36 protein-coding genes, 1 pseudogene and 1 CRISPR repeat array are annotated in these 50555 nt (G+C 58.0%); of the genes and pseudogenes, 23 read left to right on the top strand and 14 right to left on the bottom strand.

Features of this window, described 5'->3' with window-relative positions:
* A pseudogene (locus KP699_RS11210) lies at window positions 1–175 on the top strand (IS3 family transposase); the annotation flags it as partial.
* Here the strand turns inward: KP699_RS11210 and KP699_RS11205 are convergent.
* From KP699_RS11205 to KP699_RS11195, 3 genes are read right to left on the bottom strand one after another with little or no spacing between them, the layout of a single operon-like run.
* The gene (locus tag KP699_RS11205; protein WP_215762677.1) at window positions 129–992 is read right to left on the bottom strand and encodes an acyltransferase; all 864 of its coding nucleotides are present in this window, start codon (window positions 990–992) and stop codon (window positions 129–131) included. The pseudogene KP699_RS11210 and the gene KP699_RS11205 sit on opposite strands and share 47 nt — an antisense overlap.
* Entirely contained in the window at window positions 982–2637 is a 1656-nt protein-coding gene (locus KP699_RS11200) for an AMP-binding protein (RefSeq protein WP_215762676.1), read from the bottom strand. The genes KP699_RS11205 and KP699_RS11200 overlap by 11 nt, the downstream gene beginning before the upstream one ends.
* 6 nt (window positions 2638–2643) lie before the next feature.
* Window positions 2644–2934, bottom strand: a complete 291-nt coding sequence (locus KP699_RS11195) for a phosphopantetheine-binding protein (protein WP_077930414.1) — start codon at window positions 2932–2934, stop codon at window positions 2644–2646.
* A 91-nt stretch (window positions 2935–3025) separates the two neighbouring features.
* Between KP699_RS11195 and KP699_RS11190 the strand changes: the two genes are divergently transcribed.
* The gene (locus KP699_RS11190) at window positions 3026–3640 is read left to right on the top strand and encodes a hypothetical protein (protein ID WP_215762675.1); all 615 of its coding nucleotides are present in this window, start codon (window positions 3026–3028) and stop codon (window positions 3638–3640) included.
* On the opposite strand, the gene KP699_RS11185 is transcribed toward KP699_RS11190, so the two are convergent.
* Window positions 3546–4334, bottom strand: a complete 789-nt coding sequence (locus tag KP699_RS11185; RefSeq protein WP_215762674.1) for a glycosyltransferase family 2 protein — start codon at window positions 4332–4334, stop codon at window positions 3546–3548. The two genes, KP699_RS11190 and KP699_RS11185, sit on opposite strands and share 95 nt — an antisense overlap.
* A 98-nt stretch (window positions 4335–4432) precedes the next feature.
* Here KP699_RS11185 and KP699_RS11180 point away from each other — a divergent pair, with 98 nt between their 5' ends.
* Window positions 4433–5179 (top strand): class I SAM-dependent methyltransferase, encoded by a 747-nt coding sequence (locus tag KP699_RS11180; RefSeq protein ID WP_215762673.1) that lies wholly within the window; start codon window positions 4433–4435, stop codon window positions 5177–5179.
* A gap of 154 nt (window positions 5180–5333) precedes the next feature.
* Here KP699_RS11180 and acs read toward each other — a convergent pair whose 3' ends face one another.
* Genes acs through KP699_RS11160 form a run of 4 tightly spaced genes read right to left on the bottom strand, consistent with a single transcriptional unit; the run spans window position 5334 to window position 11065 of the window.
* Window positions 5334–7313 (bottom strand): acetate--CoA ligase, encoded by a 1980-nt coding sequence (gene acs / locus KP699_RS11175; protein ID WP_215762672.1) that lies wholly within the window; start codon window positions 7311–7313, stop codon window positions 5334–5336.
* 45 nt (window positions 7314–7358) lie between these two features.
* A complete protein-coding gene (gene prpB, locus KP699_RS11170; RefSeq protein ID WP_215762671.1) occupies window positions 7359–8297 on the bottom strand; it encodes a methylisocitrate lyase in 939 nt (312 codons plus the stop codon).
* Window positions 8294–9460, bottom strand: a complete 1167-nt coding sequence (gene prpC / locus KP699_RS11165) for a 2-methylcitrate synthase (protein ID WP_215762670.1) — start codon at window positions 9458–9460, stop codon at window positions 8294–8296. Before prpC ends, prpB begins: the two co-directional genes overlap by 4 nt.
* Window positions 9461–9502: 42 nt before the next feature.
* A complete protein-coding gene (locus tag KP699_RS11160; protein ID WP_215762669.1) occupies window positions 9503–11065 on the bottom strand; it encodes an MmgE/PrpD family protein in 1563 nt (520 codons plus the stop codon).
* A 130-nt stretch (window positions 11066–11195) separates the two neighbouring features.
* Here KP699_RS11160 and KP699_RS11155 point away from each other — a divergent pair, with 130 nt between their 5' ends.
* The 7 genes from KP699_RS11155 to KP699_RS11125 all read left to right on the top strand — a co-directional run bounded on the left by KP699_RS11155 (window position 11196) and on the right by KP699_RS11125 (window position 24316).
* Window positions 11196–12608 carry a short-chain fatty acyl-CoA regulator family protein gene (locus tag KP699_RS11155; protein WP_215762668.1) on the top strand — a complete coding sequence of 471 codons (1413 nt, stop codon included), beginning with the start codon at window positions 11196–11198 and terminating at the stop codon, window positions 12606–12608.
* A gap of 423 nt (window positions 12609–13031) precedes the next feature.
* Window positions 13032–14216: a NarK/NasA family nitrate transporter gene (locus KP699_RS11150; RefSeq protein ID WP_215762667.1), complete on the top strand. Its 1185-nt coding sequence runs from the start codon at window positions 13032–13034 to the stop codon at window positions 14214–14216.
* Window positions 14213–15880: an alginate export family protein gene (locus tag KP699_RS11145; RefSeq protein ID WP_215762666.1), complete on the top strand. Its 1668-nt coding sequence runs from the start codon at window positions 14213–14215 to the stop codon at window positions 15878–15880. Before KP699_RS11150 ends, KP699_RS11145 begins: the two co-directional genes overlap by 4 nt.
* Window positions 15881–15897: 17 nt before the next feature.
* The gene (gene nirB / locus KP699_RS11140) at window positions 15898–18795 is read left to right on the top strand and encodes a nitrite reductase large subunit NirB (RefSeq protein ID WP_215762665.1); all 2898 of its coding nucleotides are present in this window, start codon (window positions 15898–15900) and stop codon (window positions 18793–18795) included.
* A 5-nt stretch (window positions 18796–18800) separates the two neighbouring features.
* On the top strand, window positions 18801–22748 hold the full coding sequence (locus tag KP699_RS11135) for a bifunctional nitrate reductase/sulfite reductase flavoprotein subunit alpha (RefSeq protein WP_215762664.1): 3948 nt from the start codon (window positions 18801–18803) through the stop codon (window positions 22746–22748).
* An 18-nt stretch (window positions 22749–22766) separates the two neighbouring features.
* The gene (locus tag KP699_RS11130; RefSeq protein WP_025825361.1) at window positions 22767–23348 is read left to right on the top strand and encodes an ANTAR domain-containing response regulator; all 582 of its coding nucleotides are present in this window, start codon (window positions 22767–22769) and stop codon (window positions 23346–23348) included.
* Entirely contained in the window at window positions 23345–24316 is a 972-nt protein-coding gene (locus KP699_RS11125; RefSeq protein ID WP_215762663.1) for an ABC transporter substrate-binding protein, read from the top strand. The genes KP699_RS11130 and KP699_RS11125 overlap by 4 nt, the downstream gene beginning before the upstream one ends.
* A 161-nt stretch (window positions 24317–24477) precedes the next feature.
* On the opposite strand, the gene KP699_RS11120 is transcribed toward KP699_RS11125, so the two are convergent.
* Window positions 24478–25998 carry an adenosine deaminase gene (locus KP699_RS11120; protein WP_215762662.1) on the bottom strand — a complete coding sequence of 507 codons (1521 nt, stop codon included), beginning with the start codon at window positions 25996–25998 and terminating at the stop codon, window positions 24478–24480.
* Window positions 25999–26176: 178 nt separating this feature from the next.
* Complete coding sequence (locus KP699_RS11115) at window positions 26177–27298, bottom strand: alpha/beta fold hydrolase (RefSeq protein WP_252346986.1); 1122 nt, start codon at window positions 27296–27298, stop codon at window positions 26177–26179.
* Window positions 27299–27468: 170 nt separating this feature from the next.
* Between KP699_RS11115 and KP699_RS11110 the strand changes: the two genes are divergently transcribed.
* Window positions 27469–27684 (top strand): zinc-finger domain-containing protein, encoded by a 216-nt coding sequence (locus tag KP699_RS11110; RefSeq protein WP_215762661.1) that lies wholly within the window; start codon window positions 27469–27471, stop codon window positions 27682–27684.
* Between the two features lie 174 nt (window positions 27685–27858).
* Window positions 27859–28410 (top strand): co-chaperone YbbN, encoded by a 552-nt coding sequence (locus KP699_RS11105; protein WP_215762660.1) that lies wholly within the window; start codon window positions 27859–27861, stop codon window positions 28408–28410.
* Between the two features lie 55 nt (window positions 28411–28465).
* On the opposite strand, the gene KP699_RS11100 is transcribed toward KP699_RS11105, so the two are convergent.
* The gene (locus KP699_RS11100; RefSeq protein WP_215762659.1) at window positions 28466–29566 is read right to left on the bottom strand and encodes a DUF563 domain-containing protein; all 1101 of its coding nucleotides are present in this window, start codon (window positions 29564–29566) and stop codon (window positions 28466–28468) included.
* A gap of 154 nt (window positions 29567–29720) precedes the next feature.
* On the opposite strand from KP699_RS11100, the gene KP699_RS11095 reads away from it, so the two are divergent.
* Window positions 29721–31961 (top strand): protein-disulfide reductase DsbD, encoded by a 2241-nt coding sequence (locus KP699_RS11095; protein WP_252346985.1) that lies wholly within the window; start codon window positions 29721–29723, stop codon window positions 31959–31961.
* Between the two features lie 71 nt (window positions 31962–32032).
* On the opposite strand, the gene KP699_RS11090 is transcribed toward KP699_RS11095, so the two are convergent.
* Window positions 32033–33103 carry a DUF3034 family protein gene (locus tag KP699_RS11090; RefSeq protein WP_308164915.1) on the bottom strand — a complete coding sequence of 357 codons (1071 nt, stop codon included), beginning with the start codon at window positions 33101–33103 and terminating at the stop codon, window positions 32033–32035.
* A 591-nt stretch (window positions 33104–33694) separates the two neighbouring features.
* On the opposite strand from KP699_RS11090, the gene polA reads away from it, so the two are divergent.
* Genes polA through KP699_RS11075 form a run of 3 tightly spaced genes read left to right on the top strand, consistent with a single transcriptional unit; the run spans window position 33695 to window position 38327 of the window.
* Window positions 33695–36523 carry a DNA polymerase I gene (polA, locus tag KP699_RS11085; RefSeq protein ID WP_215762658.1) on the top strand — a complete coding sequence of 943 codons (2829 nt, stop codon included), beginning with the start codon at window positions 33695–33697 and terminating at the stop codon, window positions 36521–36523.
* 2 nt (window positions 36524–36525) lie between these two features.
* On the top strand, window positions 36526–37140 hold the full coding sequence (locus tag KP699_RS11080) for an SCO family protein (RefSeq protein WP_215762657.1): 615 nt from the start codon (window positions 36526–36528) through the stop codon (window positions 37138–37140).
* Between the two features lie 38 nt (window positions 37141–37178).
* Window positions 37179–38327: a DUF563 domain-containing protein gene (locus KP699_RS11075; protein ID WP_215762656.1), complete on the top strand. Its 1149-nt coding sequence runs from the start codon at window positions 37179–37181 to the stop codon at window positions 38325–38327.
* Window positions 38328–38445: 118 nt separating this feature from the next.
* Here KP699_RS11075 and KP699_RS11070 read toward each other — a convergent pair whose 3' ends face one another.
* The gene (locus KP699_RS11070) at window positions 38446–41061 is read right to left on the bottom strand and encodes a TonB-dependent siderophore receptor (protein WP_215762655.1); all 2616 of its coding nucleotides are present in this window, start codon (window positions 41059–41061) and stop codon (window positions 38446–38448) included.
* A gap of 206 nt (window positions 41062–41267) precedes the next feature.
* On the opposite strand from KP699_RS11070, the gene KP699_RS11065 reads away from it, so the two are divergent.
* The 7 genes from KP699_RS11065 (at window position 41268) to KP699_RS11035 (ending at window position 49237) form a co-directional block, all read left to right on the top strand.
* Window positions 41268–42380: a histidinol-phosphate transaminase gene (locus KP699_RS11065; protein WP_215762654.1), complete on the top strand. Its 1113-nt coding sequence runs from the start codon at window positions 41268–41270 to the stop codon at window positions 42378–42380.
* A gap of 108 nt (window positions 42381–42488) precedes the next feature.
* Window positions 42489–44210 (top strand): ABC transporter substrate-binding protein, encoded by a 1722-nt coding sequence (locus KP699_RS11060; RefSeq protein ID WP_308164914.1) that lies wholly within the window; start codon window positions 42489–42491, stop codon window positions 44208–44210.
* Window positions 44207–45208: an ABC transporter permease gene (locus KP699_RS11055; protein WP_215762653.1), complete on the top strand. Its 1002-nt coding sequence runs from the start codon at window positions 44207–44209 to the stop codon at window positions 45206–45208. Before KP699_RS11060 ends, KP699_RS11055 begins: the two co-directional genes overlap by 4 nt.
* Window positions 45209–45221: 13 nt before the next feature.
* Window positions 45222–46196: an ABC transporter permease gene (locus KP699_RS11050; protein ID WP_025825349.1), complete on the top strand. Its 975-nt coding sequence runs from the start codon at window positions 45222–45224 to the stop codon at window positions 46194–46196.
* Window positions 46186–47337 carry an ABC transporter ATP-binding protein gene (locus KP699_RS11045; RefSeq protein ID WP_215762652.1) on the top strand — a complete coding sequence of 384 codons (1152 nt, stop codon included), beginning with the start codon at window positions 46186–46188 and terminating at the stop codon, window positions 47335–47337. Before KP699_RS11050 ends, KP699_RS11045 begins: the two co-directional genes overlap by 11 nt.
* On the top strand, window positions 47334–48413 hold the full coding sequence (locus tag KP699_RS11040; RefSeq protein ID WP_215762651.1) for an ABC transporter ATP-binding protein: 1080 nt from the start codon (window positions 47334–47336) through the stop codon (window positions 48411–48413). The genes KP699_RS11045 and KP699_RS11040 overlap by 4 nt, the downstream gene beginning before the upstream one ends.
* 68 nt (window positions 48414–48481) lie before the next feature.
* The gene (locus KP699_RS11035) at window positions 48482–49237 is read left to right on the top strand and encodes a 1-acyl-sn-glycerol-3-phosphate acyltransferase (RefSeq protein ID WP_215762650.1); all 756 of its coding nucleotides are present in this window, start codon (window positions 48482–48484) and stop codon (window positions 49235–49237) included.
* Between the two features lie 106 nt (window positions 49238–49343).
* Window positions 49344–50041: direct repeats of the CRISPR family, unit length 32 nt; unit sequence GTTTCTATCCACGCTCCCGCACGGGGAGCGAC.
* 95 nt (window positions 50042–50136) lie between these two features.
* Here KP699_RS11035 and KP699_RS11030 read toward each other — a convergent pair.
* On the bottom strand, window positions 50137–50555 hold a 419-nt coding region (locus KP699_RS11030; protein WP_215762649.1), incomplete at its 5' end, for an IS5 family transposase.

Below are 50555 nucleotides of genomic sequence, written 5' to 3'. Positions count from 1 at the left end.
GATCGAGGCATTCGTCGAAAACTATAATCAGCGCCGCTATCACGAGAGCCTCAACAATCTCACGCCGGCAGATGTCTGGTTCGGACGGGGGCAGACAATCCTGCTCGAACGTGAGCGCATCAAAAGAGCTACCATCCAGAAACGACGCTTGCTTCATCAGCAGCGTGCCGCCTAAACATCATAATCAGATGGGCCAGACCCTCCGTTATTTCACACCATCCATAGTCCCAAATCTTTCGACGACGGACACGTACCGCGTACGCCCCGTCCGCACCTCGGGTGGCACACACCAGAAGAATAGGGGCTCCCGTTGCCAGAGCCAGCCGGTACGGGCCTTCGGGCAGAGTAATGGCCTTCCCCAGAAAAGGGACCGTAACCGTCCGCCCCGTTGCCGGGGAGCGGTCTCCGAGCATACCAATGACGTGCCCCTGTTGCAGACTTTCCGCCACCCGCAGCATGGTGTCGGGCTGGCCTATGGGGATGATGCTGTTCTGATAAGACGGGTCCAGTGCTTCCAGAACCTGCGTGGCCCCGCCGAGGTTGGAGCGGTACATCACCATTTTCAGAGTAATGGCATGGTCACGCCCCAGAGCACGCAACGCCTCGAAAGACCCGATATGGGCGCCCAGCAACAGGCACCCCTGCCCGCGCTCCATCGCCCGCAGAAAGACCTCCCGGCCGGTGCAGCGGACGGCGGGCATGGTCTGGGGAGCCATCAGAAAAAATAGTCTGTCAAGCACGGCCTGAGCAAAGCTGTGAAAGTGCCGCACTACCAGCCGGTTACCCGCCCTTTCCCGCAAAATACGGGACAGATAAATGCGGGATGCCCGGCGTGCTCTGGCGTGGCAGAGGAAAAAATAGAAGGTTATCGGCCAGAGCAAAACCCGCAGACGCCGCCAGCCAAGGCGCTTTGCCAGCCAGATTGCCAGCGCCATGGCCGCACGATTCCCGCGTTCCGGCACCACCCACCGATGATCGGTCTCAGCCTTCAACGGGACGCGCCCTGAGCACCGCACGCAGCACGACATTCCCCAGACAACGGCCCGTCAGGCGCAGGGACTCTCCCGCCTGCCGCATGGAAAACACCACGGGTTGTTCTGGCAAAACAGGATGCAGAAACTTGACCATGTCACACTCAAAGCCCGGCTCATTCAGCAAGGCGCAGGCTGCCTCCAGCAGCAGAACACCGGGCACAACCGGCTGCCTCGGAAAGTGGCCTGCCAGACAGGGATGATCACGCGGCACGGTAAAAGTGCCAATTTCCTCTTCCACGTTTTGCGCGGCTGCCAGCTCACGCAAAGCCTGCAAAGTCAGTTTCCCCACCGCATTGCGCGGCAATGCGGCGACCGGAACAAGACGACGGGGCAAAAAAACCGGGTCTATCAAAGGCCGTAGCGCCTGTAACAGGGTCTCCGCTGCCACTGTGGGGGCGACAACAAACGCCTGCATGCGTGCCTGTGGGTCTGCCCCGGACATATCCGGCGGCAGAAACGCCCCGTCCTCAACCCCCGGCAGACTATTGAGCACAGCATTCAGCGCAGCCAGAGAGCCGCGCTTGCCACCCAGTTTCAGCAGATCCGTGACACGCCCGAGCAACTTGAAGGTTCCTGCCTCACCCGTTTCTATAAAGTCCGCCAGAACATGGTTCAACGCACCGGGAGCCGAGAGTTCCACCCGCCCGTCAGCCAGAGTCTGCAACCCGATATCCCGGTACCAGCTCCAGTACGGGCCGCTCAGGGTGCGCCGGATGGCGACCGAGCCTGTCTCGGTTGACCCATAGATTTCAGTCACTTCAGTCTTTAGAAAACGCTCGGCTTCTTCTGCCAGCTTTTCAGGCAAGGGTGCCGACGCCGATACGACACGCCGCACGGCGGGAACCGTCAGGCCCGACTTTACCAGCCCCCGCAATTGCAGAGGAGTTGTGACCAGAATACGCGGAGCAGAGGCTTTCTCCAGCCGGGCAACCCAGTCTGCCGGGTAATGATCTGCCCCCGCGATGGTTTTAACGCGGGTATTCAGCGCCTGTAGCACCAGTGTCTCAAAACCATACATATGATACGGCGGCACCGTGCCGACCAGAGACGCTGGCCCGGCTTCCGGGTCAAGCAGGACACGGGCCGTGACGCTTCTGGTCACAAGCCCTCCCCAATATTTTTCATGTCCGACAGGCTGCCCTGTGCTGCCAGACGTAAACACGACGGCAACCAGACGCCCGGCATCTATAACCGGATTAAAAGCACGGTGTCCGCTCAGAGGCGAATCATCAGAAAGAGGGACCTCACTCTGTAAAACTTTGCCGCCAGCGGGCAACTGAAAGACTTCAGGGTCTCCGGCCAGAGCAATACAGACGGCGTTGTGCTGCTGCGCCAGTTCAGCCAGCCGGGCTGATGACCGGTCACTTGAGAGCAGCACATACTGGCCCTTTATCAGGGTCGCCGCAAAAAGCAGGGAGAAAAGAAACACATCCGCGCAGACCGGCACCACGGGCTGATCTGGCAGATTTTCCGCCAGACGATGCGCTGCCCGCAAGAAAGCCTGTCCGGTGACTGGCCCTGCCGAGGTGACAAACACCTCGCGTTCCGGCGCATAGAGCAGGGACAAGTCTGGCCAGTTCCGGTTTCCCACGCCCTTGCTCAACAGGATTTATCCGGCAGAGGAACGGTTAGCCTGCAAATACTGGCACAGCGCCCGCAAAGAGCTGAAAATCTGCTTATTGTCCGGGTTATCAGACCGCAGGGTGACGCCATAATCACGCCCGACCAGCAGAGAGATTTCAAGCGCATCAATGGAATCAAGACCCAGACCCTCCCCAAACAGGGGGGCTTCCGGCTCAATTTCGGACGCTGTGACTTCGAGCTGCAATGCCTCGACCAGCCGTTCAGCCACTTCATGTTCAAAGGGGGTTTGCGATGCGGGAGAACTCGTCGTATTCACAGCATAATCTCATCGTTAAAATGCAGATTGAATGAGTCAGCTAACATAAACAATGCATGAAGAAAAGCCACGCTATAACAGAAGCAGAGCCATGCCCGCAAAAAAGATTCTAGGCATTGCGGTGTTTTTTCTCTCGCTTGTTTTAGGGCATATCGCTCATTTTTCCGCTATAAACAGCCTGAATGTTCCTCTTATTATTTTACTGCAAGGCACAGCGCTCGCCCTGTTGAGCAGGCATATTCTGACTGTAGCGTGCTGCACCCTTCTTTTCTGCCTTTTCGGGGTTTATTGTCCCCAGCAGGCGCGCACTACCGATACCCTTCTCATCTATGTGGTCCCGCTGGGGGCCTTGCTGGGCACATTTGCCTGTTCCCTGCTCCCCGCACACACGCCCCTGATTTCCCGCGTGGCGCAGCAGGTGCACGGGCCGTTACGCGCAGATGTGGCGCGCTACACGCGGTTTTTGACCCTCTTCTGGGCGCTCTTTTTTGCCGGAGCATTGCTGGCCCCCGCAGTTCTGGCGCTGGCAGGCCCAGACGGATCATGGCGCTGGCCGTTATCAGGAGGAACGTTTGCGTGCGCTGCGGGCATTATGCTGGTTGAAGCGTACGTCAGACGCCGTGTGATCCGCAATTTTGAGCATGTTTCTCTGCGGGAAACAGTCTCCGCTTTCCGCAAAGCCTCTTCCAGACCCACGTCAGGATGAGTCTGACATGCATAAAGATCAGGCGGGCGTTATCTCTCCCATAATGAAAATGTGAAATCCCTCCTTCAGATTTTTCAAGATAACGCACAGGCGTTGCCTTGTTGCAGGCAGGAACCCCCATCCACACCAGCCGCACCGCAATTTCCGGGTCAAAATCAAAGCCACGCATAAAATGGGACATCCGCATGGCCTGCAGGAAGGGCTTAAGAGGATAAATCCTGAACCCGAACAGGCAGTCCTGCACCACACCGCCAGTTTCCAGCCATACCAGACCATTAGACAGTTTTCGCCCCCAAACCCGTACAGCCGGGGCCTCGGGACCGAACACCGGTTTCCCGAGAATCATAGCCTGTGGGTTCTGGCGTCCGGCCGCCATAAAGTCCGGCAGGTCCTGTGCCGGATGCTGGCCATCGGCATCCATCGTGAGAATATGTGTAAAGCCCGCCTGCTCCGCCCATTGTGCGCCGTATAAAACCGCCCGCCCTTTCCCGCCATTGCGTTGCAAGCGGACAAGATGCAGGCCTGCATGCTGTAACAGCAGATCATCAAGCGCATGCTGGCTGCCATCCTGACTGCCATCACTCACCACAACAACATCCGGCCACACGACCAGAACCTCAGACACCGTGCGCCGTAGCAACTTGCCTGAATTATAAGACGGGATCAGGACAACACAGCGAAACGCGTCCGGCATAACAGAAGAGAACTCCAGCACCACAGGAACAAGGCTGTTCCGCCTCCCATAATTACGATATGACCCGATCACCCCGCCTTTGAGAAGCGATCTTTTTTATGCCTGATCAAAACCCCTGCCCCCCACACCCTGTGCTCCCGGCTTATTACGAGAATGGCAGCGAACGCGCGGTTTTTATTCGGTCTATTTTTGATCGCACCGCCAGTTATTATGACCGCATTAACAGCATCTTTTCTCTTGGGTCTGGCAAATGGTACCGCAGATGGATGCTGCGCACAGCGGGCCTGTGTCAGGGACACAGGCTCCTTGATGTTGCAACCGGCACAGGGCTGGTCGCGCAGGAAGCCGCAACACTCACCGCCCCGGCAAACATTGTCGGGCTGGATATGAGTCAGGGGATGTTAGCGGAGTGCCGCCGCAAGCTGCCCATTCAGGTCGTGCAGGCGGATGCGCAGGCTCTGCCTTTTGCTGAGAACAGCATGGATATGCTCAGCATGGGATACGCTCTGCGCCATGTCCGCGATCTGAATGCGACATTCAGGGGGTATCTGCAGGTTCTTAAACCCGGCGGCAACCTGCTTATTCTTGAAATAGGGCGGGCACGTTCCCCCGCAGTGCAAGCCTTTCTGCGCTTTTATCTGGGAAAGGTCGTGCCGTTTCTCTCAGGCGTTACCGCATCCCGCGAAAGCCGGACCCTGATGGCCTATTACTGGGACACGATTGAACACTGTATTCCCCCAGAGCAGATCCTCCAGAACCTGAAACAGGCCGGGTTTGCAAACGTGCGCAAACACACATCTTTCGGCGTTTTTCATGCTTATATGGCAACGAAGGGCCGTGACTGAGCAGGCAGATCAGGCGACGCATCGTACTTCGGTATGACGACTGTGTTGAGAACGTCATACCGAAACGTCGCGTCGCCGCAGGTCCCCTCTCCTACATCAGCGCAAGGAGCCTGATCCTGACGGGTTTGTCCTGATCAGACAGGAGGGATGCTCTTCATGCCTGTAAGATCAAGGGAGTAGAGCCCATACCGTGTTTTTCCTGCACGAAATTGCAAATTGTCTGAACGATTTCCTGATCTGTCAAAGTGGACAGATCACCAAAGTTTTCGATTTCACCACTTGCGATTTTACGCAGAAGACGACGCACTATTTTACCAGAACGCGTGCGCGGCAAATCAGGAACCAGATAAACAGTTTCCGGCATTGCATAGCGGCCCAGAGCGTCGGCCACCATGCGTTTAATCCCTGCCTCTGTTGGCTGCGCTGTGACATTTTTACGGGCGATTGCAAAAACCACCAGCGCCTGCCCTTTAACAGGATGCGGCACGCCAACAGCGGCACTTTCTAACAAACGATGGTCCGTCGCCAGAACATCTTCCACTTCTGCCGTGCCAAGCCTGTGACCAGCAACATTAATCACATCATCCATTCTGCCCGTAATCCAGTAATAACCATCATCATCCCGCCGGGCGCCATCGCCGGTAAAATAAAATCCGGGCACCATAGAAAAATACGTTTTGCAAAAACGTTCATGGTCGCGCCAGATTGTTCTGGCCTGTCCGGGCCAGGATCTCGCAATACACAGGCTTCCTTCCGCAGAGTTTTCCTGAATACGACCTTGCGGATCAGCCAGAGCCAGATCCAGTCCCGGCAGGGGCGTGCTGGCTGAACCGGGTTTTAAGGGCTGGGCACCCGGCACCGGCCCCAGCACAACACCAGCCGTTTCAGTCTGCCACCATGTATCCGCCACCGGGCATTTTCCACGGCCAATCACATCATGATACCACATCCACACATCAGAACTGATGGGTTCCCCGGCAACGCCAAGCAACCGGAGCGTTTCCAGACTGTGCGCCTGCACAACCGCATCACCATCGGCCATCATGGCTCTGACAGCCGTCGGGGATGTAAACAACATGGTGACTTTATAGTCATCAATCAGATCAAGCCACCGCCCGGCATGCGGCGCATTTGGCAGACTATCCGAAATCATGGTGGTGCCACCATTCGCCAGTGGTCCGTACACAACAGAGGTATGCCCGGTGATCCACGCCACATCCGCCGTGCACCATAAAACATCGCCGGGTTTTTGCGCGTAAACCATGCTCATTGTGTAGGCAGCCCACACCATATATCCCCCGGTTGCATGCACAACAGCCTTCGGCTTTCCTGTGCTGCCAGATGTGTAGAGCATAAACAACGGTGCTTCCGCAGGCATGACAACGGGGACGAAATCAGGTTCAAACCCGTCTACAAAATCATGATAATCATAGTCACGACCGGGGAGCATGGGCACGGCAGCGTCAGACGTTCTGACAACCAGCACGGATTTTACGGTGCAGTTCTGGCCACATTTCAGTAAGGCATCATCCATCGTCTGTTTGAACGGGATGGTTTTGTTGCCGCGTCTGGCCTCACTGGCGGTCATAACCAGCACGGCCCCGCTATCCATCAGGCGTTCCGCAATGCCTTCGGCTGAAAATCCGCCAAACAGCACAACATGCACAGCCCCGATCCGGGCGCACGCCAGCATGGCCACGACGGCCTCGGAAATCATGGGCAGGGAGATAGCGACACGTTCCCCTTTTTCCACCCCAAGATCCGTCAGCGCATTGGCAAGGCGACAGACGCGCTCATGCAGCATGGCATAGGTTATCTGCTCTGCACCGGGGCGCCCTTCCCTGTGACTGATCAGGGCGACCTGATCACCCCGTGCGGTAAGATGGCGGTCAATACAGCAGACAGAGGCATTCAGATGGCCATCATCATACCATTTGATGGAGACATCTCCCTCAAATGACCCCCGGAACCCCTGCGTTGGCTTACGGTGCCAGTGGATACGCCGGGCCTGCTCCAGCCAGAAGCCTTCCGGATTTTGTTGCGCATGCGCGCGCATGGCCTGCAACTCTGCCGGACTCATGCTTGCGGTGTAATGCGGGTGAGAGTGCGTGGGGATAAGGGACAAAGTGGACATGGCTTTCGCTCTGTTGTTGTTTTATTTTGTCCGGCAGGCGGAAGATCAGGCGGCGTGACAGCTCTGTTTTTCGGGAATGACGCTGGGCAGCACTGTCGCAACAATACTCTGGTCCAGTGCCTCGTAATCATAATACCGAATTGTTTTGTAGAGCTCTTCACGCGTTTGCATTTTTGGCAGCAACTCCTGCGTACTGCCTTTTTGCGCCAGTGTACGGTACAGATCAGCCTGCGCTTTATTCGCAACACGCAGAGAACTGACTGGCCATATCACCATACGGTAACCCATGGCCTGAAACTGCTCGGCCGTGAAAAACGGAGAACGACCGAACTCGGTCATATTCGCCAGCAGAGGCACATCAGGCAGACGCCGCGCAAATTCACGGAACATCTCTTCAGACGTCAGTGCTTCCGGAAAAATAGCGTCTGCCCCGGCTTCTCTGTAGAGTCTGGCCCGGGCCACAGCACCCTCCAGCCCTTCTGACCCTGCGGCGTCTGTTCTGGCGACAATCACCATTTTGCGCCGTGCCTTGACGGCTGCGGCGACTTTCTGAGCCATCTCATAAGGTGTCGCCAGCTTCTTATCGTTCAGATGGCCGCATTTTTTAGGCAGAATCTGGTCTTCAATATGTACGGCGGCGGCACCGGCATCCTCAAATGCGCGTACCATGTGCATGACATTCAGGGTTTCACCATAGCCGGTATCCCCATCCACCAGAAGCGGCAGACCGGATGCACGCGTAATCTGACGAATAAAGAAGCAGACATCTTCTATCGTGATGATACCAAGATCTGGCAGCCCCATACTGGCCGACATTGCCGCACCAGACAGATAGAGGGATTCAAACCCTGCATCTTTCGCCTGCAAGGCGGCCTGCCCGTTATGTGCCCCCGGAATGCGCATAATGTCTTTTCCATCCAGCAGGGTCCGAAAGCGCGTTCCTGCGGGCGATGCCGGTGCATCATTTCCTGAAAGGTATGTCATGCTGCATTCTCCAGTCCATCGCGTTCACGGATCGAGACAAAAGGACGGTTGTCTGGCCCTGTGTAATTGGCAGAGGGGCGAATAATCTTGCCATCTTCCCGCTGTTCAATGATATGCGCGCACCATCCTGTCACACGGGAGATGACAAACAGAGGTGTGAACATGGATGTTGGAACACCCATGGCCTGATAAGAAACCGCGCTGAACCAATCCAGATTGGGGAACATGTTTTTCTTGTCCCCCATAACGCGCTCAATGCGCTCGGCTACGTTATAAAGCCGCATGGTGCCATTACGGCGCGCCAGAGCGTGCGCTGTGTCTTTAATAATTTCGTTGCGCGGGTCAGCAACTGTATAAACAGGGTGCCCAAAGCCAATAATGACTTCGCGGTTTTCCAGACGGCGGCAGATGTCAGCCTCAGCATCGTCCGCTGTATGGTACCGCTGCTGAATATCCAGCGCCACCTCATTCGCACCGCCATGTTTCGGGCCACGCAGCGCACCTATGGCAGCGCCGACCGCAGAATAAACGTCCGACCCTGTGCCTGCGACCACACGCGCCGTAAAGGTGGAAGCATTAAACTCATGCTCGGCATAGAGAATAAGGGAGGTATGCATCGCCTGCACCCACGCATCCGGCACCTTTTCTCCATGCAAAAGATGCAGGAAATGCCCGCCAACAGTCTCATCCTGCGTAAAGGTCTCTATTCTGCGGCCATGCGTGGAAAAGTGATACCAGTAGAGCAGCATGGACCCAAGGGAGGCGACCAGCCTGTCCGCAATCTCGCGCGTGCCTGCCACCGGGCAATCGCTCCGCTCCGGCAGGGCACACCCCAGCAAAGACACTGCGGTCCGCATCACATCCATCGGATGAGAGGCGGCAGGCAGACATTCCAGACCATTTTTGACAAGTGCCGGAATCTCGCGCAGCCGCATCAAATGCTGCTGGTAGGAGGCCAGTTCATGCGAATTTGGCAGATAGCCATAAATCAGCAGGTGCGCCACTTCTTCAAACATGCAATTCTTGGCAAGATCTTTAATATCGTATCCACGATAATGAAGATCATTCCCGCTGTGGCCTACAGTGCTGAGAGCCGTATTGCCCGCAACCGTTCCGGACAGGGCAACTGATTTTTTGGGCTTTCTGTGCAGATGTGTTGTCATGATTTTTATCCTGTCTGCAAGGCATATGGATAAGGCGACGCTCTAGGACGCCAGAACGGCAGAGGGTCTGGGGACGTCTGCCTCGGTTCTGGACTGACCAAAATTGAAGATGCCTTCAGCTTTGCTTTGCTGGAGTGAAGCTGCCGGCAACTGAAGTTCCAGCATGTGCAATTCTCCCGCCTGCAACTGAGGCAACTTCTGAACAACATCCAGAAACCGCCTGACTTCTTCCTGAGGAACAATGCCTTCAGACAGTGTACGGAATTTCCGGATATAATCCGTGCGCTGCCAGGGCGTTGCGCCGAGCGTATGGGCATTGGCAACAGCCAGTTCGTCTTCCAGAACGGAGCCGTCTTTCATACGGATGATAATCCGCCCGCCAAAAGCCTTACGGTCGGGGTTGGCATCGTGGTAGCGTTCAGTCCATTCAGGCTTTTCTACCGTATGAATTTTGCGCCAGAGCCGAACAGTATCCTCACGCCGCGCCCGCTCGGGGGCGTAAGAGCGTTCATGGTGCCAGGCCCCATCCTGCAAGGCGACGGCAACGATATACATGATTGAGTGATCCAGTGTTTCACGCGAGGCATGCGGGTCAAACTTTTGCGGATCATTCGCGCCGGTGCCAATCACGTAATGCGTATGGTGGCTGGTCTCAATGAGAATATCCTCTACCGCATCCCAGTCAGAAATTTTCCGCCCCATTTTAAAGGCGAGGTCGATCAGCGCCTGACTCTGATATTCCGCGGAATGCTCTTTGGTGAAAGACGACAGAATGGCGCGCTTGGCTTCACCCTGTGCCGGAAGCGGCACGTGATACTGCGCGTTTTTCCCATCCAGCATCCACGCGATAAACCCATCTTCTCCTTCATAAATCGGAGCCGGAGCCGTTTCCCCCATCATGGCACGGTCAACAGCTTCGACCGCCATTTTGCCAGCATGGGCCGGGGCATAGGCTTTCCATGAGGAAATCTCGCCCTTACGGCTTTGCCGGGTGGCCGTCGTCACATGCAGGGCCTGCCCGATAGCCTGATAAATGACTGCTGGGGGCAGACGCAGCAGGGTGCCGATGCCCGCGGCAACGGATGGCCCGAGATGGGCAACATGATCAATCTTGTGCTTGTGCAGGCAGATAGCGCGCGCCAGATCTATCTGAATTTCATACCCCGTGGCCGCGCCACGGATAAAGTCTGCGCCGCTGCGGTGGCACTGCTGGGCCACCGCCAGAATACCGGGCAGATTATCGCCCGGATGCGAGTATTCAGCAGCCAGAAATGTGTCATGATAGTCAAGCTCACGCACCGCAGTTCCGTTCGCCCAGGCAGCCCATTCGGCATGCACCCGGATATCCGGCCCCATGCCAAACAGCGTTGCCCCGTTGGGGCGCCGATGCGCCAGAGCCTCGGCCCGTGCGCTCACAACAGAATGGCGGTTAAGGGAGGCAACAGCCACGGAAGCGTTATCAATCAACCGGTTGACAACCATTTCCGTAACTTCAATGTCAACAGGAACAGGGTCAGCCGCGACCTGTGCTATCTTCCATGCGAGCTGCCCGGAACGGGGCAGACGTTCAGTTTCCGGGTGCACTCGAACATCATGGTACTGCATGTTTTAAATTCCTGATCTTGCCTCTGAACACACACGCAATCTGACAAACAAAAACAAAAATCAGGAGAGAGATAAGAGTGGAAAGAAGCGAAGGAATTTGCAGAACTTGCGAAGTTTGCGAAGTTTTGTCATGCCGGTAACCCGCACGAAACTTTTTGCTGGGCAGCGTTTGCGTGAACTGCGCAAGCGCGACAATCTGACCCAGCAGACGCTTGCCTCGCTGCTCGGCATATCGCTCAGCTATCTCAACCAGCTGGAGCGTAACCATCGGCCCCTGCCCGACCGGCTGCTGCACCTGATTTGTGAGCAGTACGCCCTGACTCCCGCGTGGTTTAATGACACCCGCGAAGCCCACAGGCTGCAGGCGCTGCGCGAGACGATGGGAGACCCTGTTTTCAAAGACGTCTCTCTCACCATGACGCATATGGCTGAAGCTGCCAGACAGGCACCGGCTCTGTGTGATGCTTTTTTAACGCTCTATCGCGCCTATATGTTTGAGCAACAGCGGGCAGCGTCCTCCTTACCGGATACGGCACCGCTCGAACCTTATGAAGAGGTTGGAAACTGGGTGCAGGAAAAGCAAAACTATTTTCATGAACTTGATTGCGCGGCCGAAAATTTTTATCAAAATCTTCCTGAAAATAAAGACAACCTTGAACCCGTTCTGGCCGCATTCCTGCAGGAACAGCATGGCTTACACATCGTGCAGGACACGGAAATGGAGCAGGAAGGTCTGGTCTGGCGTATAAACAGACAGCGCAGCACAATCATGCTGCCTTATAACCAGACGCAGGAAAGTCGTATCTTTTATCTGGCGCAGATTATCGGGCAATTAAACTATGATAAACTCATAACCAGAATTTTAAAACGCTCGGCACCGAAAAATAAAAACTCATTCCAGCTCGCACGGGTTTATCTGGGTAATTATTTTGCTGGTGCGCTTCTGCTTCCTTACGAGAACTTTCTAAAAACTGCCCAGGCCATGCGGTATGATGTAGAACGTATCCGCAGGCACTTTGGCGTCAGTTTTGAGCAGGTCAGCCATCGCCTGAGCACCCTGCAACGCCCCGGTATGGAAGGGATTCCTTTTTACTTCCTCAAACTTGATATTGCAGGAAATATTTTAAAAAGCTTTTCTGCCAATCGTTTTTCACAAGCGCGCTTTGGCGGACCGTGCCCGTTGTGGAATATTTTCCGTGCTTTCGCCACGCCCGGACAGGTGCAGGTACAACTTTCAGAAACGACGGATAATACAATTTACCTGAACGTCGCCAGAACCGTCTCCCACGAGGGGCGTAATTACACAGACAGGCCCCGGCAAAGCGCCATTGTCCTTGGGTGTCATATTCAGGATGCCACGCAAACAGTATATGCGGACGGATTGGATCTGAATGACCATAGTCTGGTTATTCCCATTGGTCCGGGGTGCCGGGCCTGTAGCCGGGATAATTGCAGCCACCGGTCTCTCCCACTGTCAGGCCGTTTGCTTGATACCGGTAGCGATGCCCGCGGCGTTGTGCCGTATCGCGCTTATCCAGAATAACATTTGTCATGAATTGCGGGCGGTGGGACGAACCCCGTTATGAAAGCGTCGTCCCCCCTCTGTGCTGACAATACGTTCCCCGCAGACAGCGTGCGTTCCGCCAAAACAAACAAGTGCGCCATTCGCGCAGAGCGAGAAGCGAGAAGCGAGAAGCGAGAAGCGAGAAGCGAGAAAGCCTGATCGTCTATAGTCCGCTGTAAATAGTGAGGCTAAAAATCCATTTATTCCCGAAAATCATTTTGACATCGGATTATTCCGGCCTTACTGTTCCAAGACATTCTTCTTTCCGTCAACGGCGGCGGAAAGAACAGGCGCCTTCTTGTTAAGGCAGACGCGGCACACAGGGCGGATCAATGGCGGTTCGCTGGCTCAGAGAGCGATGGTTTTCCGTGCAGAAAATACGGACCATCTGGAAGACGTTCTGTGGACAAAGGGTTTCTTAAAGCCGGTCACGCACCGACTCTGCTTGCCGCATTTCTCTATTTTGATGTCTCGTTCATGGTCTGGGTTCTCCTCGGCCCGCTTGGGATTTCCATTGCGCATGACCTGCATCTGAACGCCGGGCAGAAGGGGCTGCTCGTCGCAACCCCTGTTCTGGCCGGGGCGGGCCTGCGGGTGATTGCCGGAGCACTGGTGGATGTGTTTGGTCCACGCCGTGTCGCCATTGCGGCGCAGGTGAATGTTATTCTTGGGCTTTGGCTGACATGGCTTCTGGCACCACACAGCTATCTCAGCATGTTCTGGGTCGCTCTGGTTCTGGGCATTGCGGGGGCGTCCTTTGCTGTTGCGCTGCCCCTTGCGTCCGTCTGGTATCCGCCCCGTTATCAGGGCACGGCTCTGGGCATTGCAGGGGCCGGGAATTCCGGCACGGCTCTGGCATCCCTGTTCGCGCCCGGTCTGGCTGCCATGGTGGGCTGGCTGAATGTTCTGGGGCTGGCAACGCTGCCGCTGATTGCAGTGCTGATTGCCTTTTTGTGTCTGGCACGGGAACCGGCGAGCCGTCCGTCCATGCCGTCCCTGTCTTCATGGGGGCCGATCCTGAAATCGGGCGGCTGCTGGGCTTTGATGTTCTTCTATAGCGTCACGTTCGGCGGATTTGTCGGTCTGGCGGCCTTTCTGACCATCTACTTCAATGATCAGTACCATCTGGCCCCGGCCACCGCAGGGGCGTGCACCGCCTTTGTGGTTTTTGCCGGTTCTTTCATCCGTCCGGTTGGCGGGGCTCTTGCGGACCGTATTGGCGGCACAAAGGCGCTGATGCTGATTTATGGGGTAGCAGGGCTTATTTTCCTGCTGATCTCAACGGGGCTTCCTTCTGTCTTTCTGGCGTTTGGCGCTTTCTTTCTGGGTATGGTGACGTTGGGGCTGGGGAACGGCGCGGTCTTTCAGCTTGTGCCGATCCGGTTCCCGCAGCAGGTCGGTATTCTGACGGGTCTTGTTGGCATGGCTGGCGGGGTGGGCGGCTTCTACCTCGCCTCCTCCCTTGGCGCCGCACGTCAGACGACGGGTTCCTACGGCCCCGGCTTTTTCATTTTTGCACTTGTCTGTTTCGTCGCGTGCGGGTGCGTCACTGGCTGCCACGCCCGCTGGACGGAGCGTGCGCAATGAAACGTATTTTACGCTGTTTCCAGAGCTGGAAAAGTGGAAGCCTTGTTCTGAGTGTCGCGCTGAGCGGCACCGCATGGGCGGCAGAGCAGAAATCCGTACCCCAGAAAACGCCTTTTCCTGCCGCAGTGACGCCTCTGACGCCCGTTGTCGCAGTTCCGGTGCTTCCTCTGCCAGACAAGAAGGCCATTCTAAAAGGGGCGGTCTATCACCCCGACTGGAATATCTTTAACGCCGGAAACGGTGCCGCTTCCGGGTTTGGGGTTGTGAATGGCTACGGTCAGGCCCGCTGGACGGAAGACTGGAGTCCTCTGGCCCGCACCCCACAGAACATTCGGAAAAATGACTGGTTCAACCGCCTGAAATACGTCCGCCTTAATGATAGCGGCAGTATCTGGATGAGCTTCAGCGGGGAAGAACGGCTACGGTATATTTTTGAAAATCAGCCCCTGCTCGGTCAGGCAGGCAAAACAAATGCCAGCCGTGTTCTGCTCCGCAACCAGTATGGCGCAGACCTGCATCTGGGAGAGCATGTGCGGGCTTATGCGGAATTCCTGTATGGCGTGGCAGGTGGTTCCAACACATACGGCTACCAGACGGGCGCCCAGCGCGAAAGTCTGGACCTCCAGCAAGGGATTCTGGAAGTTAAAGGCCGTCTTCTTGGGGCGCAGATGGGTGTTATCGGCGGCAGACAGATTTTTCTGGATGCACCCGTTTCCCTACAGTCCCCGCGTGACCTGACAAACGTGCAGCAGACATGGGACGGCTTCCGCGGATATGCCGTGTGGAACCGCTTCAGGATCGACCTGTTCGACTTCATGCAAACAAACAAGCTGCCGCAAAAAGTTTTTGCAGACGGCACAAATTATAATGCGCGCCTGTATGGTGCCTATACGTCCACAGCACTCCCCGCTTTTCAGTTCATGGGCCAGAAAAGCCAGATGTTTGCGGATCTGTTTTTCCTTGGATACCTGTATGGCGGCGCTGCGGCTTCCATCCCTGCCGCAGCACAGGGGAGTGTGCAGAAAGGCTCTTCCCGCCGGGATAATGTCGGGCTGCGCCTGTGGGGGAATGTCGGTCCGTTTTCTACAAATCTGACAGGTATTTTTCAGGGTGGGGAGTTTCGTCCGGCCAAAACAAGCCAGAGCACACGCTCCGTGCGCGCTTATGCGGTGAATGGCAGCATAACGTACACACGCGCGGACTGGGCGGGCAAACCGGGCTTTGGCGTGCAGGCTGACCTGTTCTCCGGTGGGTCTGACCGTAGTCAGGGCGGCGCGGTCGGCACGTTTGCAACGCCTTTTGTCCCGCTGCCTTATTATAACGATCTCTCTCTTTCCCTGACGTCACAAAACCTGATTGGTGTCGGGCCGATTGCCAATTTTACCATGCACCCGACCCTGCACCTGAAGCTGCACGTGCCGTTCTTCTGGCGCGCCAGCACACAGGACGCCGTTTATGGCGGCAACAGTAAAATTTATAACTGGCGTGACAACCTGCATGGCGGGTTTACCGGCGTCATGCCCTACACCCAGCTTTCCTGGAACTTTGCGCCGCACTGGGCCTGGACGCACGATATTGAAGGCATTCTGCTCTCACGCGGGATGCGCACTGTCGGCGCCAAAGAGGGCGCGCTCTACATGCAAACGCTGGAATTCAAATTTTAAAAGCAGAGGGCAAACCAATGACCATCAAAGACAACATCATCATTGTCGGCAACGGCATGGTTGGCCATTACTGCGCAGAGCAGCTCATTATGCATGGCCTGCATGAGACGCATCAGATCCATGTTTTTGGCGAAGAACGCCACCATGCGTATGACCGTGTGCATCTGACGGATTATATGAGCGGACAGGATGCGCTGGCCCTGCGTCTGCATCAGGACGATTTCCATACGAACCACGGCATCACACTCCACCTGAACAGCCGAGTGACGGACATTGACCGGGCGCAAAAAACCATTACCGCCGAAGATGGATGCCTGCCTTACAGCACACTGATTCTTGCAACCGGCTCCCGCCCGTTTGTGCCGCCTGTACCGGGCAATACCGGCACCGCCGGTCTGGTCTACCGGACGCTGGAAGATCTGGACCTGATCCGCGCGGCGGCAGAAGGTGCCCGGCATGGTACCGTAATTGGGGGTGGGCTTCTGGGGCTGGAAGCCGCCAATGCCCTGAAAGTTCTGGGGCTGGATGTCAGCGTTATTCAGCTTGGCAGCCACCTGATGCCAGCCCAGCTTGATGAAGAGGGGGGCCGCGCCCTCAAACATCGGATTGAAGCCCTCGGCATTGATGTGCGTGTTCTGCACGTTACAAAAGAAATTGTTGCGGGCACGGCGCACCGGCACAAACTGGTTTTTGCTGATGGCACCACGCTGGAAACAGATATGGTTGTCTTTTCCGCAGGGATTCAGCCACAGGATATGCCGGGCCGGGCCTGCGGGCTGGAGATCGGGCCGCGTGGCGGCATTGTTGTGGATAATCAGTGCCGCACATCAGACCCGGACATTCTTGCCATTGGGGAATGTGCGTTGTGGGAAGGGCAGATTTTTGGTCTTGTCGCCCCCGGCTATACCATGGCCCGCACGGTGGCCGCCCTGCTTGCCGGAGAGGCGGATGCCGCTTTTACCGGCGCGGATATGTCCACAAAGCTTAAACTTCAGGGGGTCGATGTCGGCTCCATCGGGGATGCCCACGGGCAGGAACCCGGCTCCACCAGCTATCGCTTCATTGGGGAAGCCGAAGGGTCTTACCGCAGGCTTGTGCTTTCCGCCGATGGTTCGCGCGTAACCGGTGCTGTGCTCGTTGGAGATAACTCTTACTACGACACAATTTTTCAGTATGTGCAGAATGGCATTGTCCCCCCGGCAGACCCGGCCGTGCTGATCCTGCCGCGCGGTGAGGGAGCTGAACTTCTGGGCGCGGATGCCCTGCCTGATACAGCAACCATCTGTTCCTGCCATAATGTGACCAAAGGCGCGATCAGCACGGCTATTGAACAGGGCTGCACGGACCTCGCAACTCTGAAAGCCGACACCAAAGCCAGCACCGGCTGCGGCGGGTGCAGCGGCCTGCTAAAAAGTGTTTTTGAAGCAGAGCTGACAGCCCGTGGCATGACGGTTGATAAAAGCCTGTGCGAACATTTCTCCTACACCCGGCAGGAATTGTATTCTCTTGTCCGTGTCCATAATCTCCGGAGTTTTGAAGACCTGCTGGAGCAGTATGGCAATGGCGGGCTGGGCTGCGAAATCTGTAAACCAACAGTCGGCTCGATCCTTGCTTCCGCGTGGAACAAACCCATTACGGACCCGCTCTATATCCCTCTGCAAGATACAAACGACACCTTTATGGGCAATATGCAGAAAAACGGGACCTATTCCGTTGTGCCGCGTATTGCCGGAGGGGAAATCACCCCCGACAAGCTGATTGTGCTGGGGCAGGTCGCCAAGAAATATAACCTCTATACCAAAATTACCGGTGGGCAGCGCGTGGATCTGTTTGGCGCGCAACTCCACCAGTTACCTGAGATCTGGCGTGAATTGCTGGATGCCGGGTTTGAGACCGGTCATGCGTATGGAAAATCCACCCGCACTGTAAAATCCTGCGTAGGCAGCACATGGTGCCGCTATGGGGTGCAGGATAGTGTTGGCAAGGCGCTTGACCTGGAAAACCGCTATAAGGGCCTGCGGTCACCCCATAAGCTCAAATTTGCTGTCTCCGGGTGCACGCGGGAATGTGCTGAGGCCCAGAGCAAGGATGTGGGCGTTATTGCTACTGAAAATGGCTGGAATCTGTATGTCTGCGGGAATGGCGGCATGCGCCCCCGCCATGCGGAGCTTTTTGCAACAGACCTCGATTCTGAAACTCTGGTCAAATATATCGACCGTTTCCTGATGTTTTACATCCGTACTGCGGATAAACTTCAGAGAACCTCTGTCTGGCGTGAAACGCTGGAGGGTGGGCTGGACTATCTGAAAGATGTTATCATCAACGATAGCCTTGGTATCTGTGCTGAACTGGAACAGCAGATGCAGCATGTGGTGGACACCTACCACTGCGAATGGAAAGACGCGCTGACGGATGAAGAAAAGCTGAAGCGCTTCCGCACATTTGTGAATGACAGCCGTCCGGACCCGAATATCCGCACCGTTCCGGAACGGGATCAGGTTAAACCTGCGGAGAACCAGCCTGAGCAGGCTGTTGCAGCAGGCCCGGCAGACTGGACGGATTTGTGCGCGCAGCGGGATCTTGTTGCGCGCTCGGGTGTTGTCGCCCTGCTTGGAACCACACAGATCGCTCTGTTCTACCTTCCGGATACAGCCGGAGAGGGTCGGGTTTTTGCCATTGATAACCATGACCCGTTCTCACACGCCAATGTGCTGGGGCGCGGAATGATAGGAGACCTGAAGGGGCAGCCTGTTGTGGCCTCTCCGCTCTACAAGCAACATTTCAATCTTGAGACCGGAACCTGTCTGGAGGATGCCTCCCGCTCTGTTCAGGCATGGGAGGCGCGGCTGCATCAGGGACGAGTGGAAATCCGTGCCCGCACAACAACCCGCCCTCTGGAAACCCTCATGGCGTAACGTTTATGACGTGCCAGGACATCCGTTCTGTCTGCCCCTACTGCGGTGTGGGATGTGGCATTGTGATGGAGGTGGAAGACCAGAAAATTGTCCGGGTGCGCGGCGATACTGAGCATCCGGCCAATAAAGGACGGCTGTGCACAAAGGGGAGTTCCTGCGACAAACCCATAACTTCCCCCGCGCGCTTAGAGACCGCGCTGCTGCGGAAAGACCGCGCCAGCACGCCAGATCCTGCGCCAATAGATATTGCCATTCAGGAAACTGCCAGACGCCTGCGGACTATTCTGGACACAGATGGCCCCGATGCCATTGCACTCTATGTTTCCGGGCAGATGTCCATGGAGGCCCAGTACCTCGCTAACAAACTGGTCAAAGGGTATCTGCGCACGCCCCATATTGAATCCAATTCCCGGCTGTGCATGGCGGCTGCGGGCACTGGCTATAAATTATCTCTGGGGGCAGACGCTCCTCCCGGCTCTTACGAAGATTTTGACTGTAGCGATCTGTTCTTCGTTATCGGGGCGAATATGGCGGATTGTCACCCCATCCTGTTTCTGCGCCTGATGGACCGGAAACGTGCCGGGGCAAAGCTGATTGTTGTGGACCCCCGGCGCACCGCCACAGCCGAGAAAGCAGACCTGTTTTTACAAATAAGGCCGGGCACAGATCTCGCTTTACTTAACGGTCTGCTATTTCTGCTTATGGAAGCCGATGCGCTTGATAGGACCTTTATCAACGCCTGCACCACAGGCTGGGACGACCTGCCCGCTTTTCTGGCAGAGTACACACCACCCCGTGTTGCGGACATAACCGGCCTTGCGGAAACAGATATCCGCACCGCAGCACACTGGATTGCCGAAGCCGGGGCGTGGATGTCCCTCTGGACCATGGGACTGAACCAGAGCGTTTCCGGTGCATGGCACACCAATGCCTTGTGCAACCTGCATCTGGCAACGGGCAGCCTGTGCAGGCCGGGTTCTGGCCCTTTCTCCCTCACTGGCCAGCCCAACGCCATGGGGGGGCGGGAAATGGGCTATATGGGCCCCGGTCTACCGGGCCAGCGCACAGCCCTTTCTGAAAAAGACAGAGCTTTTTGTGAAACTCAGTGGGGTTTACCGCCCAGCACCATCCGGGCTGAGGGCAGTCAGGGAGCGATTGCCATGTTTGGCGCCATGGCCGCCGGGGAAATTAAAGCCTGCTGGATTATCTGCACTAACCCGGTGGCAACCGTCCCCCGGCGCGGCACTGTTCTCTCTGCTCTTGAAAAAGCAGAACTGGTTATTGTGCAGGATGCTTACGCAGATACGGAAACAGGCCAGTATGCCGATATCCTTCTGCCCGGCGCACTCTGGGCAGAGGGTGACGGAGTCCAGGTGAATTCCGACAGGACCATGACGCTGGCCCGGCAGGCCGTCCGCCCACCCGGCGAGGCCCTGCCGGACTGGCAGATTATTGCCCGCGTGGCCTGTGCCATGGGGTTTGAAGACGGGTTCTCCTTTGCCTCTGCGGCGGAAGTTTTTGCGGAAGCAAGCAGATTTGCAAATCCTGTGACAGGATATGATATTTCCGGCGTAAGCCATGCACGCCTCCTGAGCGGGCCTGTGCAATGGCCTGCTGCGGCAGGAGATGAGGCGACGCGCCACCCCATCCGCTATCGGCCGGACCCGGAGGCCTATCCCGTCTTTGCGACCCCATCGGGCAAAGCTGTGTTTTTTGCACGCCCATGGATGCCGCGGGAGGAAGAGCCGGATGACGCCTTTCCCTTCCTGCTCAACACAGGCCGCCTGCAACATCAGTGGCATACCCTGACCAAAACAGGCCGGGTGGCACAGCTTAACAAGCTGAATACTGGTCCGTTTTTAGAAATTGCGCCGGAAGATGCAGAAAAACTCGGACTAAGTCAGCAGGACGCCGTAGAAATCCGGTCACGCCGGGGTACAGCGACACTCCCCGCTCTTGTGTCCAGCCGTGTTTCTCCGGGGACCTGTTTCGCGCCCTTCCACTGGAATGACCGGTTTGGCAAAGAACTCTGCATCAATGCTGTGACGTCCGACGCGATTGACCCGGTTTCCCTGCAACCGGGCATTAAACATTGCGCCGTTTCCCTCACCCGCGTTCAGACCGCACCGCCTTCTGCACAGGAGAGGACCATGCCTCCAGACCACCTCGCCCGCCATCTCGGCCTTGCTGAGCTGAGCACGATCACATTTTCAGAAGAAAGCCGTGTCTGGATCAGCGGGTTTCTGGATGGTCTCCGCCTCAATCCGCCAGAGGGCACTTTGCCGGTTATCCCGGCAACAGCACCGCTCTCCGCGCAGCAGGCCACCCATCTGAATGGTCTGCTGGCCGGACTTTATTCCCGCACAAGGACTGTGGAGGCCCCACATCCGGCCACGACGTCAGCATTGGCATCACCATCAGCCAGCGCGCCCGCTCTGACCGTCTGGTGGGCCTCCCAGACCGGGCGAACAGAAGCTCTGGCCGCAGAAATTGCCGCATGGCTGCAAGGCAACGGCCTGTCTGTGCGTCTGGCAGAACTGACGGAGTGTGATCCGTCCGCGCTCTCAGGCACAGGCCTTTTTCTGGTCTCCACGTTTGGGGACGGGGATGCCCCGGACACGGCCGCACCGTTCTGGGATGCGTTGCGGCAACATAAAACACCTCTGGCAGATTTACGCTACGCCGTGCTGGCGCTTGGAGATTCCTCCTATGCCAGCTTCTGCGGATTTGGCCGTGCTCTGGATGAAAAACTGGCTAACCTTGGAGCCTCCCCTCTCCTCCCCCGCGTTGACTGTGAACCGGATTATGAAGATGCCGTGGAGGCGTGGAAGGGCCATCTGCTTGCAGCACTCGGACCGTCAGCGTCAGCCTCGCCCCCGCCTGCTCCTGCACGGCCTGCCCCAGCCCTGCCGACGGGTATTACCCGCACCACACCGGCACTGGCCCGCCTGAGCCGTGCAACCTGCCTCACCGGAGAGGACACGGAAAAGGAAACTTTCCATATTGCTCTGGATATTTCCGGGACAAACCTGACCTATAAAACAGGCGATGCGCTGGGAATCTGGCCCTGTAATAGTGAAGCTACTGTACAGCAGGTGCTGAATGTGCTTCAGCTACCTGAGCAGACCATGCTGACCCTGCGGCGTCAGGGGCCGACACCACTTGGGGATGCTCTGCGGCGCTGGTTTGATCTCTCCCGCCCTGCCCCTGCTCTTCTGGAGCGTCTTGGCCGCCCGGAAGGGGGGTATCTGCCGGATCTGATCACCACACTTTCCGGCATGACCGACCCGCAGACAGTGCCTGCCCTGTTCCGGCAGATGCAGCCGCGCCTTTACTCGATTTCCTCATCTCCGCTGACAGACCCGGACCATATTCATCTGACAGTGGGTGTGAATCGCACCCCCTACCCCGGTGTTTCCTCCACATGGCTAACCGGACTCGCGGAGGGGGAAGAGGTGCCGGTTTTTGTACAGCCCACCGCGCATTTCCATGTGCCTGCGGATGACAGCATACCCGTTATCATGGTTGGGCCCGGCACCGGCATTGCCCCCTTCCGGGCTTTTTTACAGGAACGCACCGCCCGGCAGGCCAAAGGCGAGAACTGGTTGTTTTTTGGAGAGCGTCATGAAAGCACCGGCTTTTACTACCGTGAGGAACTGGAAGCCTTCATGGCGCAAGGCTGTCTGACGCGGCTGGATACGGCGTTCTCCCGTGACCAGCCAGAGCGTATTTATGTGCAGGACCGCATGGAAGAGCATGGCGCGCTGCTATGGGACTGGCTTACCCGGGGGGCGTGCCTGTATATCTGTGGAGATGCCGCGCGGATGGCACGCGATGTTGACAGCGCCCTGAAAAGGATTATCGCACGACACGGAGATATGAGTGCTGAAAACGCAGACGCCTATTTGTCAGACTTTGCCCGCAATGGCCGCTATCTGCGGGATGTGTACTAAAGCAGGACGACACTGTGCATGAAAGTTCTTCTGGCAGATGAAAACTCACACCGTGCCGGGGCGCTGGCGCGCCTGCTGGAGGCGGAAGCAACACTGGATGTTATTCTGCTGGACGACGCCACAAGCCTGATTGATGCCGTACGCCACCATATGCCCGATATTGTGCTGGTGGATATCAGCCGGGCAGACCGTGATGCGCTGGATAGTGTGCGGGCTCTTTCCGCCTCCGGGCAGGAACGCCCGGTTGCGCTGTTTGTTGATGAAGATGATGAAAGCCTGATGGAAGACGCCTTTGCCGCAGGTGTCTGCTCCTACAACGTGCTGGATACCCCGGTCAAAGACGTCAAACCGCTCTTACGCTCGGCCATTGCCTTGTACCGCCGTTTTCGGGAGACAAATGCGGAACTGCTTGCGGCCAGAAAAACGCTTTCCGAGCGTGAGACAATAGACCGCGCCAAGATCCTGTTTATGAAGCAGGAACGCTGCAAGGAGGAAGACGCCTATCGGTGGTTCCGCAAACAGGCCATGCAGCAGGCCCGAAAAATTATTGATGTTGCCAGAGATTATCTTGCTCACCAGAACAGGACTCCTTCACCATGACTATCTCCTGCCGTATCGGACTCCTGCGACTGGCAGACAGCGCCCCGGTTCTGGTAGCCCGCAGCATGGGTTTTTTTGACAGGCATGGACTGGATGTTGAACCTGTTATTGTGCCGTCCTGGGCCAATATTGCAGATGGGCTTGTCTGGAATGGTCTTGATGGCGCAGTGATGTTTCCGCCTCTGGCGATCATGACAGCGCTTGGCCAGCGTGGACGCCCGGTTGCGCTGCGCCCCGGCCTGCCTGTCAGCCGGGGTGGGAATATGATTGTTCTGCGCGGACAGGCTGAAGCGCAGGCACAGTGGCAGTCCGGGCGTGACAAGCACTCTGCTTTTACAAACTGGACGCAGTCGCTTGGCCGCAAGCCCCGTCTGGGTGTGGTGCATCTCTATTCAACACATTATCTGATTCTGACACGGTTCCTTCAGGACCATGCCATTTGCCGGGATGCGGAGACAGAAATTGTCATTATGCCACCCAGCAGCATGATTCAGGCACTTGCAGCCGGTGAGATTGACGGGTTCTGTGCAGGCCCGCCGTGGGGGGCGGATGCCTGCCTGAAAAATCTGGCCTTTGTCGTCGCCGGGTCGGCACAGGTTATGCCGGGGCATCTTGAAAAAATACTGACCTTACGGGACCAGTGGACCAGCGAAAATCCGGATGGCGCGGCCCGCCTGTATGCCGCAGTCCGGGAAGCTGCCGTGCTCTGTAACCAGCCTGCGCACGCAGCAGAAATTACCAGACTCCTCAGCGCCCCGTTAAATGCCGAGGGGCTGGATCTGCCCTATGAGGCTCTGAAGCGTATCATGCCGGGAACGCCTGATGCGCCAGACGCCATGCTCTTTGACACACAGCCCCGAAGCACCCGTTCTTCCTGCGGATGGATGATTGAGGATATGCAGCGCGAAGGCTGGCTCACACCCGCACAACTGGACACTTTAAGCCAGCTTGGCTGGTACAACGACTGATACGGTGTTCGGCCTGTTTGTTTTGCCGCAATTTTAAGCGCACTCCGTATCAGGCTGCGGCCAGATGGAAAACCGCAGCCTTTCGGGGTGCAGAAAGAGCTTTATGAAGGCTTCACCCTGAATATCCTCGGAATAATCAGAGTCAAGAGTGCTTACTGCCGTTAGTTGTTCAGAAATCCGTTCTGCACAACAGCTTTTTCAAAGCGTGTGAAATTCTGTTCCAGTTCAAGCTGGGTCCGGGCTTTTTCACTCTGTGCGACAAAATCCTGACAGGTTTTGCTTGCCATGTCCTGACAGGCCTGCACTCTCTGGCCACCTGCCCACAGGCTCTCCCCCGGAATGAAAGAATAGATCAGACCATTGCGCGAGAGATCTTTCATTTCCTGATAGCTCAGCGGCCATGTTGTGACCGCACGCAGATATTCCTGTGTCAGATCCCCGCGTGAGACGCCTTCATCATCCGTGGAGAGAGCGACCGGCACACCGGCGCGTCTGTAAAGCGCGAAGGGGTGAGACTTTCCTTTAACATTCAGAATAACATCATTGCTGGTCAGGTTGATTTCAACCATGACTTTCTTCTGCGCCATTTCTGCCAGAAGGCCGGTTGCATCCTGCTCCCACGCAATGTCGATCCCGTGCCCGATACGACGGGCACCCGCGACTTCCACGGCTGAGCGAATATGATGGTCAAGCCCTTCAGGCGGCACGAGGCCGGGCGTCAGCTCACCCGCATGCAGGCTGAGTTTTACATCCGGATACTGCCTGCTGAGCGCCTGAAACATCCGCATATGCTGGTCATAATCCCGCATGGCGATAACGTTATCTTCCGGGGCGACAATATTGACGCCGACAAACCGGGCATCCGTCCGCACAACATCATATCCGGCATAAAGCTGTGCAAAGACCACGGATGGCTGAAAGGTGCGGACAGTCTGGTATAAATACCGCACCTTAACGCCGCATCCGGGATGGGCCTGCGGCGTGCCGCATTGCAGAACGTGCTGGGCCTGCTGCTCCATCTCATCCGTTTCATGCTGCACATCCGCGACCAGCTTTGGCAGCACAGGTTTAAGCGCCTGTTGCGCCTGTGCGTAATCTTCCCCTTTGAGGGGATGTGTCATGCCTGCCCCAATCATCCCACCCAGCCCCGGGGAAATCATCAGTTCCACATACTGCACATGGTCCAGTGCTGCGCGGTCCCGCACTTCTGCCAGACTTTCCCCGGCATGTTTCTGGGTGATTGCGAAAAACTTGTTGAACGTGGCGAAGAAATGGTCATGCCCGGAGCGGTCAGTAGCCGTAGGCACAAAGTCACGCATGGACAGCGCATCAATCATGCTGTTTTCCGCATCCGGATTAGCGGCCAGAGCCTCTGCCGGAAGCTCCCCCTTCTCATGCCCGGAACAGCCGTGAGGCAATATCTGGCCACGATCCAGCGCAAGACACGCACCGTCCTGCGCGGCCCATTTCAGATAGCTTTCCGCATAAATAGCCCCGACCATATGGTTATGCAGGTCTGCCCCTTTGGGAAACTGCCGCAGGAAGAGGCCAAGCCGCGCAGGGTCTGACTGAAGCGCTGTAAAAATCTGTGCTGTTTTCTGCTCATCCGCTGTCTGTGCACAGCATACGGAAGCAGAAAGAGGCAGAACTGCGCAGGCCAGAAGCAAAGAGCGAAAAAGCATGAAGCACCCTTGATGGTAAAAAAAGCTGGTCTGGAATGAGGCCCGTTGAAAGGCTGACAGGCCGTACATACAGCATAATGGCACACTATGCTGCTATCGTAATCATACCACGGGCCGTAGGTTTTATCTGGCCCTGCGTCTCCCGCCACAGCGTTCAGCCCTCCCGGATTTCAGTATTTTATGGAGACTGTTCCAGCATAAGTCTGTCCAGCGTGGCTGGCAGAACCGGCAAGGGAACGTCCTGCTTTTCTGCGCCTGCCTCCCCCACACCTGTTGCCAGCCAGGCCGAGGCGGCGCTGTCTCCGCCGGAAGGCAGCCAGGTTTCCGGCGAGGTGATCCAGCTTAGAATATCCTGCATGACGCGGCCGCCCTGCCTGTCCCGCAGGAGCAGGTGGTGCCCACCGGGGATCAGGTCACGCCGGGTGGCTCCGGGCATTGCCTCCCAGACAGGCACCATGGCACCCGGCAGCACAAGCTGGTCCTTATCCCCATAAATGCTCAGCACACGTCCGCGCAGATGCGGGGCTGCCTGTGCAGCCTGCTTCATCAGCGTAACAAGCCCCTGAAGGGCTTTAAGGCGCGTTGCACGCAGGGTCAGAGGGTCATAATACAGGCGCGCCAGCGCCATCCTGTTATCACTCGCGACAACATGCACAGGCAGTTCACGCCCTGTCACAAGAGCGTCTGGAAACATCTGTGACAGAACCCGCAGGGGTAAATCTTCCGCCCAGCCAAAATGCCACACCGCGGGCGCAAGCAGGATTGTCCCGGCAACAGCCGGCGCATCGGGCTGCGCCATAAGCTGCATCAGCACGGCACCGCCCATACTCTCCCCCACAAGATAAAGGGGTATCTGCGGATAAGCCTGCTGAAGCTGCGCAGCTTCCTCCCTGACATCCGCCACCATCCGCGCGGTGCCTGCCCAGCCGCCACGCCGGGGTGCCTGCCCGAAGCCCCGCTGATCCGGGGCAATGACCGTTAGTGCGTGCGCGGTGAAAAACGGCGCCACCGACTCCCACGCATCCCGGCTATCATTAAACCCGTGCAGGGCCAGAAGGATGGCGTGTGGTCTGCTGGCGGAAGGCCAGACACGGGCAGGCAGTTTTGCCCCATCTGAGAGCGCAAAAAATGTCTGCGGCGGCACCAGTTGCCCAAGCTGTGCAAAACGGGCCGGTGGGCGGGGCACGGGCGGCATTACCGTGCTGCATGCGCTGAGCAGGCCAAAAGCACCGGGGGCGAGAAACGGCGCCGCCCCCCTGAGACAGCGCCGGAGCGCGGGCCAGACAGCGTGTTTCCGCAAGAAGTGCTGTATTCTGCTCACGCGGATGGGAAGGGAGAATGCATGGAAAAGCTCATGTCAACCCGCTATCATTCCTCACAGTTCCGCGCCAGTCAGGACCGGGGCGAAGAGTCTGCACACCGCATTCTGCGGGAAACGACCTCAGAGCAAACCAACAGGGATGTGCCTCCATGCGCCTTCAAGCCACCAACCCGGTTCCGCGCCCCCGTCTGGGTTATGTTGAAACCATTGTGGTGGATAGCCGCAAAGTCGCGTGTGATGGCGGACTGGGTGCGTTAGGCCACCCGCGCATATGGCTGGCTATTGGCGGGCACCAGACGGTTTGCCCTTACTGTTCCCGTCTTTTTGTGTTGCAGCCGGGTGTGTCCGACGCGGGGCAACATTAAGACCATCTCTTATTTACAGATTTTTTTGTGGTTTTATTTTTGCACGTATTGAATTGACATTTATTCCGTGCGCTCCCTACATATTCCTCTCAGCAGTTCCGCTGCGTGACACTCTGTGTCTTGCATGCCTTACGGCCGGAAAAGCGTTTTATCGTTGAGCAAGGATCTTTCTGTATGCGTTCCACCGCCCTTTTCCGCACCCTGCTGCTGGCAACGGCTCTGACAGTCTCCGTGGCGGGCGTAGCGCAGACCGCCTCCGCACAGACCAGCACGGCTCCCGCCGCCACGGCGCTGCCCGTGCCCCAGATTGGCTCTGCGCCGATTACAGCCGTTGCACACCCCTACGCGGATCCGGAAAGTGCCCATGCCGCAGTCGATGCTGCTTTTGCGCAGGCCCGTAAGACAGGCCGGAAGGTGCTGATTGATTTCGGGGCCAACTGGTGCCCGGACTGCCGCGTGCTGGCAGGTGTGCTGACGCACCCGGCGGTCAGCCCGTGGGTGGAACAGACCTTTGAAGTTGTGTCCGTCAATGTCGATCACTTCAACCAGAACATGGATCTTGCCAAAAAATTCGGCATCACCATCAAGGCGATCCCGGTTGCCCTGATCGTGACACCTGACGGCAAGGTGCTGAACGGGGATGAAACTCTGGCGCTGGGCGACGCCCGCCGCATGTCCGGGCAGGCTGTGGTGGACAAACTGGCCGAGTGGGCCAAGCACTCCTGACCAGACGCTTCTGGTCAGTCGTCAGACTGGTAAGCAGGTCAGGCGGACACAGACGTCACACTGGCGGAAGATACGCCTCGATCTGCTCCAGTTCCTGCAGAACAGAGGCGATATCAAGCGGCTGTTCTGACTGAGCGGTGTGATTATCTTCCTGCTGGCCTGTCGGCATCAGTTTGCCCCAGTAGTGTAGTCCGGCCTGCATTGCCAGCAGGAGGTCACACGGGTTCTGATGGTGTTCGGCCACAAGTTCAAACACCACCGTGCCGGGCTGGCACCACACACAGTTGGAAATCCCGGCGCCAAGCTGCCCCACCACCAGTCTGGCTCTGTTGAAAAGGCGGATCTGTTCAGCAACCGGGAGTGTTTCAGGGCGGACGCACACAAAACCCCTGGCCTGCAAGGCCGCCGTCAGCTCTGCTTCATTCGGGATTTTACGGTTACTGGCCGCCCCGCGTTCTATGAAAATACGCAGATCCCGAGGCCCGGTGGCAGGTTGCCCGGTTCCCAGAGACCGATACGCTGCCTGTGATAAAGGGGAGACAGAAAAATCCGCAGCGCCCCGCACATAATCCGCATACAGCACCCGGCGGAAGGCATATTGCTTACCATGCTCGGTCAGAACGCTTTTGTGCGCATCAAAGCCCGACAGAGCCAGTGTTTCAGCCTGCCATGGGCGCAGGCCTGCGGGCAGAATAAGCCGGGCGGCACCATGCCCGGTGGCACGCAACGCCTGCAAGGTTGGCACTGTATGGGACAGCCAATGGTAATAATTGCTATCCCAGTGGTCAAAACAGGCCGCGACGGGGCCGGGCCGGTCCGGCACCTGCACAACATCCGCCGGACGGATACGCAGCGCGGCGACAGCGGCAGGATCTTGCAGATAGGCCGTTTCCAGCAAAGGTTTGCCGTCCTTGAGGAACACCATCAGGGAACGGTCCAGCACGACATCCCGCAGATCATACAAACACAAAGTCGCCGGGTCGGACTCCCACCCGCGGAACAGGGAGGTGGCTCCCGCTGGCAGAACGCCGCCTGCAACCAGCGCAGCCGGAGCCGCCGGAACCGTTTCCAGAACCGTTACCCGTCTGGCGACGTCCTTCAGCCGCACGCTGCCCGTCTCTGCTGTCCGCCTGAAAAGCCTGCTGAAAAACCCCATCGTTCCCTGCTTTATCTGAGCCTGACCTGATGCGTGGCCGCCTGTTCTCCACGCTCTATCGCATTCGGGGGTTTCATTCTACGCCCTCAACGGACCGTGCTATAGTGCGTTACCTATGCGCTTTTTCCCGTCGCTCTTTTCTCTGAGATCGTTCATGCCTCGTTTTTGCTCTCCTGCCCCTGTTCGCTCTGCCTCACCTCTCACTACGTCTCCACGGACGCTGACGCACCGGCTGGCACGCTGCCTGTGGGGGATGGCTCTGCTGTTTGCCGTCTGTGCAACCTTAATAAGTGGCGCGGGACTGACCGGGGCATGGCAACAGGCCAGTGCTGCGGAAAGCGCCCCGGTTTCCACCACAGGGCACAGCGTTGCCACCCTGATTACGGATACAGACACCACGGACGGACGCGCCCCGCTGCATGTAGCCCTCCGCCTGAAGCTTCAGGAGGGCTGGCACACATATTGGCGCAACCCCGGTGATGCCGGAGAAGCACCCGCCGTGACCGTAACGGCGGACGGCGGCGCGACCGGAAAAGCCTCAACCATTATCTGGCCAACACCGCACCGCATCCCCGATGCCTCCCTGATGTCTTACGCCTATACGGGGGACGTCGTGCTACCAATGGCGCTGGCGCTCCAGCCCGCCGCAGCGCAGCCCGGTGGGCCAACCACCCTCAAGGCGCACGCAAGCTGGCTGGTGTGTGAAAATGTCTGTGTGCCGGAGGAAGCGGATCTGAGCGTCACGCTGCAACCCGGCCCGGCGCATCCCTCCGCCGAGGCCCCGCTGTTTGCTGCTGCGGCGGACGCCACCCCGGTGCCGTCCCCTTATGCGGCAACTGTTGCGGCGGATGGGGTTCTCAGCGTCACAGGACATGGCCTTTCAGCCCGCTCGGTGCAGGATGCGTGGTTTATGCCTGACCAGCAGGGACTGCTTGATCAGGCTGCGGCTCAAAACTTCACGGCGCAGGATGGCGGCCTGACCCTGCACCTCAAACGCCTGCCGGACTTTGCCGCAAACCAGCCCCTGAGCGGCGTGCTGGTGCTGAAAGACGCTGCGGGGAGTGAACGCGCACTTGCCCTCTCGGCCAGCCCGGTTGCTGCGGCCGCACAGGGAGCAAGTGAGGCCACCTCTTCCTCTTTTACAGGGAAGCTGGCGCAGGCAGGCTTTTTACAGCAGGTGGCCTTCGCGTTTCTGGGGGGCCTGATTCTCAACCTGATGCCGTGCGTTTTCCCCATTCTGGCCATGAAGGCACTCTCCCTCGCCCGGCTGGGCAAGGCGGAACGCCGCACGCAGGTCACAAGTGCCGCCTGTTACAGTCTGGGGGTTATGGTCACGTTTCTGGCGCTGGGTGGCGTCATGATGGGCCTGCGCGTGGCCGGAGCAGCGGCGGACTGGGGCTTTCAGTTCCAGTCCCCGCTGTTTGTCACGCTGGTCACGTGGCTGCTGTTTGCCATGGCGCTCAATCTGCTGGGCGTCTTTGAGTTCATGCCCGTCACCGCTGGCAGCTCTCTGAGCACGCACGCACATGGCCACTGGCATGATGTTGTGACCGGTATTCTGGCTGTGGTGGTGGCTACCCCCTGCACCGCGCCGTTTATGGGCGTGGCGATTGCCGGGGCGCTCTCCGGGCCGCCTGCCATGGGGCTGATTGTTTTTGCCGCCATGGGGCTGGGGCTGGCCGCCCCTTACCTGCTGCTGACCACCGTACCCGGGCTGGCCGCCCGTCTGCCCAAACCCGGCGCGTGGATGCAGTATCTCCGCCAGTTTCTGGCCTTCCCGCTGCTTGGGTCCTGCGTGTGGCTGCTGTGGGTTGCAGCGCTGGAAGGCGGGGCCTCCATTGTGCTGCTGCTGGCCACGGGGCTGGTGCTGCTGGGCTTTGCGGCGTGGATGTACGGTGTGGCGCAGGTCAAACTGATCCAGCAGGGCCATACCCGCGCCAGCACGGCGCTGCATGGTCTGGCGCTGCTGGGGCTTCTGGGCGCACTGGCTCTGGTTCCTGCCCTGCGCCACCAGAGTGCGGCCCCGGCCACCTCAGGCAGCCTTACCTCCGGTCTGCCCACGGGCACAGAACCGTTTTCTGAAGCGCGGCTCAAAGAGCTGCATGCTGCGGGCAAACCGGTCTTTGTGGATATGACAGCCGCCTGGTGCATCACCTGTCTGGTCAATGAGAAAGTGGCGCTGGATATCCCCGGCACACAGGCTGCACTGGCTGCCCATGGCGTGACCGTACTGCGCGGAGACTGGACGAATCATGACCCCGCTATCAGCGCATTTCTGAAGGCGCATGGGCGGGATGGCGTGCCGTTCTACCTGTATGTTCCCGCTAACGGGCCAGAAGTCGTGCTGCCGCAAATTCTGACACCGGGGCTGGTGACCAGCACCATCACTCAGTAAATCGCAGTCCGCTTTATCCGTCCCCCGGCTGATCAGACTATCCAGTTCAGCCGGGGGTATTGGGGCAGAGGTTAAAACCCTGTCTGAAGGGAGACGTAAGCCCCGGTCTGGTTGCGGTAGGTGGCAATCGTCCCCAGAGAGACATAAGCCGCCGTGATGTTCAGGTGTTTGTTGACAAAATAGCTGGCGTAAACATCAAACCAGTTACTTTCCGGCGTAAAGTTCTGGTTACGCGGCTTGGTCCGGTATTCCACCCCCACAACCAGTCCGGGAATGAAGGACGGCAGATAGCCGAGTGATCCTTCAAACTGGGGATAGTAATTATCGTTCCTGTCCCCCCCAAACCCGAGGATACCCCACTGATTGCCTTTGGTCAGACGCATGGTGGTATCCACCAGCAGGCCAATTTTGGGGAACAGTTTGGTCGCCGCAATATACACGTCTGCCCCATCGGCATGTTTTGACCCGACGGCGTGGATCACCCGTGAATCCCCGTCATGCTTGTACATTGCCCCGACCGCCACCTGAGGCAGCAGGGTTTTATCCAGCACATGCCCAAACAGCCGGACCTTGATGCCGCCTGTATCCAGATCAAACTGATAGCCATGCCCGATGCCGAGTTTGCGTCCGGTTGAGCCGGTCCGGAAGAAGTTATGGGAGTATGAAATTTCCACGCGGTCATAAAATCCCATGACTGCGCCGACATTCTGGTCCGTATAGTTGGTCAGGCTCACATAGCTGTAGTGAAACGCCATCCCCATACTTTTTTTGCTGCCGTAACCACCGATGGTCGCCCAGCTGGCAATCCCTCCACCGCTGGAGCCTTCCAGAGAACTCAGGCCACTGGTGCCAAGCGTGCGCTGCCCGTCAAAAATTTTATCAAAGGTGAGCCCTGTCTGCGGGTCTGTACCGGGGTCTGCTTCCGGCTTTTCCGCCGCCGTCTGCGCCTCTGTGGTCGCGCCAGCGGCGGGCTGAGCCGTAACGGGCGCGAGTGTAACGCGCGGCGTGCCGCCAGCGGGCGCTCTGGAGGACGGTGCGACCGTAGCGGAGGTTTGCGCCCGCAGAGGGTGAGGGAACATCAGCAGCGCAACACCCGTCAGCGCCGGGCCGGACAGGGTCTTCCAGACCTGTAACAGACGCACCCTGACGGCCCTGCCCTTCTGTGAAACTGGCGGAAGAGCCATGCGCCCCTGTCTGCCCTGAAAAATCATACCCTCACCCTCGCCTCATGTCCGTGATCGCGCCGGAAGGCTGCCACTCTGGCAGCTCCGGGCCTTACATCCGCCCACACTGGTCCGAAATGCGTTCTAAAAGTTTCAAATTTTTGCGATGATTTTTAAAAACGCATCTCCTGATGCGTTAAAACCTGCTTCATCATCCCGTGATCAAACGGACAGGCTGACGGTCTGATGTTCGGCCACCCCGAAATTCATGCAGCCTTTACAGACTGTTACCCCTATCTATATCCATATGGATATAGATGTATAAACAGATTGCGACCGCTCTTTTAGTGCCAATTTCAGATTATAAGTTATTCACACTCTGTATATTTGATCCGGCTCAGTATCGGCCGCCGGGCATTTATGGAAATTCGCGCAAAAACCTGCCCCAACACGGTGCCTGCCTTGCAGGCTCCTTCCGCACCCCTGTATGCTGGACAGACCGGGCCGGGGCGCATATCCCCGGCTCATTCATCCGTCTCACCTTTTCCGGCCAAGCCCTGCAAGAGTTTCATGACCAACACAGACACACCCCACCTGGTACTGGTAGATGGAAGCGGCTTTATCTTCCGCGCCTTTCATGCCCTGCCGCCCATGACCAGTCCGGACGGGGTGCCGGTCAACGCGGTGTATGGCTTTACAAACATGCTGGCCCGCCTGCTGCGCGAACATGTGGGGACGCATCTGGCCGTTGTTTTTGATGCCGGACGACAGACATTCCGCACGGAAATTTATCCGCAATATAAAGCCCACCGGCCCGAACCGCCGGAAGATCTGCGCCCGCAGTTTTCGCTGATCCGTGACGCGACACGGGCCTTCAATGTGCCTGCCATTGAACTGGCCGGGTGGGAAGCGGATGATCTGATTGCCTCTTATGCCACCTCCGTGCGGGAGATGGGCGGAACCTGCACCATTGTCTCCTCCGATAAGGACCTGATGCAACTGATTGGCCCCGGCGTGTGCATGCTGGAGCCCATGAAGCAGACCGCCATCAGCACGCCGGAAGTGGAAGCCAAATTTGGCGTGACCCCGGATAAGGTGGTGGATGTACAGGCTCTGATGGGTGACCCGACCGACAACGTGCCCGGCGTGCCCGGCATTGGCCCGAAAACGGCCTCTGCGCTTGTGAATGAGTTCGGCACGCTGGAAGCTGTGCTGGCCGCCGCGCCGGATATGAAAAAATCCAAACGGCGCGATATGCTGATTGAGCATGCCGAGGCCGCGCGCATCTCCCGCAAGCTGGTGGAACTGGCGCGGGATGTGCCGCTGCCCGTACCTGTGGAAGACCTTGGCGTGCGGGAGCTCGACAAGCTGATGGTGGCCGACTGGCTGGAAAGCATGGGCTTCCGGTCCGTGCTCACACGTCTGGGCGTGGGCCATCCTTCGGGCGCGCATGCGCACCGCACCGCCCGCGCCACGGCCCATGCCTCCGTCAACGGCGCGGCTGCCCCTACAGGGGCAGAAGCGACAGCGCCTGATAATGGTCAGTCCGCACAGGCCGCCGCCTCTCTTGCCACGGCCTATGGCCCGTATGAAACGGTGCGCACCGCAGAAGAGCTTCAGACATGGGTCACCGCCGCGCAGGAAGCCGGTGTGTGTGCTGTGGATACAGAAACCGACGGACTGGACCCGCTCAGCGCCAACATGGTCGGTATTTCTCTGGCCACCGCGCCGGGCAAGGCCTGCTATATCCCCCTGCGCCATGAGGGAACGCTGGAAGAACCGGCGGGGGAGCAGCTTCAGCCCACTGCGGCACTTGACCTCCTGCGCCCTTTGCTCACAGACCCCACCGTTCTGAAAATTTTCCAGAACGCCAAGTTTGACCTGCTGGTCTTTGACCATGCCGGGCTGGACTTTACGACCATCAGCCCGGTGGATGACACCATGCTGATCTCCTACGCACAATCTGCCGGGCAGCATGGACAGGGGATGGATGAACTCTCCACCCTGCATCTGGGCCATACCCCCATCAGCTATGACAGTGTGACAGGCACCGGGCGCAACCGGATTCCGTTCACGCAGGTGCCGGTGGCCCGCGCAACGCCCTATGCTGCGGAAGACGCCGATGTCACGCTGCGGCTGTGGTATCTGCTGCACCCCACCCTGCGCACCAATCAGGCGCTGGCCCTGTATGAACAGCTTGAGCGGCCGCTCTCACCCGTGCTCGCCAGCATGGAAAAAGCCGGGATCGCGGTTGATCGCGCCGAACTGGGCCGTCTGTCTGAAGATTTTGCCAGCCGCATGGTCGTCATGGAAAAAGAAATTCATGAGGCCGCGGGGCGTGACTTTAATGTCGGTTCCCCACGCCAGCTTGGTGAAATTCTGTTTGATGAAATGGGTTTGAAGGGCGGCAAACGCGGCAAGGCAGGCGCATGGAGCACGGACTCCTCCGTGTTGCAGGATCTGGCTGATCAGGGGCATGACCTCCCTGCCCGCGTGCTGGCATGGCGGCAACTGGCCAAACTGAAAAGCACCTACACGGATGCGCTGCTACGACAGGCCACGACGGATGACCGGGTGCATACCTCCTTCCAGATGGCTATCACCACCACGGGCCGCCTGTCTTCCAATGACCCGAATTTGCAGAACATCCCCATCCGTACGGAAGAAGGCGGCCGCATCCGGCGGGCTTTTATTGCGCCTCCCGGCAAGACGCTGATTTCTGCCGACTATTCCCAGATTGAACTGCGCCTGCTGGCGGATGTGGCGAATATTCCAGCCCTGCGGGAAGCATTTGAACTGGGGCAGGATATTCATGCCCGCACGGCCTCGGAAGTCTTCAATATTCCGCTGGAAGGCATGGACAGCCTGACCCGCCGCCGCGCCAAGGCCATCAATTTCGGGATTATTTACGGTATTTCCGCTTTTGGTCTGGCCCGCCAGCTCGGCATTCCGGCGGGGGAAGCCCGTGCCTATATTGATGCCTATTTTGCCCGGTATCCGGGTATCCGTGACTATATGGAGCGCATGCGGGAACAGGCACGCTCCACGGGCTATGTGCTGACCCCATTCGGGCGGCGGTGCTATGTGCCGGGCATTCATGAAAAAAGTGCCGCGCGCCGGCAATATGCAGAACGGCAGGCTATTAACGCCCCCCTGCAGGGCGGGGCTGCGGACATTATCAAACGCGCCATGGTCAGGCTGCCTGCGGCCCTGAACGACGCCGGGCTTTCCGCCCGGATGCTGTTACAGGTGCATGACGAACTGCTGTTTGAAGCCGATGCAAAGGACGCTGACTCCGTAGCCGCACTGGTACGCACAGTCATGGAAGCCGCGGCAAGCCTGTCCGTGCCGCTGGTGGTTGAAACAGGAACAGGCGCAAACTGGGCAGAGGCACATTGAGCATGACACCGAACGAAAAACGATTTGCACTGATTGCGGCGGGTATTCTGGTTGTGGCCAGTGTGACGGGCTATGTGGGCACCCGCATTGCCCTGCATCATGGCCCCACACTGGACAGCTATGGCAATGAAGTGGGCGGGTCTTTCCGCCTGATGGACTCCACAACAGGCACCATGACAGACCAGACCTTCCGCGGCCGCTGGATGCTGGTGCTGTTCGGCGCAACCCACTGCGCAGAAGATGCCTGTACTCCGGCGCTGACCAGCATGTCCGCCGCACTGGACAAGGTGGACCCCGGCAAACGGAAAGCCGTTATTATTTTTGTCAGCCTTGACCCGGACCGCGATGATGCCGAACGCCTGCGTCTGTATGGCCAGAGCATCAGCCCGCGTGTTGTGGCAGGCACAGCCGCCCCCGGCCCGCTGGCGGATCTGGCAAAGGAATATCATACAACTGTTGAAAAACGTCCTGACCCGGAATGGACTTATGCCATGCAGATGTCACCCCGGTTTGTGGTGATGAACCCGGAGACCCGCTATGCCGGCACCGTGGACGCCACTCTGAGCGCAGACGCCATGACTGAGGCGCTCAAAAAGATCATGGCCCCTAAAGACTAAGCCATCATTATGTATTTTCGAGAACCGGAGAGGTGAACATGTCTGAAACAACGCCACAGGACGCATTCTCTGTTGCGAATGGTCTGTCAGCCTTTGGCAAAATTTCCGAACAAAAAGCTTTTCAGACAAACGCTCAGATCCTACCTCTTCCTATTCCTGCATATGATGGACAGTCTGAACAGACTTTTAACCGTGGGCTCTCCCTCTACCACGCGCGACCTGTTGCGGGGACGCGCACCGTCTCGGTACCGCTCACCCGACTTTCCCTGTTCACCATGGAAAATGCGCGTTTTGTGCTGTATCCGGGGTTGGATGGCATGATTATCGACAACAAAAACCATCCGGTTATTGAGCCCTCCTGCTTCTGCCAGCATGACTTGTACCAGCATAACCGCCGTCTGCCCGACATGCCGGAGCACGAAGAACAGGAGGAGGTTTTTCTGGGGTTCGACGCTGCATGGCGGAACTATTACCACTGGATGCTGTATGGGATCTCCAAAACCCAGATTGCCAGCACCCTGCTGCCCGCACACACCAGATTTGTTGTGCCAGATATGCCCAAAGCAGGCGCAACCCACCACCCGGCTTTTACACCTGAAACATTTGAAACATCCCTCCGTCTTTCCGGACTTCAGGATCGTGTTTTTCGGGCACCGGAGGGGGTTCACAGGGCCAGAAAACTGCATTTTTTCTGGCATGCACCGACAATGCCTGAGCTTTACCTGAATTTTTCGGAGCCCCACAAACATTTTGACGCCATGACAGTGCCGCACCGGCCTGATCTGCCTACGCGCTTTTACGTAACGCGTGAAGGCGGCCATAACAGCCGCATCAGCCCGGAAGAGCAGGCCCAGATCGAACCTGTTCTGGAACGCAAGGGGTTTGAAAAAGTCTTTCTGGAAAAGATGGATCTTGAAACGCAGATCGCACTTTTCCGGCAGGCTGAGTGTATTCTGGCCCCGCATGGGGCGGGACTTGCCAACATGGTTTTTGCCCGTCCGGGAACAAGACTTCTTGAACTGAACCGCAAACTTGATGGCCAGCCTCATCTGCGGGACTGCTTTTATATCATCACCCTGCAACGCAAACAGCCTTACATGGTTCTGGATCTGGATGATCAGCCTCTGACATCTGAGATGCTGGACAACGCCCTGACCAGACTTGAAAACGCACCTGATCCGTTTTGACGCATGCCTTCAGACCTGCGGAAAAATCGAAAAGAGCGTCTGGCTTCAGACAATAAAAAACCTGCCAGATCATAATATTTTCTGGCAGGTTTTCCGGTAATTCTAAACGATCAGTCTTTTAGAAGTGTGCGTCAATCCGGCCATAGTAATAGCCACCGGTAATGGGCACCTGAGCAGAGTTGGCGTCATACATCCGGCCGCCGTAATTGTTGTTCAGCGGATTGACGCGGCGGGGACGCACATTGAAAATATTGTTTGCTCCGATGGCAAAATGCCAGTGAGGCGTGGCGCTGTACCCCACTTCCAGATCTGTCAACCAACGCGGTGTATTCTTGAACTGGGCAAAGCAGCTGTTTGAATAGCGCAGCGCCTTACCGTTATTGTCACAGATCGCGCTGGACGGCGTCCAGTCCTGATAACCCAGCATGGTTGTTGTCTCACCATAGCGTGTCTGACGCAGATTGACGTCCCATTTCCCGACTGTCCAGAACGCATTCAGGATCAGCTTGCTGCGCGGATAGGCCGTGGTGATATAGCTGGCTGTTGCCGCGGTGAGCAGAGAGGTGGGAACGCCGTTGACCATGGTTGAAGCCACATGGCTCAGACGCGTGCGGTTGAGGTCCAGCGTAGCAGAGAGGTTGAGATTACCGTAGCGGTTCATTCTCAGCAGGTAATCCGCCTTCAGATCAAACCCCTGCGTGCGGGTGCTGGCGCCGTTTGCAAAGTAATAGGTGCTGACAGCATTGGGGTCCAGACCGGAGGGAAGCACAAACCCAAGCTGCTGCAAGGCTGCAATCGCCGTGGGGCCGTTATTGGACCCACCGGCAATAATGCGGTCACGAATGTTGATCTGATACACATCCGCTTCAACATGCAGGCCTTTCAGAGGTTCAACCACCAGACCACCGCTGGCGTTCGTGGAGCGTTCCGGCTTGAGGGGCGCAGCCCCCAGCAGACGCGCGGCGGAGGAACTGACAGGCAGCAGGCCCGCAACAGTTGTCGCGCCGACGTTAATGGAGCTGAAATGCTGCTCGGCAAGTGTTGGGGCACGGAAGCCGTTGCTGATGGTCCCACGAATTGAAATCCGCGGTGTGATGTCATACCGCGTTGAGACCTTGCCGTTTTCCGTATTCCCGACGTCTGTATAATGTTCGAAACGTCCGGCGAAATCGACGTCCCAGTTTTTGAGAGGATGGAAATCACCATCCAGATATCCTGCCCAGATATCACGGCTCCAGTTCCCGGCGTTCTGCGGGCTCAGGCCCACATAACCCGCCATGCCCCCGGCCTCATAAGAAGGTGGGGTCCCGGCTTTGATCTGATATGTTTCCAGCCGGTGTTCCGCCCCGAAGGCGATAGTGGTGGGCGTGGAAAATCCGGTTTTGAAATTTCTTCTGAAATCCAGTGTGTTTGTCCACTGGGCCATACGATAAGTTTCCGCACGGGTGCTGGTAGGGGACCAGCCGCATCCGTCCGTCGAAACATAGGCGCTTGTGCTGGTGGGATTACTGCTGCGCGGAATACATTTGCTGCTCAGCATGCCCGCATTGGCGCTGTTTTTATCCCCGATTGCATCTTCATCCGCGCCATATGTCGTGCTGAGATCCCACGCGAACCCGAAGAAATTATCGCCTTTCAGACCAAGTGTGGCGGCGTAGTCATTTTCTTCAATTGTCTCAAGGGGAGAAAAGCCGGAGGGGTAAAGGTCGGGCAACGTATTCGGAGTGCGGTAATTCTGATACGATTCCGCATGCCGGTGCGCATATGTAATCAGCCCGTATCCCTGCACACCCTCTGTCAGGGTTTTTCCAAAGGCAATACTCAGGTTTTCACGCGTTTCTTCCGGCGTGCTCATGACTTTATTTGAATTTTTCGGGACAGAAACCGGGCCTTTGTACAAGGCTGTGCCCGCACCTGCCGGAGCAGACCCCATCAGACGGTGGTCCTCTGTGTAGGGCACCATGTGGTCGGTATGATAAACCTGCCCGCTGAGATGCAGATAGCCATCTCCACCAAGGGACAGGCCGCCATCCACGCTGGTCTGATATTGCCAGCCATCCCCGTTATACGCATTGGCGCCTGTCTGGGCGCTCATATTCAGACCGTGGTTTGTTTTCCGGGTAATGATATTCACCACCCCGGCAATGGCATCAGACCCGTAGAGTGCGGCAGCCCCGTCTTCCAGCACTTCAATATGATCAATAGAGGCTGCGGGGATCATATTCAGATCAACCGGCGTGGCACCAAATGCTGGCCCGGCATCGGCATAAATATTTGCTGTTGTGTGGCGGCGTTTACCATCCACCAGCACCAGAACCTGATTAGGATTAAGCCCGCGCATACGGATGGCCGAGGTTAAGGACCCTGCATCATTCCCCATGGCGCTGACATTGATGGATGCATATGTCCGCGTGAGCGCATCGGCCAGATTCATCTGTCCGGACCGGCGCAGCGTGGCGGCAGACAGCACACTGACAGGCGATGTGCTCTGGCGGGCCTTGCGGTTGACGGCGTGCGTGCCGGTAACAATCAGGGTTTCCCCTGCGTTGGCAGCAGCCGGTTTTTCTGACGCATGAGGCGCGGCTTTTGCTTTCTTGGCCGCTGCTTTTTTTGCCGGACCTGCGTTTACCGTTTTCTGCTCCTTTTCCGCCGTTGCGGCGCTGGCAACCGGGCTCTGTACAGCAAAGCCAAATGTCAGAACGGTTGAAACCAGAAACGCTTTCCTGAGTGTCATGCGTGTATCCAGAATGAAAGAAGGATTAAAAATCACGCGGTGGCTAGCAAACAGTGCCCCCTATAAAAAGTGAAACTATTATGACATTTAATATTTATACTTTTATATACTCATTTTAATTTCACAAATAAGGAAAATCACTCTAATAAAGGTCAATTAACCATAACCATTAAACCTGAATAATAATTTATATTTAGAGGATATCCATGTCTGAGTTTAACAGACGCTTTCTGATACAGGCTGGCAGTCTGCTGGCCCCCGCAGTGTGGGCTGGCCGGAGCAAACCTGTCATGGCCGCACAGGAAAAAGCGCCTGCATCCTATGCGCGGCTGAATGTGACGGAAAATCCGTTTGGGCCCTCGCCCGCGGCGCGCAGGGCTATTATCGCCTGCGTGCCAGACGCTCCTTATTATGTGGAAAATGACCACACTCTGCGCGACAAAATAGGAGAGCAGGAAAATCTTGAGCGTGATAAAATTGCTTTATCAAATGGCTCTCTGGATGCGCTCTCTCTTCTTTCAAGCGATATTGGGCGGAAAGGCCATATTCTGGCCCCCCAGCCGACTTACGCCACGCATCTGAATTACGCCCAGCGCAGGGGTGTAGAGGTGCGTTACGTGCCTCTGACACAGCATGCCATTGATCTCGACGCGCTGCGACGTGCCATAACACCGCAGACAGCAATGGTGTACCTTTGCAACCCCAACAACCCGACCGGCGATATGCTGGATCATGCCAAACTTCTTGCCTTTTGTGAGGATGTTTCCAGAACATGCCCTGTGATTGTGGATGAAGCCTATTTTGAGCTTCTCCCCATGGCGGAACAAATGACCGTCTCATCACTCGTCCATTCCGGACACGATGTGATTGTCGCACGCACCTTTTCCAAAGTGTATGGTCTCGCCGGGTTGAGAATTGGCTATATTCTGGCCCAGCCTGACCGCGTTAAACAGCTTTACAGCCTGACGACGACATCCCGCAATCAGGCAGGCTATGCTGCGGCGCTGGCATCTCTCGGGGATAAAGAGTACCTGAACGGGGCAATCCGTTATCTGACGTCATGCCGTGCCATGATTTATGATATCTGCAAGGAAAATGAACTGACTTTCCTGAAAAGTCACGGCACTTTTGTGTATGTCAATACTCTGCGTCCGGCCGAAAAAATGAAAGAGGCTCTGGCACAGCGTGGTGTGGATATTCGCGTGTTTGACTCACCCGACTATCAGACCTGGATCCGGGTCGGCACGGCCACCCCTGCGGAACTGGAGCTGTTTGGCCGCGTGCTTCCCGCAGCGTTGCAGGCCGTGCCCAAAGCCTGAAGGACATGCCAGATGTAAACTGGCTTTTATAAATCGTTTCGGTTTCTGCATTGTGTGGTGGGTCACAGCCTTTTAAGGTCTCCTCCGGTTTTTGGGGTGAGAGGCATAGTGCAGAAACGCTCTTTTTATGTGGGATACACGCTGGCCAGCCTGCTGGCTGCTGCCTGCCCCCTCTCCCATTCCCATGCTGAATCCACCAGTCCGACAGCACATTTTGCCACGGCCACAGCCGCTGAGGCTCATACGGGCGGAACCCTGCGGCTGGCCGCACAGAATTCCGGCGGCACACTGGACCCTCAGGTCTCTTACATTTCCCTGATCAAACAGCTTGAAACGCCGGTTTATGACGGATTGCTCGCCTTCCCCAAATTTTCCGGTCCCGCAGCGCAGCACGTCATTGCCAATCTGGCAGAAACCGTTCCACAGCCAGAAGACGGCGGGCGGACCTATCGCTTTATCCTTCGGCCCAACCTGCGGTTTTCAGATGGGCAGCCTCTGACTGTAGAGGATGCTGCTGCATCTTTCCGGCGGTTGTTCAAAGTCGGCAGCCCCACTGCTGGCCCGTACTATAGCCATATTATCGGGGCGGATGCCTGCCTGCATGACCCGGCACACTGCACGCTGGCGGGGGGTATAGAAACGGATGCCGCCACCCGCACCCTTACCTTCCATCTGACAGAACCGGACGCTGAGTTTCCGGAGCGTCTCGCATGGTTCCATGCCGCCATTCTGCCTGCCAGCACTCCACCGCATGACACCGGGAACACGGCCCCTCCGGGCACCGGCCCCTACCGCGTGACCCATTATGACCCTGCGACGGGCATGGTGCTGGACCGCAACCCGTATTTTCAGGAATGGGCGCATGATGCCCAGCCTGCCGGATATCCGGACCGTATTAACGTCACTTTCGGGCTGGACCCGGAAGGCGAAGTCACGGCCATTGAAAACGGCCAGTATGACGTGATGTATGAAGATGTGCCACTGGACCGGCTGGGGGAGGTTGGCAGCCGCTACGCAAAACAGGTGCAGATTTATACCCTGCTGCTCTATTACTATGCCGCTCTGAATGTCCAGATCCCGCCGTTTCAGTCCCTCAAGGCCCGGCAGGCTCTGAATTACGCCATCAACCGGCATGCCATGGTGATTTATCATGGGGGTGAGGCCGTTGCGGCCCCGCTCTGCCAGCTTCTGCCACAGGGCGCACCGGGGTATGAACCCGCCTGTGCTTATACCAAAGGGGCCTCCCCCACGCATCCGCTGCCACATTGGCAGGCCCCTGATCTGGCAGAAGCCCGCAGGCTGGTGCGGGAAAGCGGCACCGCAGGGCAGAAAGTGACCATCGTCGCTCCACTGGAAGGGCGCTACGCCGCCATGGCCATGGAACTCCGCAGCACGCTGGCCAGTCTGGGATATGATGCAACGGTGCGCAGCATGACGCAGACGGTGCAGTTTTCCTACGTGCAGAACAGTGACAACCATGTGCAGCTTGCGCTGACCGGATGGAATGCGGATTACCCCTCCGCCTCCAGCTTTCTGCAAACCCTTTTTGCGTGCGCCAGCTTCCGCCCCCATTCTGATAATTCGCCCAATATGTCGGCCTTCTGCAATCCGGACACCGACGCCCTGATGACCAGAGCGGCAACGGCGGCTCTGACCAGCCCGGAAGAAAGCGCACAGGACTGGGCGGAGGTTGACCGCGCCCTGATGGCGGAGGCTCCGGCTGTGCCGCTGGTGCAGATCAAACGGGTCCGCCTGTTGTCAAAACGCACGCGTAACGCCATCGTAACACTTAATGATGAAATCCTGCTCTCGCAGCTTCAGGTCCAATGACATCTGAAGCGTTACCCCCTCCCGGCCCATGGCAACAGGCGCTGCGTGGCCTTGTCCGCAACCGGGCCGCTATGGTCTCCCTCGCGGTTCTGGTGCTTATCACCCTGAGCTGCCTGCTGGCCCCGCTTTATGCGCGGGATATTGCCCGGACAGATCCGTTCACCTCCAATGTGGCTGGCAGTATCACGCTGGACGGGCATGAGGTGGATATCATGCAGCCGAACGATAACCCGCTGCACCTTGGCCTGAGCCCCATTGGGCCGACTGGCCATGCGGCCTATCTGCTGGGGGCGGATAGTCAGGGGCGGGATGTAGCGGCCCGGCTCCTGTACGGCGGCCGCAATTCTCTGCTGATTTCTGCCTGTGCTGCGGTGCTGTGCCTGCTTCTGGCTGCGGTTGCGGGCATTGCCGCCGGTTTTTTTGGCGGGCTGGTGGATACCGTGCTTTCACGCCTGATGGATATCATGTGGGCTGTGCCGGTTTATCTGTTTGCCATTTCGCTCTCCATCGTCACGGTCAGTCAGGGGTTGAAGCTGGGGCCGTTTGTGGTGGAAGCCGATAGTCTGCTGATCCCCATTGTGATTATTGCGCTGGTGTATGTGCCTTACGCGGCGCGGCCGATCCGGGGCCGGGTGCTGGCGTTGCGGCAGGCGGAGTTTGTCACCGCGGCACGCTGCCTTGGCGTGCCACGCTGGCGCATTGTGCTGTTTGATATTCTGCCCAATGTGAGCACAACGCTTGTTGTCCTCGGCCCACTGCTGATGGCGCTTTCTCTGCTGGCGGAGAGTGCGCTCTCCTTCCTGTCCATCGGAGTGCAGGCTCCGGCGGCGTCATGGGGGACGATTATTCAGGATGGCGAGGGGCTGATCTACACACGCCCCATGGTGGCTATCGCCCCCGGCCTTGCCATTGTGCTGGTGGTGCTGGCCCTGAATATTCTGGGCGATGGCCTGCGGGACGCGCTGGATGTGCGGGATGCCGCGCGGCGGTCCTCATGAGGAGGACTGACGCATGATAAAGGCGCTCCTCCGCCGGCTTGGACAGACAGTATTCGTCCTGTTTGGCATTTCCGCACTGGTCTTTCTGGTCTTTTTCGCAACACCGGGCGCAGACCCGACGGCCCGTATTGCCGGACGCAATGCCTCCCCCCAGACCATGGAAAAAGTGCGGAAAGAATACGGGTTCGACCGGCCCCTGCCCGTGCAGTACGCCACCATGATGAAAAAGCTGTTCATCACGCAGGACCTCGCCTCCTACGTGGACCGGGGCGAACTGGTGGTGCCGGAAATTGCCCGTGCCGCTCCGGTTACGGTCTCTCTGGTCTGTGGTGCGGCGATCATCTGGGTGGTGCTGTCCATCGCCATGGGCACCCTCGCCGCCGCCCTGAAAGGCACCTGGACAGACCGGGGGCTGATGATGCTCGGGCTGATTGGAATTTCCATGCCGGTCTTCTGGCTTGGGCAGGTGGCTAATCTGATCACGCAAAGCCGGTATCATGACACATGGCTGTTCTCATGGGTGCCGGGGCTGGGCTATGTGCCGCTAACGGAACATCCGTGGGGCTGGTTCAAGGCGCTGGTTATTCCATGGCTCGTTCTGGCCGTCATGTTTATCGGCATTTACAGCCGGGTGCTGCGGGCCGATCTGGTCGCCCTGTCCGGCGAAGACTTCATGCGCACGGCGCGGGCCAAGGGACTATCCCCCACCCGTGTCCTGCTGCGGCACGGGTTGCGCACCTCCATGATTACCTTTGTCTCGCTCTTCGGGCTGGATTTCGCACAGCTTGTGGGCGGCGGCGCTTTGCTGACAGAGGTGGTGTTCGGCCTGCCCGGCGTCGGGCGGCTGACGTATCAGGCGCTCACCAATCTGGATCTGCCGCTGATTATGGCCACTGTGATGTATTCCGCCGTGTTTGTTGTGCTGGCGAATGCGGTGGTGGATATCCTCTATCTGTTTCTGGACCCGAGGGTGCGTGATGCCCGTTAAAGCACCCCTTCCAATCCCCACCCCTCTACTGGAAGTGCGCGACCTGTGTGTCAGCTTTCCCTCCCGCGGGCGCATGATCCCGATTGTGGAAAACGTCTCTTTTACGCTGGGTGAGCGGGATATTCTCGGGCTGGTTGGAGAGTCCGGTTCTGGCAAATCTGTCACCGCCATGGCGCTGATGGGGCTGATTGACAGCCCCGGCGTGCAGGTTACCGGCTCTGCCCTGTTCCGGGGGCAGGATCTGGTAGGGTTGCCGCAAAAGGCCCTCCGCCGCCTGCGCGGACGCGAGATTGCCATGATCTTTCAGGACCCGATGACGGCGTTTACGCCGGTTTATACAATCGGCTGGCAGATTGATGAACAGATCCGCGCGCATGAGCGTCTCTCCCGCAGGCAGGCCCGCGCCCGCACGGTGGAACTGCTGGCAGATATGGGTGTGCCCGACCCCGCCCGCACGGCAGACCGCTACCCGCACCAGCTTTCCGGCGGCCTGCGGCAGCGCGCCATGATTGCTATGGCGCTGTCCTGCAATCCGTCTCTTCTGATTGCGGATGAACCCACCACCGCGCTGGACGTCACGGTGCAGGCGCAGATTCTGGACCTGATCCGCTCCCTACGCAGCACCTATGGGTCCTCCGTGCTGCTGATTACGCATGATATGGGCGTAGTGGCGGAAACCTGTGACAAGACACTGGTGCTTTATTCTGGCCGCGTGGCGGAGAGTGGTCCGACGGAAGCCCTGTTCGCCCACCCCGGCCACCCTTATACCGCAGCGCTGCTGGCCTCCATCCCACCACTGGACGGCCCGCGCCCGCATCGCCTGCCTGCCATTGCCGGAGCGCCTCCGGCCCCGCTGGAACGCCCTGCTGGCTGCGCCTTTGGGCCACGCTGCGCTTTTGTGCATGACACCTGCCTGAACACCCCGCCGCCGCTGGTGCCAACAGGAACAGCAGGTAGCCCGCATCAGATGCATGGGAGAAGCGACCAGCCCGGGCAGTTTGCTGCCTGTGTGTTGCCCGCAGAGGGCACACCTCTACCTCCGCGCGTGGGGAACGCATTTTCTGTAAACCCAGCCGCTCCACCCTCAGCCCGGACAATGACGCCTCCGGCACCTTTCTCAACCGGAGAGGGGCTGCAATGACCCGCCTTCCGCATGCCACCACCTCACCCGCTGCGACGTTGCCGCGTGCCAGTGCCAGTGCCAGTGCCAGTGCCAGTGCCAGTGCCAGTGCCAGTGCCAGTGCCAGTGCCAGACCGCTGCTGGAGGTAAGGGACGTCCGCAAGATCTATCATCTGCCGCGCGGACAAACCCTGAAAGCTGTTGATGGTATCTCGCTCTCCGTCACGCCCGGAGAAGTGCTGGGACTGGTTGGAGAATCCGGCTGTGGCAAATCCACCCTTGGGCGGTGCCTGCTGCGCCTGACAGATGTGTCCTCCGGCCAGATTCTGTTTGACGGGCAGGATATTACGGCCCTGAAGGAGCTCGCCCTGCGCCCGTTACGCCAGCAAATGCAGATGGTGTTTCAGGATTCTTATGCCTCCCTCAACCCACGCCGCCGTATCGGGGATCTGCTGGCCGAACCGCTCCGGGTGCATCCCGGCCCCGACGGACGCAAACGCTCCCGCGCAACCATTAAGGCGCGCCTGCATGAGCTGATGGAACTGGTCAGCCTGCCGGTAGGGGCACTGGACCGCTACGCGCACGAATTTTCCGGCGGGCAGCGGCAGCGGATCAACATAGCCCGCGCGCTGGCCCTCTCCCCCCGGCTGGTTGTGGCGGATGAACCTGTCTCGGCGCTGGATGTTTCCGTGCAGGCCCAGATTGTCAATCTGTTTGCCGATCTTCAGGCCCGGCTGGGGCTGACTTATGTGTTTGTTGCGCATGATCTGGCCGTAGTGCGGCAAATTTCCACGCGCGTGGCCGTCATGTATCTGGGGGCGGTGGTTGAACTGGGCGAAACAGATGCCGTGCTGCACCACCCGGCGCATCCGTATTCCGCCGCGCTGACTGCTGCGGTGCCGCGCCCTGTGGTCGGCGCTGCGCGTGCCGCACCGCTGGGGGGCGATATTCCAAGCCCCGTGGCGCGGCCCGCAGGGTGCCGCTTCCATACACGCTGCCCGGCTATGCAGGAGCGCTGCCGGGTGGAAGAGCCTGCCCTGCGCGCAATCGGGCCGGGCCATTTTGTCGCCTGTCATTTTCCGCTGGCAGAAGGATAAGCGGGTTAGTATGCAGAAAAGCCCTTATCCTGAGGGCGATCCCTCTGACGAATAAAGCCCGAGCCCGCATGTTCCGCCTTTCCGCTTTAAGTGCCTGTGTGCGTTTTTACGTCGCCCTGCTGGGGATTGCCGTCATTTTTCTGGCGCTGGACGCAGGAAGCTACCTGCTGCGAGGCCTTTTCCCTGAGGGAGAGAAACGACGGCGTCTGGCCCGCCACTGGCTCCATTGCGTGGCCGGTTTTTCAGTGCGCTTTCTCCACAGGATGGGCATTCTGGACTGTGACCTGCGTGACCTTACTTCTCTGCGGGACGAAACCGGGCTGGTGCTGGTCGCCAACCATCCCTCCCGTCTGGATAGTCTGATTCTGGCTGCGGCTCTCCCGCGCATGGTCTGCGTGACAAAAGCCTCCATCTGGGAGCGCCCGACACTGGGCACCACGCTCCGCACTGCAGGCTATATCCGGCATGACAGCTTACTCAAACTGATTGGCCCTGCGACAGACAGATTAAAAGAAGGCTGTCAGGTCCTTCTGTTTCCCGAAGGAACACGCTCCAGAGCGGATGAAGAGACCGGGCCACTCCAGCCGGGCTTTGCGGCCATTGCTCAACGCACCCGCTCTGCCGTGCAGCCCATTCTGATTGAAACCAGTTCCCCTTATCTTTCTCAGGGGTGGCCTTTCCTGCGCCGCCCGCCGCTCCCCATGCGCTACCAGTTCCGCCTCGCACCCCGCTTCCCCGCTCCGGCCCGTGACGAAGCCCGTGGCCGTGCCTTGGTGGAAACGACGGCTAGGGTGTTGAAGCAGGGTGTGAGTAAAGAAATCTAAAAATCCCTTATTTCAGCATACCGCGCGAGCGGAGGTACAGTTCTATCCGTGCTTGCACATGGGAAGTGAGTTCACCAGTCTCATCATTTGTAATTATGTCATAAGGGTTTTTATCCACGCTTCCGCATGGGGAGCGACCGGATATGGGTCCATCGAGCTTCCCCCGGTCGATGTTTCTATCCACGCTCCCGCACGGGGAGCGACGGCCACCCTCCGGCCATCTTCCAGCACCTGATAGGTTTCTATCCACGCTCCCGCACGGGGAGCGACTTGACCGGCCTATCTAGTATGGTTGTTTCACGTGTTTCTATCCACGCTCCCGCACGGGGAGCGACTAACTTCACGGCCCGTAAATCGGGCCACCTTTTAGTTTCTATCCACGCTCCCGCACGGGGAGCGACCCCAAGCGCAGCCCTATGCACCGCCCGCGTGGGTGGTTTCTATCCACGCTCCCGCACGGGGAGCGACAGGCAGGCAGCGATAAACGCAGCGGTATCCGCAGGGTTTCTATCCACGCTCCCGCACGGGGAGCGACAACTTTCTCTCCCCTTAAATGCGCATCGGCATTAGTTTCTATCCACGCTCCCGCACGGGGAGCGACGGCGGGGCGTGGCTTTGGCAAGACGCGATTGGTTTGCGTTTCTATCCACGCTCCCGCACGGGGAGCGACGGCCAGCGTTTCCCCATGCTCTTGCAGTTCATACGCCTTCTATCCACGCTCCCGCACGGGGAGCGACGGCCTGCGGGCCGGGCTTGATACAGGCTTTCTTCGCCTTCTATCCACGCTCCCGCACGGGGAGCGAACCCCGCCGTTTTGTTAACTGATTATGACGGGAAAAACCATGTGCTCTGCGCGAACCCTGTCGGCTGAAGTCACCTCGCAACACTAGGGTGTGTCGTCAGTTAATTCCAATGATGGCGGAGACGAATTGCACGGCTGCGAGGAAAGTTGACTTCAGCTTGTCATATCGTGTTGCAATACCTCTGAACTGTTTAAGTCTGGCGAAGAAGCGTTCGATGATGTTTCGTTTTTTATAAAGCGGAAAGAGGATTTTCCGTGGAGTGCGTCGGTTTTTCTTTGACGGAATAACCGGTGTGATCCCCCGCTCTTCAAGCTTTTCGATGAGGGGATCGGCATCATAAGCCTTGTCGGCGATGAAGACCTCGGGATCGACTTCATCGAGCAATGGCTCTGCTTCTGTGATGTCGGCCCTTTGTCCGGGCGTCAGGGAAAGAGCCGCAGCCTTTCCCGCGGCATCGACAATGGCATGGATTTTCGTGGTCAGTCCGCCACGGGACCGCCCGGTGGCCTGATCCA

It is taken from the genome of Acetobacter sp. P1H12_c (genome assembly GCF_018811975.1).
GTDB lineage: Bacteria > Pseudomonadota > Alphaproteobacteria > Acetobacterales > Acetobacteraceae > Acetobacter > Acetobacter persici.
Note: the sequence above shows the minus strand (reverse complement) of the source record. Positions and strands in the feature narration are given on the sequence as shown.

What these genes read in the sequence shown, in the direction of transcription:
- KP699_RS11190 (WP_215762675.1), top strand. Translation starts at nt 3,026, where the DNA reads ATGCCCGCAAAAAAGATTCTAGGCATTGCGGTGTTTTTTCTCTCGCTT.
- KP699_RS11185 (WP_215762674.1), bottom strand. Translation starts at nt 4,334, where the DNA reads ATGCCGGACGCGTTTCGCTGTGTTGTCCTGATCCCGTCTTATAATTCA.
- KP699_RS11180 (WP_215762673.1), top strand. Translation starts at nt 4,433, where the DNA reads ATGCCTGATCAAAACCCCTGCCCCCCACACCCTGTGCTCCCGGCTTAT.
- acs (WP_215762672.1), bottom strand. Translation starts at nt 7,313, where the DNA reads ATGTCCACTTTGTCCCTTATCCCCACGCACTCTCACCCGCATTACACC.
- prpB (WP_215762671.1), bottom strand. Translation starts at nt 8,297, where the DNA reads ATGACATACCTTTCAGGAAATGATGCACCGGCATCGCCCGCAGGAACG.
- prpC (WP_215762670.1), bottom strand. Translation starts at nt 9,460, where the DNA reads ATGACAACACATCTGCACAGAAAGCCCAAAAAATCAGTTGCCCTGTCC.
- KP699_RS11160 (WP_215762669.1), bottom strand. Translation starts at nt 11,065, where the DNA reads ATGCAGTACCATGATGTTCGAGTGCACCCGGAAACTGAACGTCTGCCC.
- KP699_RS11155 (WP_215762668.1), top strand. Translation starts at nt 11,196, where the DNA reads ATGCCGGTAACCCGCACGAAACTTTTTGCTGGGCAGCGTTTGCGTGAA.
- KP699_RS11145 (WP_215762666.1), top strand. Translation starts at nt 14,213, where the DNA reads ATGAAACGTATTTTACGCTGTTTCCAGAGCTGGAAAAGTGGAAGCCTT.
- nirB (WP_215762665.1), top strand. Translation starts at nt 15,898, where the DNA reads ATGACCATCAAAGACAACATCATCATTGTCGGCAACGGCATGGTTGGC.
- KP699_RS11135 (WP_215762664.1), top strand. Translation starts at nt 18,801, where the DNA reads ATGACGTGCCAGGACATCCGTTCTGTCTGCCCCTACTGCGGTGTGGGA.
- KP699_RS11130 (WP_025825361.1), top strand. Translation starts at nt 22,767, where the DNA reads ATGAAAGTTCTTCTGGCAGATGAAAACTCACACCGTGCCGGGGCGCTG.
- KP699_RS11125 (WP_215762663.1), top strand. Translation starts at nt 23,345, where the DNA reads ATGACTATCTCCTGCCGTATCGGACTCCTGCGACTGGCAGACAGCGCC.
- KP699_RS11120 (WP_215762662.1), bottom strand. Translation starts at nt 25,998, where the DNA reads ATGCTTTTTCGCTCTTTGCTTCTGGCCTGCGCAGTTCTGCCTCTTTCT.
- KP699_RS11110 (WP_215762661.1), top strand. Translation starts at nt 27,469, where the DNA reads ATGCGCCTTCAAGCCACCAACCCGGTTCCGCGCCCCCGTCTGGGTTAT.
- KP699_RS11105 (WP_215762660.1), top strand. Translation starts at nt 27,859, where the DNA reads ATGCGTTCCACCGCCCTTTTCCGCACCCTGCTGCTGGCAACGGCTCTG.
- KP699_RS11100 (WP_215762659.1), bottom strand. Translation starts at nt 29,566, where the DNA reads ATGGGGTTTTTCAGCAGGCTTTTCAGGCGGACAGCAGAGACGGGCAGC.
- KP699_RS11095 (WP_252346985.1), top strand. Translation starts at nt 29,721, where the DNA reads ATGCCTCGTTTTTGCTCTCCTGCCCCTGTTCGCTCTGCCTCACCTCTC.
- polA (WP_215762658.1), top strand. Translation starts at nt 33,695, where the DNA reads ATGACCAACACAGACACACCCCACCTGGTACTGGTAGATGGAAGCGGC.
- KP699_RS11080 (WP_215762657.1), top strand. Translation starts at nt 36,526, where the DNA reads ATGACACCGAACGAAAAACGATTTGCACTGATTGCGGCGGGTATTCTG.
- KP699_RS11075 (WP_215762656.1), top strand. Translation starts at nt 37,179, where the DNA reads ATGTCTGAAACAACGCCACAGGACGCATTCTCTGTTGCGAATGGTCTG.
- KP699_RS11070 (WP_215762655.1), bottom strand. Translation starts at nt 41,061, where the DNA reads ATGACACTCAGGAAAGCGTTTCTGGTTTCAACCGTTCTGACATTTGGC.
- KP699_RS11065 (WP_215762654.1), top strand. Translation starts at nt 41,268, where the DNA reads ATGTCTGAGTTTAACAGACGCTTTCTGATACAGGCTGGCAGTCTGCTG.
- KP699_RS11055 (WP_215762653.1), top strand. Translation starts at nt 44,207, where the DNA reads ATGACATCTGAAGCGTTACCCCCTCCCGGCCCATGGCAACAGGCGCTG.
- KP699_RS11050 (WP_025825349.1), top strand. Translation starts at nt 45,222, where the DNA reads ATGATAAAGGCGCTCCTCCGCCGGCTTGGACAGACAGTATTCGTCCTG.
- KP699_RS11045 (WP_215762652.1), top strand. Translation starts at nt 46,186, where the DNA reads ATGCCCGTTAAAGCACCCCTTCCAATCCCCACCCCTCTACTGGAAGTG.
- KP699_RS11040 (WP_215762651.1), top strand. Translation starts at nt 47,334, where the DNA reads ATGACCCGCCTTCCGCATGCCACCACCTCACCCGCTGCGACGTTGCCG.
- KP699_RS11035 (WP_215762650.1), top strand. Translation starts at nt 48,482, where the DNA reads ATGTTCCGCCTTTCCGCTTTAAGTGCCTGTGTGCGTTTTTACGTCGCC.